Below are 55,741 nucleotides of genomic sequence, written 5' to 3'. Positions count from 1 at the left end.
ATCTCCCAATCCGGATCCCGTTGGCGGCGGCTTGCTGCCTTTGCGGGGCCGGGTTACCTGGTCGCAGTCGGCTACATGGATCCCGGCAACTGGGCGACTTCGCTCGCCGGTGGCTCCAAATTCGGCTATGCGCTGCTTGCGGTCGCGCTGCTTTCCAACCTGATGGCGATCGTGCTGCAGTCGCTCTGCGCGCGCCTTGCGATCGCATCGGGCCGAGACCTGGCGCAGGCCTGCCGCGACGCGTTTCCGAAATGGGTTTCCATCCCGCTCTGGGCGCTGGCCGAAATCGCCATCATCGCCACCGACATCGCAGAGGTGATCGGCACCGCCATCGGCCTCAACCTGATCTTCGGCATTCCGCTCGAACTCGGCGTCCTGATCACCGCACTCGACGTCTTCATCATCCTTTACCTGCAGAAGATGGGTTTCCGCTGGGTCGAAGCCTTCATCATCACCCTGCTCGGCGTCATCGCCGTGTGCTTCGCAATCCAGATCTTCCTCGCCGATCCGCAATGGGGCGGCGTCATCCGCGGCTTCTTCCCGACGACCGAGATCGTCACCAACCCGGAGATGCTCTATCTGGCGCTCGGCATTCTCGGCGCGACCGTCATGCCGCACAATCTCTACCTGCATTCCGGCATCGTGCAGACCCGCAACTATGGCCACACCCTGCCGGAAAAGAAGCAAGCACTCACCTATGCAACGATCGACTCCACCGTCGCGCTCTGTTTCGCACTGTTGATCAATGCCTCGATCCTGATCCTCGCGGCAGCCGCCTTCAACGGCACCGGGCGGACCGAGGTAGCCGAGCTCGGCGAAGCCCATTCGCTGCTGGCGCCGCTGCTCGGCCTTGCCATCGCACCGACGCTTTTTGGGATCGCCCTGCTCTGCTGCGGCCTGAACTCGACGGTGACGGCGACGCTTGCGGGTCAGATCGTCATGGAAGGCTTCCTCAAGATGAAGCTGCAACCATGGATCCGCCGGCTGATCACCCGGGCAATCGCCATCATTCCCGCTGCGTTCGTGACGATATGGTACGGCGATGCGGGTACGGCCGAGCTGCTGATCCTGACCCAGGTCGTGCTCAGCCTTCAGCTTTCCTTCGCGGTCTTCCCATTGGTGATGTTCACCGCCAGCAAGGCCAAGATGGGTCAACTCGTGGCGCCGATCTGGCTCTCCGGTATCGCCTGGCTGATCGCCGTCGTCATCGCCGGCCTCAACGTCAAGCTTCTCGTGGATTTCGTTTCGGGCTGAGGCGGACATAGGCGGCCCGGCCATTGTTCAGGTCGTCCACGAACGCCAAAAAAGCATGGCCATCCTCACCATGCACGAAAAGCGGCGCCCGGAATGTCAGCCGGGCGCGCGAGCCCTTGACGGCGGTAACGAGGATGCGCGTGGCGCTTTCGTCCGGCCGGGGATGTAGGGCGGTGATTTCCAAGCCGCCGAAACGCCGGCCACAGGCATCGATGATCTCGGCGATCGATTGCGGCCGGGCGATCAGCGACAATTGCCCGCCGGGCTTCATGATCGCGCCGGCGGTGCGGATCCAGGCCTCGAACAGGTCCTCGGTCATCGCATGCGCCTCGGCCTTCAACGCATCGGGCGTCTTGCGGTCGCTGGCATCGTTGAAGGGCGGGTTCATGATCACATGGTCATGGATTTCGTCGACAAGGCCGGCGGCGAGCCGCGGCTTGCCGGTCAGGGTCACATCCGCTTCCAGCACCTCGATGCGACCGGCCAGGAAGGCGTTTTCGGGAAGTTCCAGCGTCCTGCGCGCATAGTCAGCCATCAGCGGCGATTTCTCGATCAGCAGGACTTTTGCGCGATCCAGCCTTGAGGCGACCGCAAGACCCGCAGCACCGGCACCGGAGCCGAGATCGGCGACGTTCACCGGCTTGTCGGAGGCGACCAGCGAGGCGAGCAGCATCGCATCGATACCTGATCGATGCCCGCCGCCCTTCGGCTGCATGACGTGAAAGCGGCCGCGGTGGAAGGCGTCTATGGTGTGGGTTGGAGTGCTCATACTTTGCGGTACCATTGAGCGCTGGTAGTCGGTAGCCCCCCTCTGCCCTGCCGGGCATCTCCCCCACAGGTGGGGAGATCACAAGCGGCGTGATCATCGCCCTTCCAAATACGGCGTGCCGGAAGAGAGGCCAGATAAAAATGTGCGAGAAGATACGCCGCACGTTGGTGCGCAGAATGAGACGTCAAATTTGAAGCGGCGGGCGAGCCCCCAGCCGATCTCCCCACCCGTGGGGGAGATGCCCGGCAGGGCAGAGGGGGGCGATCCGCGAAGAGGCTCAAGGTTGGAACTCCAAAACATCCAACACCAAGGCTTCAAAAAAACTCACAGCCACAGCTCCCTCGACATCAAGGCCGCAGCTCCGCTTCCAGCCCCGCGTCCTTCAAGATCCGCCGGGCCTCGTCGGCGCGCTCGCCGTCGACCATCAGCCGGCGCTGCAAAAGGCCGAGAGAGCCTTCGAGCACGCTCATCGACTGGTCGGCGACCATGCAGTAGATGCCCGCATCCTTCATCAGGCTCTGTGCCAGCGACAGGATCACGATGTCGTTGGTGCGGATGATCTCCAGCATGGCTTGTTTGTTACCCCATTATATCTGGCGGGATGCGATTTGCGCTTGCCGCACTATCAGCCTCTTTCTATTGTCGTTTGAAAGATTTCGATAGGGAGGCCTGACATTGGGCGTCGTCATACCGCTTGAAGAAGGCAAAAACAAACTGGCATCCGTCAAACCGCTGGTGGATCTCACCAAGGCGGACATGGATCGGGTCAACCAGCTGATCCTTTCCAAGGCCGGCTCCGATGTGCAGATGATCCCGGAAGTCGCCAACCACCTGATCTCGTCCGGCGGCAAACGGCTGCGGCCGATGCTGACGCTCGCGTCCGCGGCCCTGTTCGGATACCAGGGCGAAGGCCATGTGAAGCTTGCGACCAGCGTCGAGTTCATGCACACGGCAACGCTGCTCCACGACGACGTGGTGGACGAAAGCGACCTGCGCCGCGGGCGTTCCACCGCACGGATGATTTGGGGAAATCAGGCAAGCGTCCTGGTCGGTGATTTCCTGCTCGGCCAGGCCTTCCGCATGATGGTGGAGGTCGGCTCCCTCGAAGCGCTCGACGTGCTGTCGGCTGCAGCGTCCGTGATCGCCGAAGGCGAAGTGCTGCAGCTTTCCGTCGCCAAGAACATGGAGACGACCGAGGACGACTATCTTTCGGTCATCCGCGCCAAGACGGCCGCGCTGTTTGCCGCCGCCGCCGAAGTCGGGCCGATCATCGCCAATGCCGACAAGGCCGGCCGGGGCGCGCTGAAATCCTACGGCATGAACCTCGGCCTTGCGTTCCAGCTGGTCGACGACGCGCTCGACTACGGCGGCAAGGCTGCCGATCTCGGCAAGAATGTCGGCGACGATTTCCGCGAGGGCAAGATCACGCTGCCCGTCATCCTCTCCTATCGCCGCGGCACCGAAGCCGAACGCGCCTTCTGGCGCCAGGCGATCGAGAAGGGTGAAAGCAGCGACGAGAACCTGGAAAAGGCGCTCGGCCTGATCAACAAATACGGAGCCCTGAACGACACGATCGGCCGCGCGCTGCATTACGGCACGATCGCCCGCGATGCGCTGGCACCGCTTCCAGCCTCGCCGCTCAAGACCGCTCTTCTCGAAGTGATCGACTTTTCGATCCAGCGCGTCAACTGACGCTCGGCGCCCGTTGACGAAGGTGTGACCGGCGCCGCCCCCATGCGGCGCTGGGGATTTCCTTGCGGACGTGCTTCAAAAAAGCCATTCTATCATGAATCAATAGGGCGGAATTGGCGGCGGTATCTCATCGAATCGCCATGCTCTTACGAAAGGCATGTTTATGCGGCAGAAATCCAGCCTTCTTCTGCTCTCCAGCGCGGCGCTTGCAACCGTTCTCCTGTTCGGAACGGTAGCCAATGCGGCGACGGCGGAAGTGAAGCCAGCGGTGAAAGACACGGTGACGTTCGCCCCTGGCAACGTGAAGACGTTTTCCGGTGCATTTCTGGCCGCACGGACAGCCGACGTCGACCACGACTACGACACTGCGATCGCGCTCTACCGCAAGGCGCTGGCTTTCGATGCCGCCAACCTGGAAATCCGCGAGCGGCTGATGATCTCGCTGTTGCTCAACGGCGATTTCGACCAGGGCCTCGCTGAAGCCAACGCGCTCAAGGACGATAAAGCCGTCGAGCGGATCACCAAGATCGTCCGCGGCCTCGATGCCCTGCGCGCCAAGAAATTCGATACCGCCAAGAAGGTTCTTGCCTACGAAGGCCCGAACGATCTCGACCGGCTGACCCACCAGCTTCTTTCCGCCTGGGCGGATGTCGGCGCCGGCAAGGGCAAGCAGGCGATGGCCGGCATCAACAACCTCAAGGGACCGGCCTGGTACAAGGTATTCACCGATTACCATCTCGGCGCCATGGCGCTGGTGACCGGCGATATCGGCACCGCGCGGCAGCACCTCAATACCGCCGTCACCAACAAGGAAGCCGTCGCCACCGCGCCGGACACCTTTATGCGCGCGGTCATGGCGCTTGCGCGTCTCGAAGCGGCAGCCGGCAACAAGCAGAAGGCGCTGGACGCGATCTCCGTCGGTGACGGCATGGTCTCCAACTATGCGCCGCTGAAGGCCCTGCGCCAGAGCATCGAGAAAGGCCAGAAGCCCGAACAGCAGGTGAGTAATGCCGCAGAAGGCGCGGCCAGCGTGCTGTTTTCGATTGGCGGGGCGCTGAACCGCCAGGGCGCCGAAGACATGGTCTCGCTCTACCTGCAGATTTCCCACGCGCTCGACCCCAAGAGCGCCGACACGCTGATCCTGCTCGGCGGCATCGCTGAAAAGCTGAAGCAGCCGGAGCGCGCCATCAAGTTCTATGCCAGCGTCCCGGCCGATTCGCCGATGCGCCGCATTTCCGAGCTGCAGCTCGGCGTGACGCTTTCCGACACCGGCAAGGTGAATGAAGCCAAGCAGCACCTGAAGTCGCTGATCGATTCCGATCCGTCCGACATCCGCAGCTACATCGCCTATGGCAGCGTGCTTTCCGACGCCAAGGACTACAAGACCATGGCGGAGACCTACGACAAGGCTGCCGAGGTCATCGGACCTGTGCCGAAACCCGGCGACTGGACGATTTTCTTCCAGCGCGGCATCGCCTACGAGCGGCTTAAGAACTGGGCGAAGGCCGAGCCGAACTTCCGCAAGGCGCTCGAGCTCAACCCGGAACAGCCGCAGGTCCTCAACTATCTCGGCTATTCGCTGGTCGACATGAACAAGAACCTCGACGAAGGTCTCGACATGATCAAGCGGGCCGTCGATGCACGACCGGATGACGGGTATATCGTCGACTCGCTCGGCTGGGCCTATTTCCGGATGAGCAAGTTCGACGATGCCGTGACCGAGCTGGAACGTGCGGTGCAGCTGCGTGCCGGCGATTCGACGATCAACGACCATCTCGGCGATTCCTACTGGCGCGTCGGGCGCAAGCTCGAGGCCGTCTACCAGTGGAACCGGGCTCTGATCTCGGAAGGCGAGGACATCAACCGCGAGCAGATCAAGGAGAAGATCGAGAAGGGCCTGGCGCCGCTCGATCCGAACGCCACGACTGCCGACCGCAGCCCGACGGAGCCCGTGGCACCTGCCCCGCCGGCGCCGGCCAATCCCGACAAGAAATCCTGACGCGCATGTTCCTGGACAATCCGTCATCTGACAAATGGCTCGCCGACAAGGCGGGCCTCTTCGAACTGGCGCCCGCCAAGATCAATCTCGCGCTGCACGTGACCGGCCAGCGGGCCGACGGTTATCATCGGCTCGAAAGCATCGTGACTTTTGCGGACACCGGGGACCGGCTGTGCTTTAGCGAGACGGAGGCCGACGATTTTTCCGTTTCCGGCCGGTTCGCCTCGCTGCTACCGACCTCGCCGGAAGGCAAGAGGGGCAATCTCGTGCTGAAAGCGCGCGATCTCCTGCGCACGGCGCTGGAGGATAAAGGCATTTTGGCGCCGCCGGTTGCCATCCATCTCGAAAAGAACCTGCCGGTCGCAGCCGGTATCGGCGGCGGTTCGGCGGATGCGGCAGCAGCCCTGCGCGGCCTGATGCGCTTCTGGAATGCCAGCCTGCCGGACGGGGAACTGGCACCGCTCGGGCTTACGCTCGGCGCCGATGTGCCTATGTGTCTCAAGAGCGAGGCGCTGATGGCCAGGGGGATAGGCGAGGAACTGACCGCGCTTCCCGACCTGCCTTCGCTGTCGCTGGTGCTCGGCAATCCCCTCGTCGGCGTCTCGACCCCCGATATCTTCCTGCGCCTGACGCAGAAGGAAAACGCGGCGATCGGCCCGTTCGACAGCGACTGGATCGGCTTCTTGAAAACTCTGCGCAACGATCTTGAACCGCCGGCGCGCTCGCTGGTGCGCGAGATCGACCAGATCTCCAGCCTGATCGGCGCGGAGGGCACGATGCTGACGCGGATGTCCGGTTCCGGCGCCACCTGTTTCGGGATATTTCCTTCCTTCGAAGCGGCGGAAAAGGCGATGGAAAACCTTAACGGCCAGAAGCCGGAATGGTATTTTCAGGCGGTGAGGACCGTTGGACAGGTGCCAGAGAAAACCCAATGAACCGGATCGACGAAACCCGTTCCTTCATCCCCGTCGGCATCGCCGTGCTGACAGTCTCCGACACGCGCACGGCGGCCGACGACAAGTCCGGCGACACGCTGGTGGCGCGGATCACTGAAGCCGGCCACGAACTGAAGGCACGGGCGATCGTGACGGACGACAAGGACCGCATTGCCGGCCAGGTGCGGGAATGGACGCTCGATCCCGATATCGACGTGGTGATTACCACAGGCGGCACGGGTTTTACCGGCCGGGACGTGACGCCCGAGGCGCTGGAGCCGCTGTTCGAAAAGCGCATGGACGGCTTTTCGGAAGTGTTCCATCGCATTTCCTACGACAAGATCGGCACCTCGACGATCCAGTCGCGGGCGACCGGCGGCGTGGCGAACGCCACTTTCATCTTCGTGCTGCCGGGTTCGCCCGGCGCCTGCAAGGATGCCTGGGACGGCATCTTGAAGGCGCAGCTCGACTACCGCCACATGCCCTGCAATTTCATCGAGATCATGCCGCGGCTCGACGAGCACCTGAAGCGCGGCGGCAAATAGCCGCTACCTGATTGCCGCTGCCACCCAGGCCGGAATAATCTCGCTGGCGAGTTTCGATACCTTCTGGCCGCGTGCCAGCGCTTCCAGGTCCATCCCCGATTTCGCGAGCGCGATCGCCTGCCGCTTCGGCAGCAGCATGCCGTATTCCAGCGGCGGCACGCTTCGGCCGATGCGCTTGAAGAACGGCCGCCGATAGTTGCGCGCCGGCGCGAAGCGGGCCGGCTGCTTGTTCAGCGCGATATATTCCATCACCTCGTCGATCCAGCCGGCCTGCAGCCGGGCGCCGGGTTCGACCAGCAACAACCATTCTCCGCGGGCGCCGCGCAAAATATCCTTGATGTCCCAATGGCCGTAAAAACGGCAGCCGGCCGCATCGGCGACGCGGGAGGAACCGTCCCGCGAACCGTGGTCGAGCACCACGACATCGCTCACAAGTCCCTCCACCGCAGCGGAAACGAGCACCGAGAGCGTCTGCGCCAGCTCGGATTCCTGATCGCGGCATTCCATGATGACAGTCAGCATTCCTGACATGTAACGCATTGCCACAAGGAACGCCAGAAACGCCGACCTTCAATTTTGTTCTTGCAATGTTCTCATTTCGGCGCTAGGAATTTAGTCATCAGGAACGGGGAATTTCCCCTTCAGGAGCTAACCCATGAACGAGCTGCATCAGTTGCGGCAGGACGCTTTCGCGCCTGCCCATACGGCCGATATTGCCGATGCGTTGGTCAAATCCTCCGGTCTTCGGGTGGAGATTGACCGGCGTCGCGGGCGCGGCGCGGGGCTCAATCCGAGCGGCCGTTTCGAGGAAGAGCGCCGCGAGGCATTCGACGACGGCTGGCAGACGCTGGAGGAGCTAGAACCGTTCAGGACCGAGGTGCAGGTGGAAAAGCCGCGCACCGCGATCACCCGCAACGAATCGCCGGACCTTTCCTTCGATCGCTCGATCAATCCCTATCGCGGCTGCGAGCATGGCTGCATCTATTGCTTTGCCAGGCCGACGCACAGTTTCATGGGGCTTTCGCCGGGGCTCGATTTCGAGGCGAAGCTGTTTGCCAAGCCTGACGTGCCGAAACTGCTCGAACGGGAGCTGAGCCGCCCGGACTACAAGGTGCGGGCAATCGCGATCGGCACCAATACCGACCCCTACCAGCCGATCGAGCGGGAATGGCGGATCATGCGGCAGATCCTCGAAGTGCTGCAGAAGGCCAACCATCCGGTCGCGATCGTTACCAAGTCGGCGCTGATCACCCGCGACATCGACATCCTTGCCGACATGGCTTCGAAAGGGCTCGCGAAGGTCGGGATTTCGGTCACCACCCTCGACCGCAAGCTTGCCCGCACCATGGAGCCGCGCGCCTCGACCCCTCCCAAGCGCCTCACTGCCATCAAGGCGTTGACCGATGCCGGTATTCCGACTGCGGTCATGGTGGCACCCGTCATTCCGGCGCTCAACGACCATGAGATCGAGCGGATCCTCGACGCCGGCCATGCGGCGGGGGCGACGGAAGCGAGCTACGTGCTGCTGCGCCTGCCGCTGGAGGTGAGCCCCCTCTTCCGCGACTGGCTGCTGCAGAACTATCCGGACCGCTATCGGCATGTGATGTCGCTCGTCCGCTCGATGCGCGGCGGCAAGGATTACGACGCCGAATGGGGCAAGCGGATGAAGGGCGCCGGTCCCTATGCCTGGCAGATCGGCCGGCGTTTCGAGATGGCGACCAAGCGGCTTGGCATGGTGCGGCGCGGCCTGCCGTTGCGCGACGACATTTTCCTCCGTCCCGACGGCGGCGGGATCCAGCTCTCGCTGCTCTGACCGGGCCCTGTTCCGGTTCGATTGCAAATTCCAATTTTCGACGCGGACCCGCCCTGTCCCCCGCGTCGGAAAATACCCCGGTTCCACCGCCGCCCCTCGGTGGATAGCGACGCCGCAATCGCTTGGCCGGGGGTTGCAGGAGGTCGGGACGACGTGCGAGGTTGCCGCCATGTTACCTCGCACGTCGCCCGATTCTCCGATGCTTTTTGAAGATGTTCCGCTGGTTCCGGATTTCAGTCTGGAGCTTGTGGCACGCCACGCCGGCCATTGGCCGGTCGCGGGCACCGACGAGGCGGGGCGCGGGCCGCTGGCAGGCCCGGTCGTGGCCGCCGCCGTCATCCTCGACCCCGACAATATCCCGGACGGCCTCAACGATTCCAAGCAGCTCACCGCAGCCCAGCGGGAAATTCTGTTCGAGGCGATCATGGCGACGGCCGAAGTGTCGATCGCCGCGTCCGGCCCACGCCATATCGACGAGCGCAACATCCTGCGCGCCAGCCTCGACGCCATGCGCCGCGCGGTGGCGGGGCTTGCCGTGACGCCGGCCTATGTGCTCGCCGACGGCCGTGACGTGCCGCAGGGGCTCTGCTGCCCCGGCAAGGCGGTCATCAAGGGCGATGCCCGCTCCGTGTCGATCGCCGCCGCCTCGATCATCGCAAAAGTCACCCGCGACCGGATGATGACCCGCGCGCACCTGGTCTTCCCCGGCTACGGTTTTGCCAACCACGTCGGTTACGGGACGCCCCAGCACCGCGCCGGCATCGAGACGCATGGCCCATGCTTGCTGCACCGGATGAGCTTTCGGCCGCTCAAAAAGGATGATCTGCCGGAAAGCTAACCGGCACGCCTTCCCTCATTTACGCCATTCGGCCGACGCATCGGCGCGATAGCCATCGAACAGCAGTCCCCCATGTGCGGCGAAGACTTGTTCCGCGCAATCCAGGACCGGCTTAGCCTCTCCTTCGCGAAACAGCATGTCGAAGGCCTCGACGAACGCATCGCCCAGCACCGGATCGAATGCCGTCATCTGCCGCGGCAACCATTTGCCGGCTCCGGACCATTGCCCGTTGCTGCGCAGGATGAAATCACCGAGCGCCTGATAAAGCGCCGAACCAATCGCCACCCGCTCGAAATCAGGCCGCTCGTCGGCAAGATCGGTCAGAAGGCTCGATATGGCATAACGCATGCGGTCGAGCGCATCCTGATCCAACTGCGGCGGACCTTTGACCAGGAGAGTTTCGGCCTCGCGGCGAAGCTCATCCGCGCGCTGCAGCCGCGGACCGATAAGAATTCCGTCGGTCACCATGCGGATCAGCACCGGGCGGCCCGCTTTTACATCCGCCTCAAGAAACCAGCGCAAGGTCCCCTCGTCATGTACCAGGGCTTCGAACGGCACGCCTTCGAAGACCTCTGAGTGGCGATGGGCATGCGGCAGGGCAGAATGCAGTACTACGAGATCAATATCGGAGGACGGCGTTCCCGCGCCACGCATGATGGAGCCGGTCACGAAGGCGAAATCCGCATCGGCAAACCGCTCCGCCAGAAACCGTTCGGTTAGCGACAGTGCTCGTTCCCTCGACAGACTTCCCGCAACCAAAGCCATCACGATCCTCCTTTCGCCCAAAACAAAAAAAGCCGGGGTTTTCGCCCCGGCTTCTGGAAGTCTTGTGGTGACTGAAATCAGTTCAGTCGTGACTGCACCTTGCCGACGGCGTCCTGGAAGAGCGTGTCCTGGGTGGACGCGTCGGCCTTGCGGGCGATGACGCTCTGGGCAGCGGCAATTGCGAGATCGACGGCGGCGGCACGGACTGCACCGATCGCTTCGGCCTCGGCCTGTTTGATCTTCTGCTCGGAAAGCGCGTTGCGGCGAGTGACGAACTCGTCGGTCTTCTGACGAGCTTCCTCGGTCAGGGCCGCGGCTTCACGCTCGGCGACAGCCACGATCTGCGCGGCTTCCGCTTCGGCTTCCTTGCGCTTGCGCTGGTATTCGGCGAGCAGGGTCTGCGCTTCTTCGCGCAGGCGCTTGGCTTCGTCGAGTTCCTTGCCGATGTTGGCGGCGCGCTCGTCAAGCGACTTCGCCATCATGCCCGGCACTTTCAGGTAAACGATCAGGGCCAGGAAGATGACGAGAGCGACAAGTGCGAAAAATGTTGCATCCAATGTCATTGGATCAGGCCTCCGTCTTCGCGGCCGCAACTGCAGCCTTGATGTCGTCGCCGCTTGCCTTGGCGCCGATCAGCTGATCGACGATGGCGGTGGCGGTCTCTTCGGCGATCTGGCCAACCTCTGCGAAAGCTTTCGCCTTGATTTCACCGATGCGGGTTTCGGCAGCGGCCAGCTTCTCGGTCAGCTCGGCCTCGATCGCGGTGCGGTCGGCGGCGGCCTTGGTCTTGGCGGCCTCGCGAGCGGTTTCGGCGATCTTGTGGCCCTTGGAACGGGCAGCTGCCAGTTCCTTTTCATAGGTCTCGACGGCAGCGTCCGCTTCCGCCTTCAGGCGGGCGGCCTCGTCGAGATCCTGGGCGATCCGGTCATGGCGGTGTTCGAGAATGCCGCCGACGCGCGGAACGATGACCTTCTTCATCAGCAGGTAGAAGAGGCCAAAGCTGATGACCAGCCACAGAAGCTGCGAAGCGAAATAGGTGGAATCCAGGGGCGGGAACGCACCCTTGTGTTCGCCGCCGTGGGCAACGCCGGTTTCGGTATGCACTTCGCCAGCGGGCGCAGCAGGCGTATTTGGAGCGGCCGGCGCGGTCTGCGCATATGCCGAGGTCACGAACATCATCACCTCCAGGTGAATTCCAAATGCGAAAGACCACGGCCGCCCTGTTCAGGCGGCCGCGATCCGAATTCCTGGCCTAGATATCAGACCACGAACAGGAGAAGGAGAGCGACGAGCAGCGAGAAGATGCCCAGAGCTTCCGTAACGGCGAAGCCGAATACCAGACGGCCGAACTGGCTGTCAGCGGCAGACGGGTTGCGCAATGCACCCGACAAGTAGCTGCCGAAGATGTTGCCGAGGCCAAGAGCCGTACCGGCCATACCAAAGCAAGCCAGGCCTGCACCGATGAACTTTGCTGCTTCCGCTTCCATGAGAAACTCCTTCGAAATGGTTGTTGCGGCTGTAGACTGACGCCTATGACGCCAATGTCTTTATCCTTAGTGCCCGCCGGGATGGACCGCGTCGTTGAGGTACATGCAAGTGAGCACCGCAAAGACGTAGGCCTGGAGGAAGGCGACGAGGAATTCGAGACCGGTCAGGGCGACGGTCATGATGAGGGGCAGGATGGCACCACCGATGCCGAGTGCGCCGAGCGCTCCGAGCGAGCCGACGAAGCCCGCGAACACTTTCAGCGTGATATGGCCGGCCAGCATGTTGGCGAACAGACGAACGGACAGCGAAATCGGACGCGAGAGGAACGAGATCACTTCGATCGCCACGACCAGCGGCAACAGTGCCCCCGGGACGCCGCTCGGCACGAAGAGCTTGAGGAAATGCAGGCCGTGCTTGTAGAAACCGTAGACGATGACCGTGCCGACCACGAGAATCGCCAGCGCGAAGGTGACGATGATCTGGCTGGTAACCGTGAAGAAATAGGGGAACATGCCGAGCAGGTTTGCGGTCAGCACGAACATGAACAGCGAAAAGACCAGCGGGAAGAACTTCATGCCATGGCTGCCGGCGCCTTCGCGCAGCATGTTGGCGATGAACTCATAGGACATTTCCGCAACCGACTGCGCGCGGCCCGGGACGACCGAGCGCTGCGAGGTGGAGAAATAGAGGAAACCTGCGGCGCAAGCCACGGTCGCAACCATGAACAGGGATGCATTGGTAAAGGAGAAGTCGATGCCGCCGATTTCGATCGGAACGATCTTGCTGATCTGGAACTGATGGATCGGATCGTTTGCCACCGTCTACCTCTTTCATTCGCCGCTTTGAGCGGCTCCCTTCACTTCGCCGGAAGCGCCCTTCTTAAAGGTCGCCTTCCTTTCCGTCTCCGTCACTGCGCTTCTGCAGGGCAGGCGGCTGAGCCACCTTTCCCACCGAGCGAAGCACGTTCAAGACACCGGCACAGAAGCCGAGGAGGAGAAGAATGATCATCCCCCACGGCGACGTGCCGACATAATAATCGAGCGCATAGCCCAGAATCGCACCCACTGCGATCGCGGAGATGAACTCGGAGGAAATCTTGAAGCCGAGGGCCATGCCCTTTCGGCTTTCTTCAGATTGCGCGTCCCGCCTCGCCTCTGCGTCGTCGTCAGCCTTCCTTTCCGCAAGTTTTGCGGAAAGACGCCGCCGGCGCTCTTCCAGACCATCGTCGCGGTGATCCGTCATGTGCGTCCTCCCCTATTTCTGCTCCCGGCACAACCGGTTTTATGCTTTCCAACAGCAAAAAAGTGCAGTTGGCGGAGGATTTCGCGCCGTCCGGCCCGTTTTCAAGTCGCGCGCAACATAGTTTTGCCCGCCCCCATAGTCAAGGCGTCCAAGGTTCTTCGATTGAGGTAAATTAACCGAGCAAATTCAACCGGTTAAAACGAGTACAACCGGAGTCGGGTAAAACTGTCGCGGGAATCGCCGCCCGTTGAAGCGACGGGAACCGGCTCAGCTCCAGCCGCCGCCATACGTGCGGTAGAAGACGTGCAGGCCGATGCGGCCGACCTTCTTCATCGTGCGCGCCCAGTCGGGCCGAACATAGACGGCATGATAATGGGTGGCTGAACCGACTTCCGGAAACCAGATCTTGCCGGCGGTCACGGCCATGGCCACTTCGCGTGCCATCTTCCAGTGATATTCGGAGCGGATGCGATCCTTGATATTGTCGCAGGCAAAGGAAAACTGGCAGCGGTTGCGCCAGTCCTCGTTCTGGTAGACGACGTCGCAGATCGTATCCGGATAGGCCGGATTGCGGACGCGGTTCAGGATGACCTGGGCGACTGCCGCCTGGCCGCGGGCGGATTCGCCGCGCGCCTCGAAATAGATGCCGGAGGCGAGGCATTGCTGCTCGCGTGCCGAAAAGGAGGCCGGCGGCAACGGCGTCGCAGCCCAGGCGTGATCGTCGAGACCGATCGGCGGAATGAAGCGGCCGGTGCTCGGCTTTTCCGTGAGGATCGCATCGAAGGGCGATTCCTTGGCGAAATCCTGCGCCGCCGGCGCATAGGCGGTTGCCAGCACATCGGCCTGATTGTTGTTGATGAGGCTCGCGATCATCGGCATCAGATCGTCTTCCGGCTTCGGCTCGTCCTTCTTGCGGAAATAGAAGGCGGCGAGTTCGACGGGCTTCTCGCTCTTGCCGGCCTTGGCAAACCTGGTCAGTTCGTCACGGGCGTCGAGCGGCAGGGTCAGCGAACTCGAACGCTGCAGCACGGAGCCTGCGGAAAAGGCCTTGGGCGGCTGCATGCGTTCGACGGTGACGATGCGGCCCTTCTTGGCGGCGCGGTTGACGCGGGCTTCATCGGGCCGCGGATCGGAGGATTTCTTCTCGTCGACGAGCGCGATCTTGCGGCCGTCCGGGAGTTCGAGACCGGCATTGCCAGAGACTGCGTTCTTCAGACCGGGAAATGCCAGCGAAGCCTGATGGATCGAGCCCGCCGGCGAATCGGTGAGCACCATGCGCCATTGTTCGGCGCCATCGAAACCGGTCAGAAGGTCGGCGAGATCGCCATGAGCCGGGGCGGACGGAAAGATCAGCCAGCAGGCAAGGCCGAAGACGGCCGGGGAAGTCCATCCACTCAGTCCGGATGAGGACTTGCGACGCAAAACACTATTCGAACGCAAAACCGGAAACTCCACAGGGCAACAAGAACCCGATGAAGATCAATCATTAACCTTGATGAGCGGTTAACGCCGGCTGCCGAAACGCCCGGCCGCCGGCTTGAATTAGCACATTCACATCAATGTCAGCGAAGGGGCGTCCCGATGGCGCATCTCAGATGATGACATGCGAGCCGAGTTCGACGACGCGGTTGGCCGGCAGGTGGAAATAGTCGGACGGGTCGGTCGCGGTGTTGGCCATGGCGATGAACAGCCGGTCCTGCCACATGGGCATGCCGGACGCAGCATCAGGCACCAGCTTGCGGCGGCCCAGATAGAAGGAGGTCGACATGATGTCGAACTTGAAGCCGGTCTTGCGCAGATAGGCGAGCGCCTGCGAGACATTGTGCGACTGCATGAAGCCGAAGCGCAGTTCGATCAGCGTGAAACGCTCCGAGACCTTCTCGATCTTGAACCGCTCCTCGAGCGACACGCGCGGCTTGTTGACCGTGATGATGGTCAGCACGACGTTCTTTTCGTGCAGGACGTGGTTGTGCTTGATGTTGTGCAGCAGTGCTGCGGGCGCGGTTTCCGGATCGCTGGTCAGGAAGATCGCGACGCCGGGCACGGAGACCGGCGCATGATCGCTCTTCTTCTCGACCATCGGAATGAAGGTTTCGAGCGGCACGTCGATGCGGCGGGTCTTTTCGAAGAGGATCGCGGTACCGCGCTTCCAGGTCCACATGACGATGGTGAAGATGATCGCCATCGAAACCGGGACCCAGCCGCCGTCGTGTACCTTCAGGAGGTTGGCGCCGAGGAAGACCAGTTCCAGGGCAAGCAGCGGAGCCAGAATGCAGATTGCAAAGGTCTGCGGCCATTTCCACTTCACACGCACGAACTCAAACGCCATCAGCGTGGTGACGACCATCGCACCGGTCACCGAGATACCGTAGGCGGTGGCCAGCGATTCCGAGCTTTCAAAACCCAGTACCAGCGCGATGACGCCGACCAGAAGCAGGGTGTTGACCGACGGCAGGAAGATCTGCCCCGTATTGGTCTCCGAGGTGAACTGGATCTGCATGCGCGGCAGGTAACCGAGATGGATCCCCTGGCGGACCAGCGAGAAAGCACCGGTGATCACCGCCTGGCTGGCGATGATGGTGGCTGCGGTCGCGAGAATGACCACCGGCAGCAGCGCCCATTGCGGGAACATCAGGTAGAACGGATCGGACATCGCTTCCGGATGCTTCAGCACCAGAGCGCCCTGCCCCAGATAGTTCAAGGTCAGCGCCGGGAAGACAAGCGTGAACCAGGCCCACTGGATCGGACGTCGGCCGAAATGGCCAAGGTCCGCATAAAGCGCTTCGGCACCAGTGACCGTCAGGAAAACGGCGCCGAGGACAACGATGCCGACGAAACTCTCGTTCAGCATGAATTCGACCGCATAGACCGGATTGAAGGACGCCAGGATGCTGTAGTCGTCGGATATGTGGGCGACGCCTCCGGCGCCCATGACGATGAACCAGACGGCGGTGATCGGCCCGAAGAAGCGCGATACGAGGCCGGTTCCCTTCGACTGGATGGCGAAAAGGCCAATCAGGATACCGACGGAGATCGGCACCACGGCGCTGCTCATCGACGGCGCCACCAGCTTCAGGCCCTCGACCGCGGACAGCACCGACAGCGCCGGAGTGATCATCGCATCGCCAAGGAAAAGCGCGGCGCCGATGAGGCCGAGCAGCATCAACACTGCCCTGTGGCCATTGGCCGACTTGGTCAGAAGTGCAAGGAGCGAGAGCGTGCCGCCTTCGCCGTCGTTGTCGGCGCGCAGCAGGAAAAGCACGTATTTGAACGTGACGATGATCGTCAGCGTCCAGATCATCAGCGAGATGAGGCCGATGATCTCGAGTTCCGTGACGCCATCGTGGGCGATCGGCTTCAGAGCCTCGCGGAATGCATAAAGCGGGCTCGTACCGATGTCGCCGTAGACGACGCCGACGGAGCCGAGTGCGAGCGCAAAAAGGCCTTGGACCTTCGTCTTCTCGGCGTCGTGATGTTCAGCGGGGTGACCCATGGGGGATGTCCGGCTTAAAGCCAGCCTTTCCAGCGAAAGAAGAAGAAGGGGATGACGGCGGACAGGAGCATCGCGAGGATCGCGAGCGGATATCCGATATGCCACTCGAGTTCCGGCATGAATTTAAAGTTCATGCCGTAGATCGAGGCAACGAGTGTCGGAGGCAAGAATACGACCGACGCGATGGAGAATATCTTGATGATGGAGTTCTGCTCGACATTGATCAGCCCGAGCGAGGCATCCAGCAGAAAGGCGATGTTGCCGGCGATGTAAGAGGCGTGTTCGGAAAGCGAGTCGACATCACGCGCAACGGTGCGGCAGAGGTTGTCGTCGCTCTTGTCCTGGCTGATCAATGGCACGTTCATGAGAAAGGTCAACAGTCGGGCGAGCGAACCCAGGCTGTCGCGCACCTTGCTGATCAGCCGGTGGTATTCGGCGATATCGGCCAGCTTGCGTTCCAGGAACTTCGGCGGGCGGCGCTTGCCGCGGTCGCGGAAGATTTCCGTCGACAGCGCATCGACGTGATCGACCGTCTGCTCAAGAATTTCGGCCGTGCGATCGGCGATGGTTTCCAGAAGTTTTGCCAGCAACGTGGCGCCATCGCGACCCGGTTCCGGCAGGCGGCTCAAGCTGGCGATGAACAGCTGGAAGCTTTTCGGCTCGGCGTAGCGCACGGTGATCAGCCGGCTGCCGGAGAGGATGAAGGCGACGTCGGTGAGCTGCGGATCCTTGCCATCGGCCCGCCAGACGAGCGACGCGGTCATGAACACCGAGCCCTTCTCCACATAAAGCCGGCTCGAAGGTTCGATATCCTTCAGGTCGTCACGGGTCGGAACCTGAATTCCGAGGAGACCCTCGACATATGCGTCCTCCTGCGGAGTCGGTTCGACCAGATCGATCCAGACGATATCGTCGGCAAGCTGTCGCAGCGCCTCGGCTGGCGCAAGCGTCTTCATGGAGCCCGTGGCGCTATAGGCATTGATCAATCGTGGTCTCCGGCCGCAGGTCGTCGGCACTGAACGAGAAGCGGGCTTGCCGGCCCTTGGTTTAGGGACCGCCAGCCGGCCACCAGCGGGACGGGCCTATAGAGACAGCCATAGTCAAAATCAAGAGCCGTCCCAATCTCGTAGTGGGCGCTGCAACATGACTCCCGCGCCGAATATGTTCAAGGGGGCTTCGGCAACAAGGTGATTCGCGGCCTACATCAAAGCCTTGACCGGCAACGGCCGCCAAAGTGACCGTCCATCGGCGCGCGGGAGGTATTCCAAAATGGTCAGGAACATATATGCGGATTCTTATTCGAAAACGATTGCAGGCGCCGGTCGGGGAGTAAGGCCACCGAGTTCGGCCCAGACCCTGGCGGCAATCTCACGATAGATTTTCGCCGAGGTTCCTTCGGGATCGGAGGCGACGACGGGCGTGCCCGCATCGGACCGTTCGCGGATGTCGATCGTCAGCGGAACCTCGCCGAGGAACGGCACGCCGATCCGTTCCGCCTCGCTTCTCGCGCCGCCATGGCCGAAGATGTCGTAACGCTTGCCGGTATCGGGAGCGAGGAAATAGCTCATGTTCTCGACGATGCCGAGCAGCGGCACTTCGACCTTGCGGAACATGGCGATCCCCTTGCGCGCGTCGAGAAGCGCCAGGTCCTGCGGCGTCGAAACGATCACCGCGCCGGCCAGCGGCACCTGCTGGGCCATGGTGAGCTGCACGTCACCGGTGCCCGGCGGCATGTCGACGACGAGCACGTCGAGGTCGCCCCAGGCGACTTCGCGCAGCATCTGCAGCAGCGCTGACTGGACCATCGGCCCACGCCAGATCATCGCCGTCTCCTCATCGACGAGGAAACCCATCGACATGGCCTTCAGGCCGTAATTCTCCATCGGCTTGATGATGCGGTTTTCGATCTGCTGCGGACGGCCGGTGATCTTCAGCAGGCGCGGCACAGACGGGCCGTAGATATCGGCATCGAGAATGCCGACCCGCAGGCCGTTCGCCTGGAGCCCGAGCGCAAGATTGACCGCCGTCGTCGACTTGCCGACGCCGCCCTTGCCGGATGCGACCGCGATGATCGCGCCGACACCGGGCACACCAGGCTTTTCCCGCTGCGGCGGCTGGCTCGGCTGCTGGCCTTGGGGCGGATGGCTGTGCCCGTGATCCTGGGCGTGCCCGTGCGAATGCGAATGAGCAGCCGGTGCGGCAGGCTGCGGGCGCGGCGGCGGAGCGGAACCGGCCTTGCGGTCCGCCGTCAGCGTCACCAGCGCGCCCTTGACGCCCGGCATGGCCTTGACGGTGCGTTCCGCCGCCACGCGCAGCGGTTCCAGTTCGTTCGCCCGCGCTGCCGGGACGGTAATCGAGAAATAGACCTTGTTGTCGGAGATGAAGACGTCCGAGACCATGCCGCGCGAGACGATATCGCCTTCGAGGTCCGGCCCGCGCACCTTCGCGAGAACCGCCAGCACTTCCTCTTTCGTCACGTCGGCCATGATTTCAAACTCCCGAATGCCTGATGCGATACCGATCCCTCAGAACGGGATGTCGCGTTCGCAGATATATAGGAGTTCGGCATTGCTGGGGGCAAGCAAGATAAACCGCCGTTCGATCGGCAGCCATGTGGCGCACTGATCGAACGGCAGCTTTTCTTGTCACGCCTCTTGGGGCGCTTGCAGTCCCCTCTGGACCTGTTCCTACAGAAGCACGAAACATGCCAGACGGGAAGATACTTCCTATTGATGAGCTTTTTCAACCACTTCTGGCCGAAAGCCCTGCTGCGGCGCAACATCCCTTGATGGAAGCGGCATTTCGTGACCGGTCGATGCTTGAGCAGTGGTGAAATTTTGTGCGCCGCAGCATTTTATTGGCTACTTGATCAAACCGATTCTGAGCGCCTTGGCGACCGCCTGGGTGCGGTTGACCGTATCCAGCTTCTTGGCCGCACGGTTCAGGTAGTGATTGACCGTGTGTTCGGAGAGGCCGAGGATCTCTGCGATTTCCGCGCTGGTCTTGCCGGCGGCCGTCCAGTTGAGGCAGTCGATCTCGCGGTCGGTCAGCACGTCCGTGGTGCGTACATCGAGGTTGCGGATTTCCGCCAGGCGCTCGAAGACGTGGATGGAGATGTACATCAGCTCCATCATCTGCTGGTGCGTGAACGGCAGGCCATCGCCTGCGAAAGAAACGGCACCGCGGCTGCCGGACATATCATGGACCGGGAAATAAGCGCCACGGACGAGACCGAACCTCCCGAACATGCCGCGGATGGCCGGTCCTTGCCGCTCGGGCGGCACCGTATCGAGATCGAAGGTGAACGGGATCGTGGAGACGCGCAGCCGCCGAAGCACGGGGCTGGTCTGCATCATGCCTTCGCGGTCGAAAAGAGACAGCAGTTCGGCGGGCCAGTTGGTAATCACCGTGTTGTTGGACAGTTCGAGCGAGGTGGCGTGGGGCAGGTTGAGAACCATGAACGTGCGGCAACCATAATGCTCGGTTACCCGCTTCATGAACCGGAACACGTCGAACTGTGTCTTGAGATCCGCGATTTCTCCGACACTTCCGCCAAAGACACGAGCTTCTTCTGCTTTCTCGGTATTGGCCATCATCTGCTTCTCTGTCCGCCGGGTGGCGTCGAGCGATTCCTGGTGTTTCCCATACATCCGCCCAATCCGGTCCTTTATATTCGCATTGCCCGCCTCCGACCCGTGGAACGGAAAAGGTTCTCCGGATTTGCCCGGATAGCTCCCGCCGAACGTGCCTGCGTGGTGGAGGCTGCTATTTCAGATTTTAATTAGATGCTAAATTTGTGGCTATTATCAATTCCGAATAATCACGACATCAATTATCAACTTTCGACAATGATGACATCTACTCGGATTTGCAAACCTTTTGCATGCCTCCAGCCGTTTGTCAGGAGATAATTGTTGGGGATCAAATCACCTATGCGGAGAGTTTGCCGACTCTCTTCTCTCAATGATACTAATCGATTACCTCGATATGCAATTGGAGATTTCACATGGCGACCACACACGCTTTCGAAGGCCGTGTCCTTTCCTCCTCCCTGTGCGCACTCGGAGAAGGCCCTTCCTTCGAATCGGAAACGGAGACGCTCTGGTGGTTCGACATTCTCGGCAAGGGATTGCACGAATTGCATCTGCCGACCGGGCGGGAGATCGTTCATGCGTTGCCGGTGATGGGCAGCGCGCTTGCCTCGATCGACGCCGCCCGACAGATGATCGCGAGCGACAAGGGGATGTTCATCCGTGACCGCGCGACCGGCGCGCTATCCCCCTATCTCGAACTGGAACCGGAGAAGCCGGGGAACCGTTCGAACGACGGAAGGGTCCATCCCTCCGGCAGCCTCTGGATCGGAACCATGGGACGAAAAGCCGAGGACGGCGCCGGCGCTATCTATCATGTCCGTCAGGGCGAGGTGACGAAGCTTTTCGACCGCATCAGCATCCCCAACTCGATCTGCTTCTCGCCCGACGGGGCGATCGGTTATTATGCAGACACCCGTATCAACCGGCTGATGCGGGTATCCCTCGACCCGGCGACAGGCTTGCCAAACGGCGAAGCCGAACTTCTGGTCGACGAGAACGGCAAGCCGGGCGGCATCGACGGGTCGATCTGCGCCAGCGACGGAACGATCTGGAACGCCCGCTGGGGCGAGGGTGCTGTCGATCATTATTCGGCTGACGGCCGGCATCTGTCGCGTCACCTGGTGCCGGCAAAACAGACCACCTGCCCTGCCTTCATCGGCAAGGACCGGCTGGCCGTGACTTCGGCGCGGGAGGGCCTGGACGAGCCCGCTCGCGCTGCCGACCCTTTTGCCGGCTCGCTGTTCGAAATCACCGTTTCCATCCAATGCGATCCGGAGCCAGCCTATCGCCTCTAAAGGACGCAAAGAGCGCTTCAAACAAGCAAAACGCGAAAAAGTTCCAGCTCAAACGCCTAAAATTTCAGCAATCTTAGCCGGAACCAATCCGTCCTCATAACATTTTCCTCTCGAACCAGCGCGGTCGGAGAGCTCCGTAACGGAGGGCCGCGCGTTCAGAGATAATTTTGAGCAGAGGAAGGTAGGTTCGTTATGAAGAAGACCCTTAGCACGATGGCAGCCGTTGTTCTTTTGGCGTCCACCGCCATTGCACCGGCATTTGCCCAGACCCAGCCGACGCCGCCGGCCTCCCCGGCTCCGGCAACCCCTGCCGCTCCGACAGATCCGGCTGCAAAACCGGCTGACAGCGCCGCAACGCCGGCTCCGAAGACCGGCACCGACACGGCCGCTGCTTCCGGCGGCTATCTGACCGAACAGGCTGAAAACCAGATCAGCGCCAACGACTATATCGGCAAGTCGGTCTACAACGCAGAAGACAAGAGCATCGGCGACGTCAACGACCTGATCCTTGAAGAAAGCGGCGGCATCGTTGCAGCCGTGGTCGGCGTCGGCGGCTTCCTCGGCATCGGCGAGAAGGAAATCGCCCTGCCGATGGACAAGATCACCATGACGCGTGATGCGGAAAACAACAACGAAGTCCGCCTGTCCACCACGGAAACGGCAGAAGCCCTTCAGGCCGCTCCGGAATTCAAGAGCCTGGCGGACAAGCAGGCAGAAACCGACCGGACGACCACGTCCTCGACCGGCACCTCGATGCCTGCAGGCGGCACCACTAACCCGTCGACGACACCGGCTGCCCCGAGCAAATAAGCGCTCGATCAGTCACGATCCGGAACGGGTGACACGTCGTCACCACGAAACGGGGCGGTACCGCAGGTGCCGCCCCTTTTTTGCAGGTGCTGAACGCAAACCAGGCCTCGATCAGGCCCGCTCGATGGTCATGAAATCGCGGTAGTGTTCCTGGAGGTAGCGCAGGGTGACAGCGCTGTCAGCCGGTCTGCCGTAATAATAGCCCTGCCCCATCGCGCAGCCGAGTTCATTGAGCTTGTCCGCATCGGCCTTTTCCTCGATGCCTTCGGCGACCACGGCCAGGTTGAGCCCGTCGCACATGGCGATGATCGCCTTGACGATGTGCTCCGACGCGCGGTCCGTGGTGATGCGCGAGACGAAGGCGCGGTCGATTTTCACCTTGTCGAAGGTGAAGTCCCGCAGCCGCCCGAGGCTAGACTGGCCGGTGCCGAAATCGTCGAGCGAGATGCGGATGCCCTGCTGGCGCAGGTCGGTGATGATGCGCTGCGCCGTATCGGCCGAGGTCATCACCGCCGTTTCGGTAATTTCCAGCTCAAGGCGATGGGGATCGAGGCCGACGCGTGCAAGGGTCGCGAGGATGGTCTCGGTCGTGCCTGGGTCCATCAGCTGCGCTGAAGAGAGGTTGAAGGAGAGGAAAAGCTCGCGCGGCCAGGAGAGTGCAGCCTCGGCAGCCTTGTGCAGTAACGTTTCAGAAAGTGCGTCAATAAAACCGCGCTCTTCGGCAAGGGGCACAAAAACCGCGGGCGAGACGAAGCCGAGATCGGCATCGATCCAGCGCGCCAGCGCCTCGAAACCGACCACTGCGCCATCGCTGATGCGAACGATCGGCTGAAAGTGGACATCCACGGCATCGGCGATGATGGCGTTGCGAAGCGCCTGTTCCAGCTGTGTCGCCCGCTTCATCTCCTGGGCGATTTCGCGGGAGTAGACCGTGATCTGTCCCCGGCCGCGGCGTTTCGAGCGGTAGAGCGCGGTTTCTGCGCTTTTCAGCAGTTCCTCGAAATCCGCGCCGGCAAAGGGATAGATCGCAAAGCCGAAGGAGGCCGACAGGCGGACGTTGCGGTCGCCGAGATCGTAGGGGGCGGACAGGACGTCCTTGATCATCTGGCCGATACGTTCGGCGCCGACGCGCTCGAAGACCAGAGGCAGGATGAAGGCAAACTCGTCGCCGTCATGGCGGGTAACGGTCGCGCCGTCCGGAATGCAGGCTTTCAGGCGATGAGCGACCTGGCAGAGGATCTCGTCGCCCGCTTCGGCGCCGAACAGATCGTTGATCGGCTTGAAGCCGTCGAGATTGGCAATGCAGATGGTAAAGGGTGCAGGATCCTGGGCCCGCTCGGCAGCCAGCAGGCGCACCTTGTCACGCAGACGGTATCGATTTCCAAGTCCCGTCAGGGCGTCACTGTAGGCCATTGCCTGCAGTTCATTCTGGCTGACCTGCGGCAATGGGTTTCCCGCCGACTTCATGAATAATCCCGTTGCGCTTCACAGACCGGCGCAGGATGCGGGAAAAAGATTAAAAATTGATGGCCCGGGCTTAACTTACATGAACAGATTGATTAATCGGTTAAGCATACGTCTGTTTTGCGGGCATGCCGAGAAACGTCTGGAAGACGGCTTCCAGCGCCTCGGGACTAATCGGCTTGAGGATCACCTCGTTCATGCCGGAGGCGAAACATTGGTCGCGGTCGCGTTCGAAGGCTTGGGGAAGGACGCCGATGATCGGAATGGAGTTGTCGACCGTCTCCAGGTTCCGGATGCGCACGCTCGCATCGAAGCCGCTGAGCTTTGGAAGGGTGATGTCCATGAGGATCAGCCGCGGCGACCGCTCCTGCCAGAGCCGGACCGCTTCTTCGCCATCGGCGGCGATCGCATAACGATAACCCAGGCCCTCGAGGATCTGGGAGAAGACGATTTGGTTCACTTCGTTGTCTTCGGCAACCAGAATGTCGATGCCGGCGCTTTCGCCGGTTTGCGAGGCGATCCAGGTGTCTTCGTCGCATGCGGTGTCGTTTGCTGCAGGCTGGCTGAACTGGCGAGTGACGCCGGCGGCCAGTTCCCGCTTCACCCGGACCCCATTAATCGCCAAGGCGGGAATGCGGTGCCGCTGGACGATTTCGAGGCAAGCCTTGTCCGCCAGTGTGTCCACCACGACGAGATCGATTGCGATGCTGGCTTCCTTTGCCAGTTGCAGGAAGAGCTCCAGTTCCTCACCGTCTGAAACGGAAGAGGTGTCGAACCCCAGATCATCGAGAATTTCCAGCGCCTCGGCGCTCGTCCTCGGATCGGAGGAGGCAACAAGAACCTTGCGGTTGGAGAGATGGGTCGTGTCGGGCGCAACCACCGCCTTCACTGGCACGTCGCGCTCCTGCCGCGCCAGCGAAGTGGCGATCAATCCGCCCCGGCTCATGCGCGGCTTGATCTCCTCGCCGTCTTCATCGGTCGCGACCAGTCCGGTAATGTCTTCCATGGCGGTGACCAGGTAATAACGGCCAGGCTTTCCGATACGGTATTTGTTGGCGATGATGACGACCTGCGAGCCGTCCGGCCGGATCACCAGTTCGGACATCTGCTGGGGCTCGCCAAGATCGAGGACCCCGCGATTGATGCGGTCCAGGCGCTGCTCCACCTGCGGCGGATGAACATCGGATCCCTTGTGACCGAGGATAGCTTCAGGCGGCAGATCGAGGAAGCGCGCGGCCATCTTGTTGACGGCAACGAAGGTCAGGCTGCTGTCCTTGACGGTAATCGGGAACGGCAGGTTGTCGAGCACCTCTTCGGTGATCTGCACCCGTTCCATGTCGGCGCGCCACTGTTCCTCGCGCTTCTTGTGATCGGAGATATCCCTGACGACGCAGACGCCGTAACCGGACGACAGGCGGCGCTTGGTGAAGCTCACCCAGCGGTCGGTGCCGCGGCGTTCCTGCGACTCGGCCCGTTCCTTCCAGAGAGTGGCGATCTGCTCAGCGATCCAGTCCTCACGGCTCAGCATGCGGCGCGGACCGGAAGTATCGGTCAGGAAGCGTCCGCCGCCATCGTAGACGGCCCCGAGGAAATCCCGAAGGCGTGTGCCGGGCGTCAGAAAGCTCTTCGGAACCGGCAGGAGGGTCAGCAATTGCTGGCTCGCAAAGACGATCAAGTCATTCTTGTCATAGACAAATACGCCGCCGGAAATGCCCTCGGAAATCACTTCGAGCATGACAGCTTGAATGTTTGCGTCCGCCGACGCCAAATCATTCATAGGATGGAACTCCCCGTATGCTTTTTCGGACCGGACAAAGGCCGGGCCGTAATGCCGATATTCGCCTCTCGGCGTTATTCCTTCTAGTTTTCGTCTTGTCGGCGTGGGAACATGCTGGCTCCAAGTCCTCAACGGGTAATCGGGGCTCGCATGACGGTGCCCAGCTGGCCGCCATCCCGGTCACACGCGGGAAGCTGGCGCCTCCCCGGTTTCATCCAAGTTTAATACGGAACAAAATATCTCGTTTATCTTAAAGCCGGATTAATGAACGGCCGTGCATCAACCTAAAGTTCATTTCAATCGGTTAGGAAAGGTGCGATCCGGGCTTTCCTTCCGGCGCCGAATCCGGGAAAATGGCGCATGTCCGTCAAACAGCTCCCCGAGACCCTGATCAACCAGATCGCTGCCGGCGAGGTCATCGAAAGGCCCGCCAGCGCCGCGAAGGAACTGATCGAAAACGCCATCGATGCCGGCGCGACCCGCATCGAGATCGCCACCGCCGCCGGCGGCAAAAGCCTGATCCGGATTACCGACAACGGCTCCGGCATGGATGCGGCCGATCTCGATCTTGCGGTGCGGCGGCACTGCACATCGAAAATATCCGAGACGCTCGACGACATCCGCACGCTCGGCTTCCGCGGCGAGGCTCTGCCCTCGATCGGTTCGGTGGCGAAGCTCACCATCACCAGCCGCCGCGACGGTCATTCGGAAGGATCGCAGGTGGCGGTGATCGGCGGCAAGATGAGCGGCGTGAAGCCGGCACCGGCCAATACCGGCACGGTCGTCGAGGTGCGCGACATCTTCTTTGCGACGCCGGCGCGGCTGAAATTTTTAAAGACCGAGAAGGCCGAGGCCGGCGCAATCACCGAAGTGGTCAAGCGCATGGCGATCGCCTTCCCGCATATCCGCTTCGTGCTGTCCGGGTCCGATCGCACGACGCTCGAATTCCCGGCGACCGGCGACGACCATCTCGCCCGCATGGCGCAGATCCTCGGTGCCGATTTCCGCGACAATGCGATCGAGATCGATGCGATGCGGGAAGATGTCGGGCTTTCCGGCTTCGTCGGCGTGCCGACCTTCCATCGTGGCAACTCGGCGCATCAATATGCCTTCGTCAACGGCCGGCCGGTGCAGGACAAACTGATCCTGTCGGCCATGCGCGGCGCCTATGCGGAAAGCGTTCCCTCCGGCCGCTATCCTGTGGCGGTCCTGTCGATCAGGATCGATCCGGCGCTGGTGGACGTCAACGTGCATCCGGCGAAGTCGGACGTGCGTTTTCGCGATCCCGGCCTGGTGCGGGGCCTCATCGTCGGGGCGATCCGCGAGGCGCTGCATCGCGAAGGCGACCGGGCGGCGACGACCGGAACGTCGGGCATGATGCGCGCCTTCCGACCCGGCTTCCAACCGGCTAACGCCGCGCCGCGCCCCCCCTGGGCGGCTGCGGCCTCGCCGTTCAGACCTCTCTATCCGCAGCCGGCCAACGGCTTTGCCGAACAGGCCCAATCCGGCTTCGACGTGCTGACCATGCCGACAGCCCGTGCCGATACGGTGATCGCGGAACCCGCTCCGAGGACCGCTGGCGAAGACGCGCCGCGCTATCGCCTGGGTGCCGCCCGCGCGCAGGTTCACGAAAACTATATCGTGGCCCAGACCGAAGACGGGCTTGTCATCGTCGACCAGCACGCCGCCCATGAACGGCTGGTGTTCGAAGCGATGCGCAAGGCGCTCGACAACAAGCGGCTGGCGAGCCAGGTCCTCCTGATCCCGGAGATCATCGACCTGCCCGAGGAAGACTGCGACCGGCTGATGGCGAATGCGACGGAACTCGACCGGCTGGGCCTGGCGATCGAACGTTTCGGTCCCGGCGCTGTCGCGGTGCGCGAGACGCCCGCCATGCTCGGCGAAGTCGATGCGGCCTCGATGGTTCGCGATCTGGCCGACGAGATCGCCGAATGGAACACCGCCGGTGGCCTGCGCGGCAAGCTCGAATATGTCGCCGCCACCATGGCTTGCCACGGTTCGGTGCGTTCCGGCCGACGGCTGAGGCCGGAGGAGATGAACGCGCTGTTGCGGGAAATGGAAGCGACGCCCGGCTCCGGTACCTGTAACCATGGCCGGCCCACCTACATCGAACTCAAGCTTTCCGACATCGAGCGGCTCTTCGGCCGAAGCTGAAAAAGCTGGCAATTCAGGTTCAATCGGGGTAGAGCAGGCACCATGTTTTTCCGCAGGAGACGACAGATGAACCGGTTCGAGGGAAGCGGATTCCGCGAAGCGAAGATCCGGTATCTCGATGGCGACTACCAGATCCTGACCGCCGGCTCCTACGTCATATGCGCCATGACGGGGGCGCAAATTCCGATCGACGAATTGCGGTACTGGAGCGTCGCCCGGCAGGAACCCTATGTCGATTGCGCCTCCTCGCTGGAAGCCGACAAGCGCGCCGGCATTCTGCCCAACCAGAGCCGCGGCTAAACCTTCGCGGCGTTTCCTTCCCTGATACGCCGCTCTCGGAAATTGGCGATCGCCGTATCGATGATCTTGCCGGGTGCCTGCGGATCGTCGAACGCCATGTCGACTTCGACCACGCTTACCTTTTTCGCCAGTTCCTCCATGCGCCCGTGATGTCCCTGCAGCCGCACCGCATCCTTGGCGGTGGTGACGAGCGTCAGTTTGTCCTTGGCGGCATCATCCAGGAGGTCCGAGATCTCGTCCTCGCTGAAATAGTGATGGTCGGGGAAGTCGCGCTTTTCCACGACCAGCCCGCCGACTTCTCTGACGGTACGATAGAATTTTTCCGGATCGGCGATGCCGGCGAAGGCGAACAGCGCCTTGCCGGCGATGTCGCGATTTTCGCGCGGCTTCAGCGCCGCGACATGGATCTGCTTGCCGGCCCGGGCGGCCTGGCGCACCAGTTGGTCGGCCGCCTCGCCGTTGCCGACCTTGAGGATCGCCGAGAGCTGACGCATCTGCTCGGATATCGGCGCCCTCACCGGCCCGCCCGGCACGAGATGGCCGTTGCCGATGCCGCGCACCGTGTCGATAACGACGAGGGCGAAATCCAGCGCCAGGCGGGCGCTCTGGAAACCGTCGTCCATGATGATCAGGTCGGCGCCTTCGGCGACCAGTCGATGAGCCCCCTCGACGCGGGTGTGGGAAATCACCGTCAACGTCTCGCGGCAGAGCAATAGCGCCTCGTCGCCCACCGCCTCGGCCCAGTGATGCTCGGGATCGACCACGGTCGTGACGTCAAGCGAACCGCCGTAACCGCGGCTGAGGAAACCGGGCTTCAGGCCCTTTTCTTTAGCGGCGCGTGCAAGGGTGATGGCGGTCGGGGTCTTGCCGGCGCCGCCGACCGTGAAATTGCCGACGCAGATGACCGGCACGGGAATGCTGGCGCGCCTGGCTTTGGCCATGCGGCGGCCGGCGATACGGCCATAAAGAAACGAAACGGGGGCAAGGCCCCAGGCACGCCAATCCGCTTTCGTCCACCAGAATGGCGGTGCTTCCGATACCATACCCAAACTCCGGCTGATCCGTCCTGAAACAGCCCGCGAACAAAATGGCAGTTTTGGAAAAAAGGCAAGTCTTTGAAACCGGAGCCCGCTTCAGGCGTGAAGCTTTTCCGGCAGAAGGTCCATGAGCGCGGTAATATCGGCAAGGCAGATATCCGCCGATGCCGACAGCGTTTCGCGGGAGCCGGTGCCGGTCAGCACCGCGACCTTCAGGCCGACGCCCGCGCTCGCACCCATATGCATGTCGTGATTGTTGTCGCCGACCATGGCGACCTCGGCGGGATCGAGCCCGGTGGCACGGCAGAAGCCGAGCACCATGCCGGGTTCCGGCTTCACGCCGTGACCGCTGTCGTAGCCGGCGATGAAATCGACATGATCGATGATGCCGAAGCGGATGGCGGTCTGGCGGATCGCCTGCTCGTTGTCGCTGGAGGCGATGCCGAGCTTGAAGCCCCGTGTCTTGAGCTTGGCAAACAGTGCCGCCAGATCGGTGACGGCCACGGAAAATTCAGCCGAACGGATAAAGAGGTCGTCGAGCAGCCGGGTGAGTTCACCCACCTCTAGCGGCGAACCGGCGGCGACAAATCCCGCGGCGATCTCGGCGGCGTTGCCGGCGGCCAGCAGGCTGTCCGGCCGGGTGTGGCCGGATACCGGGTCCATGCCGCCAGAAAACAGAAGCTGCGGTTCGAGCTCGGCGTCGCCGGCAGAGGCGATGCGGGCCGCTTCGCGGTTCACCGGTCCCCAGCTCTCGTCATAGAGCAACAACGTGCCGTCCTTGTCGAACAGGATGCCGGCGATGTGTGCGAGCTTTTCCGGGGTCATCGAACGGCGGCGGCTTTCGGCTGCAGCCTGGCGCTGACCGTCAGCGGATTGACATAGGGCTCCAGCGCCTTGATCGTCTTCGACAGCGCACCGCGCATCTCGTCCATCGCGTCATGGCCGGAATCGATCATCTTCACGCGGGCGAGATCGTTGATCATCAGGTAATGGACCGCCTTTGCCAGCATCTCCACATCCTTGACGATGCGGGCACCGCCCTTGCGCACCAGATGCTGGTAGGCATCGCGGAAATTCTGGACATGCGGGCCGGAAAGCACGGCGCAGCCGAGCATGGCCGGCTCCAAGGGGTTCTGCCCGCCCTCGTTCGTCAGCGACCTGCCGACGAAGGCGATCTCGGTCAGACGCAGGTAAAGCCCCATTTCGCCGATCGAGTCGCCGAGAAAAACGTCGGTCTCCGGCGTCACAACGTCGTTGCGCGAGCGGCGCGCCACGGTCAGGCCCGCTTCCTTCAGCATTTCTTCGACCGCGTCGGCGCGATCGGGGTGGCGCGGCACGAGAATGGTCAGCTGGCCGTTCTTCGGTTTCAGCGCCTTGTGGACGGTCGCCGCCGCCTTTTCCTCACCGTCGAAAGTCGAGATCGCCGCCCAGGTCCGGCGGCTGCCGATCTGCTTGCGATAGCTTGCCAGCACTGCCTCGTCGCAGGGCGGCGGGTCGGTATCGCTCTTCAGGTTGCCGGAAGCGATGACAGGCCAGGCGCCGAGATCACGGAAGCGCTCGGCATCCAGATCCGACTGAGCGACCACCAGAGCCATCTTGCCGAAGATGGCTTCCGCGATCGAGCTGCGGTTGCGCCAGCGATCGAAGGAGCGGTCGGAGATGCGGGCATTGACGCGGATCTGCGGAATGCGGCGGCGGGCGAGTTCGGCGATGGTGGTCGGCCAGATCTCGGATTCCGCCGTGATGCAGGCATCCGGCTTCCAGTAGGCGATGAACCGCTTGATCGGAAATTTCAGGTCGAGCGGCACGTATTGGTGGATCACCTCGTCGGCCAGCCGTGACCGGACGAGATTTGCGGAGGTGACGGTGCCCGTCGTCAGAAGGATGTGGATCTCACGGCGCCGCAGTTGGCGGATCATCGGCATGATGGCGATGGTTTCCCCGACGCTTGCCGCGTGCACCCAGATGAGCGGGCCACGAGGGCGGGCAAGGCTTGCATAACCGAGCCGTTCCAGCTTGCGGGTCCTGTCTTCCTTACCCTTCATGGCGCGATAGGCAAGGTAAGGGCCGACCAGGGGATAAAGGGAAATACCGGCCACCCGGTAACCAACGAGAGCCAGGCGCGCAGAAAACTTGCTCACCGTGTTTGCCCCCGATGCGTGATGGCCGCCATCAATGTGATAGACCCTCCGATTGCTCATCCGTAACCCAGTTTTTTGTGTTTTACAAATGCGTCAAAAAAGGGTCCCCGGGATCGATACCAGGCGAGGGACCAGCATTGCGAGCACATTGTAAAACGCGAGGCTTATCTCAAGCCGACTTAGTATCAGGATCGAGCAGACGGTGCATATGGACGATGAAATACCGCATATGGGCGTTGTCGACCGTCTGCTGCGCCTTGCCCCGCCAGGCGATCAGCGCGCTCGCGTAATCCGGATAGATGCCAACGATATCAAGCGCCGAAAGGTCCTTGAATTGAAGGCCCTCCAGGCTCTGCAGTTCGCCACCGAAGACCAGGTGCAGAAGTTGTTTCTTTTCGCCCGTTTCCGTCATTGTCCGATATTCCGTCCGTTCCAGCTCCCCCGGCTCTTCCTCTGCTGCATTCCCATGGAAAGGTCAACCCGGAGCGAGCCTCGCGAGCTGGGGTAAAAGGCTGTGGAGCGCGTGTTCGGCGCCGGCGGCCAGCATTTCGTGGCTGACGGTCTCGCGATTGTAGACAAGCCGGCTGCCGGCAAGATCAACAAGGAGGCCGCCCGCCCGTTCGAGAATAAGGTCGGCGGCCGCCAGATCCCAGTCGTGGGAGGCACGCTTGACGACGGTGCCGTCAATGCTGCCGTCGGCGATCATGGCGAGCCTATAGGCGAGCGACGGCACATGCCGCACCCGGCGGACTTCGTCGCGGAACTCCGGCTCGAATTTCTTGACGAGATTCTCGTCGGCCGCGATGACCAGTTCGCCATTGCTGCGGGCGACGGTGACGGAAATCGGCCGGCCGTTCTTCAGCGCTGGCCCGTCCTTCACCGCGGAAAACTCCTCGTCGAGTGCCGGTGCCACAAGAACACCGGCCACCGGCTGGCCGCGATGCACGACGGCGACCGAGACGCACCAGGTGTTCTCGCCGTTGATGAAGGCGCGGGTGCCATCGATCGGATCGACGACGAAGAGCGTTTCGCAGCTGAGCCGGGCGACATCGTCGTCGGTTTCCTCGGAAAGCCAGCCGTAGTTCGGCCGGGCCATCAGGAGCAGGCTCTGCAGCCGGTCGTTGGCGGCGAAGTCGGCGGCGCTGACCGGCGACTTGCCCTCGTTCTTCCACCAGACTTCAGGCGAGCGGCCGAAAAATCCGTGAGCGATGTCGCCGGCCTGGCGCGCCGCGTCGAGAATGAGTTCGAGATCCTGGCCCCAGGCTTCGGCAACCGTCATCGGGATCAGCGTCCCGCCAGCGTCATGCCCTCGATGGCGATGGTCGGGGAGGCGACGCCGAACTTTCGGTCGATGTCGTTGGCCGGCGTCAGGCGCATGAACATGTCCTTGAGGTTGGAGGCAATCGTTACTTCCGAAACGGGATAGGCAAGTTCGCCGTTCTCGATCCAGAAGCCGGTCGCGCCGCGCGAGTATTCGCCGGTGATCATGTTGACGCCCTGGCCGATCAGCTCGGTGATGTAGAAACCGTTGCCGATCGACCTGATCAGGTCCTCGGGTGAGATGTCGCCTGGCTCCAGCGCCAGATTGGTGGAGGCAGGCGAGACGGCCGTGCCGCCGCGCACGCCGCGGCCGTTGGTGACAAGCCCGAGCTCGCGCGCGGTCGAGGTCGACAGGAACCAATGGTTCAGGACGCCGTCCTCGATCATCACCATGCGCTCGCCGGACACGCCCTCGCCGTCGAAAGGACGCGAAGAGGAACCACGCACGATCAGCGGATCGTCGGTGATGCTGAGCCCGGCCTTCAGCACCTGCTGGCCCATCTTGTCGCGCAGGAAGCTGGTCTTGCGGGCGACGGACGCGCCGTTGATGGCGCCGGCGATGTGGCCGACGAAACCGCGGGCGATGCGCGGATCAAAGACGACGGTGACGTTGCTGCCGGTATCGACCTGGCGCGGATTGACGCGCTTGACGACGCGCTCGCCGGCGCGGAGGCCGATCAGCTTCGGGTCGTCGAGATCGGCGGCATAAAGGCGGCTGTCGAAATCGTAGTCGCGCTCCATCTTGGTGCCCTCGCCGGCAATGACGCTGACGGAGCGGCCGAAACGGGATGCCATGTAGCTTCCGGAAAAGCCGTGGGAGGTGACGAGCACGAGCCCACCCATGCCGGACGATGCGCCGGCACCGGAGGAATTGGTGACGCCCTCAACGTCGAGCGCCGCCTGCTCCATTTCGAGCGCCGCTTCGCGCAATGCATCGGTCGGCACATCGGTCGGGTCGTAGAGCTCGAGGTCCGGATAGGATCTGGCGAGATCGGCTTCGTCCGCAAGGCAGGCGAAAGGATCTTCGGGAGAGACCTTGGCCATGGCGACGGCGCGCTCGGCAAGCACCTTCATGTCGAAGCCGGGATTGGCCGAGACACTCGCCACCTGCCGGCCGACGAAGACGCGGAGCGAGAAATCGTCGCTCTCGGACGCTTCCGTGCCCTCGACCTTGCCGAGACGGACGCTGACGGAACGGGACCGGGAGCGAACCACGACCGCATCCGCCTGATCCGCTCCCGCGGCCTTGGCTAGATCGATCAGTTGGCTGGCGCGGGAAAGCAGTTCGGCGGAATCGATTTCAGAGGTCATGATTGCAAGCCTTTCATTCTCGTCCCATTTATTGTGCACTGTCAGAAGCATCAAGGGCGGCTCGCCGATTCTTGATTTCCCACCTTAGACTGAAAGTATCCCGCATGACCGCTCCCGGCTCGCTATTTTCCCAAATGCTTCTCCTGCTTGCCGGCGCAGTGATCGCCGCCCCGGTGTTCAGAAAGCTGGGGCTCGGCACGGTGCTCGGTTATCTCGCCGCCGGCGTGGTCATCGGGCCGATCATGCAGCAGATCGTCGAAACGGAAGAAGTGCTGCATTTCGCCGAATTCGGCGTCGTTTTCCTGCTGTTCATCATCGGGCTCGAACTGAAGCCTTCGCGTCTCTGGCAGATGCGCGGCGACGTGTTCGGCCTCGGACCGGCGCAGGTGGTGATCTCGGGACTGGTGCTGACCGGACTGGCCTATCTGAGCAACATGGCGGACTGGCGCGGCAGCCTGATCGTTGGTTTCGGCCTTGCATTGTCCTCGACGGCGTTTGCCCTGCAGATCCTCAACGACGACGGCGAGATGAACAGCCGACACGGCCAGCGATCGTTTTCGGTGCTGCTGTTCCAGGATCTCGCCATCGTGCCGCTGCTGGCACTGATTACCATCCTGGCGCCCGGGACCACGGAGACGGAAGCCTCGCCGCTTCTGGATTTTGCAATCGCGGTCGGAGCGGTCGGCGCCATGGTGATTGCCGGCCGCTATCTCCTGACGCCGATGTTCCAGATTATTGCCCGCACCGGTGCGCGCGAGGTGATGATCGCCGCAGCCCTGCTGGTGGTGCTGGGATCGGCGGCGGCGATGCAGGCCGTCGGCCTCTCGATGGCTATGGGCGCCTTCCTGTCCGGCGTGATGCTGGCCGAATCCTCCTACCGGCACGAGCTGGAAGCGGATATCGAACCCTTCCGCGGCCTGCTTCTGGCGCTGTTCTTCATGGCCGTCGGCCTGTCGCTGGAAGTCCATGTCATCCTCGACAACATCTTCTTCATCCTGCCCGCGGTGCCGATCTTCATGGCGCTTAAGGCGCTGATCGTCTACGGGCTCTCCCGGCTCTGGGGCTCGCCGCACAATGATGCGGTGCGCATAGCCTTCCTGCTGCCGCAGGGCGGCGAATTCGGCTTCGTGCTGTTCACCACGGCAACGGCGAGCGGCCTGTTCTCGTCGGCCACCGCCTCGCTGCTGATCGCCGGCGTGACGCTGTCGATGGCGCTTACACCCTTCGGTGCGGCACTTTCCAAACGGCTCCTCAACGGCGAGAGCCGCGAGGAACTGGAGGAGGATTTCAACGGTGCCGGGGCCGACGTGCTGATGATCGGGTTTTCGCGTTTCGGCCAGATCGCCGCTCAGATCCTGCTGGCCGGCGGCCGCGAGGTGACCGTCATCGACGATTCCGCAGACCGCATTCGCCAGGCCGCGTCCTTCGGTTTCCGTATCTATTTCGGCGACGGGACGCGTCGGGACGTGCTCATCGCGTCGGGCATCGAAAAGGCGAAGATTGTCGCCGTCACCACCCAGAAACGCGAGACGACCGACCAGATCGTCGATCTCATCCGCTCGCAGTTTCCGGACGTGCGCCTCTATGTCCGCTCCTACGACCGTATCCATGCTCTGTCGCTGCGGGATCGGAACGTCGAATACGAGCTGCGCGAGACCCTGGAATCCGGCCTGCTGTTCGGGAAAAAGACGCTCGAAGCGCTCGGCATGAGCGAGAACGAGACCGACGAGATCGGCGACGACATCCGCCAGCGCGACGAGGAGCGGCTGCAGATCCAGGCCGTCCAGGGGCTCGGCGCCGGCCGCGAGATGCTGTTCAACAGCCCGGTCCGGCCGGAACCGCTGATCAAGCCGAAACGGTCGATGGTGGTGGACGCCGACGAACTGAGCGCAGAACCGGCGACGGCGGAGAACGGCTAGGGCCGGCCGGCGCTCCCTCTTGCGACCATCGCGACGATCGTCTCGAAAAGCTCGGCCTTGGCCTCTGCCGCCGTGATGTCGCCGCTGGCGGCAGCGTTCGACAGCGCTTCGGCGGCACCGAGCATGGCCCAGAGCCCGGGCGACGCTATGTGACCGGCCTCTGCGAACGGGAGAAGCGCAAGCCGGCATTTTTCCATGAAAATGGCCTCGTATTCGTGCTTGATCCGTTCAAGTTCGGGAGAGCTTTCCAAGGCGGCGATGACGCCCGGTATCTCCCGGCCCTGCAACAGGACACAGTCCACATAGGAGGAGGCGATGACCGCGGCCCGGTCGGCGAGCGTCGGCCCGCTCGATTGCAGTGCCGCGTCCATGATGGCCGTCTGGCGGCTGTCGAAATCCTGATAAAGCGCGGCCAGGAGAACGGGCCGGGTGCTGAAATGATCGTAGACGACAGGCTTTGCGACACCCGCCTGCTCCGCCAGCCGGGGAAGCGTCAGGGCATCCGTGCCTTCTTCGCGGACGATGCGCCACGCAACCTCCATCAACTGCTGGCGCCTTCCCTGCCGCGAGAGGCGCTGCCGGAGACGCGCCGGCTCTTTCATTTCGGTGCTTGACATGACTATATACCAAAAGTAACTTACTAAAAGTATATAACCACTGCCCGTGAGTTTCAATCTGCCAGCAGGAGTTTTCGCCATGCACGCGCTGATCGTCGTTTCGCATCCCGAACCCGGATCCCTCACCCACAACGTCGCCGCCCATCTCGCCGAGGGCATCACCATGTCCGGCGGCTCTTTTGAAATTGCCGACCTTGCGGCGGAGGGCTTCGATCCCAGGTTTACACAGGCGGATCTCGCGGCGCATCGCAGAGAGGCACCACCCTCGGCGGATGTCACGGCCGAACAGGCGAGGATCGACCGCGCCGATGCACTGGTGCTCGTCTATCCCGTCTACTGGTGGTCGATGCCGGGGCTGTTGAAAGGATGGATCGATCGCGTCTTCGCAAACGGCTGGGCCTATGACGATGGGCAAGGCGCCAAAGTGGTGAAGAAACTTCGCCACCTCCCCATCCATCTGGTCGCGATCGGCGGCGCCGACATGCGCACCTATGCGCGGCACGGTTATTTCGGCGCGATGAGGACGCAGATCGATCACGGAATATTCGATTATTGCGGCGCGCCGGTCATGGCATCCGAGCTTCTCCTGGAAGAAGAGCTGGACAGACCCGACTTCCCGTCGGAGATCGCACGCAGGATCGGCCGCAATGTTTTCAGCGCTGTCCGGAAAACCGAGGCCGCGTAGCAGCTCAAACGTCAGGCTTCGGCTGCTGCCGCATGAAGCGCGTCAATGGCGCGCTTGAGCTCATCCTTGACGTGCTCGGACTCGTCAAGGATGTCGCGGGCCTTCAGGAAGTCCAGCACCCGGAAACGGTTGACCGATGGCCGAAGGAAGATCTGGGGCGGATTGAGCTTCAGCTTGAGCGCTATGCTTGCCTGCATGGTCAGCTGGCTGGCGCCGAACAGGCTGTCGATGCGATTGGGCGCATGGGTGCCGTCGCCTTCCGGCGCACCGACCACGTCGACCCCCATCACCACGTCGGCAACGTCCATCAGCTGCTCATAAGGGACGGGATTGAAGACGCCGCCATCGATCATCACCCGGCCGTTGACCCGGACCGGCATGAACAGGCCGGGAATGGCGGCAGACGCCGCGATCGCGGTGCGCAGCTCGCCCTGTTCGAGGATCACCTCCGCCTGGCCGTAATAATCGGTAGCCGAAATCTTCATCGGGATTTCGAGATCGGCGAAATCCTCCGGCACCTGCGGCGGCAGGAAGGCATCGAGGATGAGTTCGAGATTGAACTGGCCGAAGCGGAAACCGCCGAGCTTGTCGCGCATGGTCGCCGGGCCGAGACCCCAGAGCTTGTTCAAGAGGGTGCCGCGGTGGCCGACCGTCTCCAGCGCGTATTCGCGGATCTCGCGTCCGGTCATGCCCGACGCCATGCCGGCACCGATGATCGCGCCGATCGACGAGCCGGAAATCGCCACCGGCCGTATGCCGAGTTCGTCGAGCGCCTCGATGATCTGGATATGCGACAGGCCGCGCGCGCCGCCGCCGCCGAGAGCAACCGCAAACGTCAGGCCGCCCTTGGCTCTGACGGCTTCGAGATCGGGAACTGCAAGCCTTGTGTTCATTCCTCTGACCTCAGGCCGGCTGGTAGCGGAAAAAATCCATGCGGGTATCGCCGAACGTCCGGCTCTCCAAAAACTTGAAGACCGCATCCACGGCAGGATTGATGTCGGCCCGCTCCTCCAGAATGGCAAGGGCTCCGGGTGCGAGCCAGCCGCCGGCATGGGCCGAAAGCATTGCGCCCTCGCCGAGCCCCTGACCATAGGGCGGGTCGGCGAACAGGAAATGAAACGGCTCGATATTGTTGGCCGTGCCGAGCTTGGTGGCATCACGGCGCAGGATGCGCGCCCGGCCATGCAGGCCGAGGCTGTCGATATTCTCCCACAACAGGCCCCTGCCCTCGACGCCGTTCTCGACGAAGAGCGCACTCTTGCAGCCGCGCGACAACGCCTCGAGCCCGACCGCGCCGGTCCCGGCGAAAAGGTCGATCACCCGGCCGCCATCCAGTGCCTGCGGATAGACGTGGCCGATGATGTTGAACAGGCTCTCACGCGTCCGGTCGATGGTCGGCCGGATGTCGCTTGTTTTGGGCGTGGCCAGAGACCGGCCGCGAAATTCACCACCGACGATCCGCACTGCGCGTTACCCTCTCGGCGTGCGCGGCTTGCCGCCGGCCGGGCGTCCACCCGAGGCGGGCCGGCCACCAGGCTTGCCCCCGGGCTTGCCACCGGCACCTGCCGGTTTTCCGCGGCCGCCGGAAGGTTTTCCGCCAAAGCTCTTGCCGCCGCCCGGCTTTGCTCCGAAGGGCTTGCCACCAGGCTTTCCGCCGCGCGGCCTGTCGCCGGCGGGCCGATCACCTGTGGGACGGTCACCTGCAGGACGATCACCACGCGGCGGCCGATCCGAGAACGGCCGGTCGCTGCGCGGACGCTCGGAGCGGCCCTCGCCTGCGGAGAAGGATCGTGCGGGACGCTCTCCATCCTCGCGCGGCTTGCGGTCGCCGAACGACCGTTCGCCCCTGGGCTTGTCACCGAAAGAGCGTTCGCCCCTCGGCTTATCGCCGAACGGACGATCCCCACGGGGCGGACGGTCACCGGAAGGACGCTCGCCGCGCGGACGCTCGGAACGGCCTTCGCCGAAGGAGCGAGCAGGCCGATCACCATCGGCGCGCGGCTTGCGGTCAGCAAACGGGCGGTCGCCTCTCGGCTTGTCGCCGAACGGGCGGTCACCACGGGGTTTGTCGCCGAAGGGACGGTCACCACGCGGGCGTTCCGAGCGGGCGTCGCCCGAGAAGGATTTGGTCCGGGGGCGGTCGCCGTCCTCACGCGGCTTGCGGTCACCTCTCGGCTTGTCGCCGAAGGAACGGTCGCCACGATCCGGGCGGTCGCCAAAGGACTTCTTGCGGCCGAAATCGGCCTTTTCCGGCTTGTCAGGCCCGTCGGCGCGGATCCAGTCGCGGTCCTCTTCGGCGCGGTTGACGATGACCGGCCGGTCGTTCTGAGGCGTGGGCTTCTTGAAAAGCTGCTCGGCCTCGGCACGGGCGGAGGATTTGCGCGTCTTGTTTTCGGTGGTCGGGCGGGCGCCCGGCGCCATCCAGACATTGGCGGTGCGGCTGGTGCCCATCGGCGGACGCTTCTTCGGCCGGTCGTCCTCGTCCTCAGCGCGACCGCCGAACGGCTTTGCGCCGCGCGGCTTGTCGGCGAACTTGCGGTCGTCGCGCTTGGTATCCAGACGGCCGAGCGCCTTTTCGCGCCGGTCCTCCGGCTTGCCGGCGCGCGGACGCTCGGTCCGCTCCGGCCTTGCCGCCCATTCCGACTGCTCGTTACGGGCCGAGCGCTCGGCACGGGCGGGCTTCTCATCCTCTTCTGCAGCCGTCTCGGTATAGATCGGCGCATCGAAATTCGCCTTGGATTCCTCGATCAGGCGCGGCCCGAGCTGGTCGCGCAGCATGCGGCCCCGCACTTCCACCACCTCGCCTTCCGGCAGGTCCCCGAGCTGGAACGGTCCGTAGGAAATGCGGATGAGGCGGTTGACTTCGAGGCCGAGCGCGCCGAGCACGTTCTTGATCTCGCGGTTCTTGCCTTCGCGAAGGCCCATTGTGATCCAGACATTGCTGCCCTGGGTGCGGTCGAGCGTCGCGTCGATCGAGCCGTAGAGCACGCCTTCGACGGCGATGCCCTCCTTCAGCTTGTCCAGCTCCTCCTGCTTGATCTCCCCATGGGCACGCACGCGGTAACGGCGCAGCCAGCCGGTGGTCGGCAGTTCCAGTACGCGCGACAGGCCGCCATCGTTGGTCAGCAGCAGCAGGCCTTCGGTATTGATGTCGAGGCGGCCGATGGAGAGCACCCGCGGCAGACCTTCGGGCAGGTTGTCGAAGACGGTCGCGCGGCCTTCCGGATCGGAATTGGTGGTCACCAGGCCGGCAGGCTTGTGGTAGAGCCAGAGGCGGGTGCGCTCGATGCCGCGGATCGGCATGCCGTCCACCTCGATCTTGTCGGCGAGCGTCACGTTGACGACCGGCGTATCGAGGATCTTGCCGTTCAGGCTGACCCGTCCTTCCATGATCATCCGCTCGATATCGCGGCGCGACGCGACGCCGACGCGTGCGAGGATCTTGGAGATGCGCTCGGGCTTGCCCTCGGCCTCCATGGTTTCCGGTGCCGGCGGCAGCTTGCGGACGGGCTTTGCCGCCTTTTCAGCGCCGCTCTTGTCCGCGGAACTCTTCCTGGGCGCAAGGCCCTCCTTGGCGGAAAAGCCCGCCTTGCCGCCAGCGCCGGCCTTCGGAGCGGCTCTCGGTTTGGTTTCGCGAACGAAAGTCTTGCCTTCGCCGCGCTTCGGCTTGTCTTTGGAATTCATTTGTTGTTTGCCTGAAGCGTGATGTCTACGGAGCGATCCGGACATTCTTGTTCGTGTTGACTGAGATGGATTCGTGCCCGCAGCCGGGCGTCCAGTTGGATGCTTCCTACCAGTTCGCGCGATCCGGGTTAAGAGGAAATCGCCGAAATGCCTAATACCGATGGGTTCATGAATGCTGCCCTTGCGGAAGCCAAAGACGCGGCCGCCCGCGGCGAGGTTCCGATCGGCGCCGTTCTGGTCATCGACGGCGTTATCGTCGCCCGCTCCGGAAACCGGACCCGCGCCGAAAACGACGTTACCGCCCATGCCGAAATCGCCGTCATCCGGGATGCCGCGGCCGCCCTTGGACAGGAGCGGCTATCGGGTGCCGACCTTTACGTGACGCTCGAACCCTGCACCATGTGCGCGGCGGCGATCTCGTTTGCGCGCATCCGGCGGCTCTATTACGGCGCGGAGGACCCGAAAGGCGGAGCGGTGGACAACGGCGTGCGCTTCTTTGCCCAGCCGACCTGCCATCATGCGCCGGAAGTCTATTCCGGCCTCGGCGAAAGCGAGGCCGCGATCCTGCTCACCGGCTTCTTCAGATCGAAAAGAGAGAGCTAAAGCGGGCTTAGAACAGCTTCCACCAGTCGCTGCCCTTCTTGGCTTCCGCGGCTTGCGCCTTGCGGCGCTTTTCCTTCTGGCTTTCGGGCTCGCCGACATCCGACAGGGCAGCCGCATCCGCCGAACGGAACTCGGCCGGCGGATCGGCGAGCGAACGGCGGCGTCCGGTGACGCTGACGGTCTCGGCGTTTTCCTTGGCCTTGCGGAAGGCTTCCCACTTTTCCGTTTCGGTCATCTGACCGGCCTGGCCGCTGCCTGCGAGCAGCGGTGAACGATAGTTGGGATCGTTCTCGTGAGCCGCCGCTTCGTCACGCAGACGCTTGCGGGTTTCTTCCGGAGACTCGACCCAGTTGGGGTTGCTTTCGCGGTTCGCCAGCGATTGCTGAGGCGCCGGCAGCGTCTGGTCCTGGCCCTTGGCGACAACCAGCGAAGGACGCGGGTTGTATTTCAGGCCCGCTTTCGCTTCGGCGCTCTTGCCGCCCAGCGAGACGGACTGACCGAGGTCGTCGGTCAGCTGCTCCATGGCCGTCTTGTCGGTGCCGTATGTCGGGCCGCCGATGCAGCCCGAAAGGGTCAATGTCGAGGCGAGGGCACCGGCCACGCCCATGCCGACACGAAACGCATATGTCGCTTTCATCAAAACCCTTCCAGCGGCGCCCGTCCTGACGCCTCAGACACACTCAAACGCCTGATGACCGGAAAATCCGGCCAATTTCAGGCGGTTTTACCGGATGATTGCTCAAAGCGCAATCATCCGGTGACTTTCCACCATCAAAGCCGGCCGAGGACGGCCAACTCGCGCAATGCGGCAGCGTCGCGCGCCGAAACATCCGGATAGGCAGGATCGGAGCCGACATCGGTCGTCACCCGCCACGAGCGGGCACATTTGGTGCCTTCGGCGAGCTTCGGATCGACGGCAACGCCCTGCACTTCCGGCAGACGGAAGGCGCTCTCCGGCCCCTCGCCCGCAACGATCGCGATGCCCGACGTGATGCAGGTCTCTTCGAACTCCTGGCCTTCCAACGCCTTCATCAGCTCCGGATCGTTGACATAAACGACCGGTGCGGCCTCCAGCGAAGAGCCGATCCGCTTGTCCTTGCGTTCTATTTCGAGTGCGCCTGTGACAACCGAGCGCACCTTGCGGATCCGCGCCCACTTTTCGGCGACGGCTTCGTTCTTCCACTCGGCCGGAACCGTCGGGAACTGCTCGAGATGGATCGAAACGGCGTTCGGGTTGCGCGACAGCCACGATTCCTCGGTGGTGAACGGCAGCATGGGCGCAAGCCAGGTCACCGTGCAGTCGAAGATCTTGCGGATGACGGCGAGAGCCGCACGACGGCGCAGCGACGACGGCGCGTCGCAATAAAGCGCGTCCTTGCGGATATCGAAGTAGAAGGCCGACAGCTCGATATTGGAAAAATCGATCAGCGCCCGGGCGATTTTCTTGAACTCGAAGGCGTCGTAGCCCTCGCGCACGAGTTTATCGAGCTCGGCCAGGCGATGCAGCATCAGCTTTTCGAGTTCCGGCAGGTCGGCATAGGCGATCTCCTCGCCCTCGTCATGGGCGAGCGTGCCGAGCATCCAGCGGATCGTATTGCGCAGCTTGCGATACGCATCGACATTGGTCTGGATGATGGTCTTGCCGAGGCGCTGGTCTTCCCAATAGTCCGTCGTCATCACCCAGAGGCGCAGGATATCGGCGCCGGCATCCTTCATGACGTCCTGCGGGGCCACGACATTGCCGAGCGACTTCGACATCTTCTGGCCCTTCTCATCCATGGTGAAGCCATGGGTGACGACCGTGTCATAGGGTGCCCGGCCGCGGGTGGCGGCGGATTCCAGCAGCGAGGAGTGGAACCAGCCGCGATGCTGGTCCGAACCTTCCAGATAGACGTCGGCCGGCCATTTCAGGTCCGGTCGGTCTTCCAGCGTGAAGGTGTGCGTCGAGCCAGAGTCGAACCAGACGTCCAGGATATCCCTTACCTGGGTCCAGCCTTCGTTGGCGCGCGACCCCAGGAAGCGCTCGCGCGCTCCTTCGGCGAACCAGGCGTCGGCACCTTCGAGGTCGAAGGCTTCGAGGATGCGCTGGTTGACCGCCTCGTCCTGAAGGATTTCGCCCTGCTCGTCGACAAAAACGCAGATCGGGACGCCCCAGGCGCGCTGACGCGAAAGCACCCAGTCCGGGCGCTGCTCGATCATGGCGCGCAGGCGGTTCTGGCCGGCTGATGGCACGAAACGGGTGTCGTCGATGGCCTTTAGCGCGCGTGAGCGCAGCGTGGTGCCGTCGGCAAGGTCCTTGTCCATGTAGACGAACCACTGCGGCGTGTTGCGGAAGATGATCGGCTTCTTCGACCGCCACGAATGCGGATACTGATGCTTCATCCGGCCGCGGGCAAACAGCGCGTTGCGCTCGATCAGCGCCTTGATGACGCGATCGTTGGCATCGCCCTTCTTGCCGTTGTCGTCCATGACGCGGGCGCCCTCGAAGCCGGGGGCGTCGGCGGTGTAGAAGCCGCCGTCATCGACCGTGAAGGGGATTTTCGACGAGATGCCGCGCGCTTCGAGCTCGCGGGCAACCGATGTCCAGGCGTCAAAGTCCTCGCGGCCGTGGCCGGGGGCGGTGTGGACGAAACCGGTGCCGGCATCATCGGTGACGTGATCGCCGGCGAGGAGCGGGACCTTAAAGTCGTAGCCTAGCGAGGCAAGAGGGTGGGCACAGACGATGTTCGTGAGTTCATGCCATGTGATATCTGCCCGCAGTTCTTTAAGCTCAATTTTTGCCTTCTGAGCACATTCCTCCGCCAATCTCTCCGCGACGATAAGCTTTTCGCCGGGTTGGGGCCCGAAGTCATTTTGCGCCGACTTAACCACATACAGGCTGTATTTTACGCGCTGCGAATAGGCGACCGCGCGATTTCCTGGGATTGTCCACGGAGTTGTAGTCCAGATAACTACATTTGCATCCGCAAGGCTCTGCTCTTTAGCAACTCTCCACGCCTCTGCTTCTGATAGGCCCTCAATTACAAAGAGCTTTGCGCGCGCATCAACTTGCTGCGCGTCGTATTCCCTATCGTATTCAACAACCGGGAACTTCACCCAGATCGTGTCGCTTTCGTAATCGTGGTACTCAACCTCAGCTTCCGCCAACGCGGTGCGCTCAACGACCGACCACATGATCGGCTTCGAGCCGCGATAAAGCTGGCCGCTCGAGGCGATCTTCAGGAGTTCGCCGGCGATGCGGCTCTCCGCGTGAAAATTCATCGTCAGGTACGGGTTTTCGAAATCGCCGACGATTCCGAGACGCTTGAATTCTTCCCCCTGGACCTTGATCCAGCCGGCGGCGAATTCGCGGCATTCCTGGCGGAATTCGTTGATCGGAACCTCGTCCTTGTTCTTGCCCTTGGCGCGATAGGCTTCCTCGATCTTCCATTCGATCGGAAGGCCGTGGCAATCCCAGCCCGGAACATAGTTCGAGTCATACCCACGCATCTGGAACGAGCGGGTGATGACGTCCTTCAGGATCTTGTTCAGCGCGTGGCCGATGTGGATGTTGCCGTTGGCATAGGGCGGGCCGTCATGCAGCACGAATTTTGTCCGGCCCACGGCAGAGGCCCGGAGCTGCTTGTAGAGGTCCATCTGCTGCCAGCGGGCAACCAGTTCCGGTTCCTTCTGCGGCAGGCCGGCGCGCATCGGGAAATCGGTTTCGGGCAGATAGAGGGTCTTCGAATAGTCGAGCTTTTCGGCGGTATCGGTCATGGAAGCAATCGTCCTGGCGCCGCGACGGGGCGCATCTCGATGAAAATTCGCTGGCGGAAGGCGCTCATGAAGCGCCAAAAACCCGGACCCTCCGGCCGCTCTTACAGCGCGCGGAAGGCCGGGCCTATAATTCGAATGATCTGGGCCAGCCGGAATTTTTTCATGGTGGCGGTTCTTAAGGGTTTTTGCGGCGGAAAGGAAGGGGATTTACCAAGCCAATTTCGTCCGGAAAACCGCATTTGATTTTGGTGCCATCTGCGCTTATATTTCTGGGCAAATGGCACGGAGGCAATTTGAAGTGCGCGCATCTGCTGACATACCTATTCGCAAGCGACTTGAGATCGCATCACGCGGTCAGTTGCAAGCCTATGACGGAGCCAATGTATCAGAGTTGACCAAGCTCGGCTTTTCGATGGAAGAACTCTATAGATTTGTGGCCCCGCGTCGCACGCTTGCCCGGCGGATCGCGAATAGAGAGACATTAACTGTCAGCGAGAACGACGGAGCCCTGCGTGCAGTGCGCGTGATGGAACTCGCCAAGCGGGTCTTCGGCGATCAGGATCGCGCTCATCGCTGGTTGCGTAAACCGAACAGAGGAATGGATGGCGTCGTGCCGCTCGATCTCCTTGAATCGGAAACCGGCGCAGTGCTCGTCGAGCAGGCGTTGCATCAGATCGATCACGGCATTTACGTCTGATCCATGATCCTGTGGCGCATTTCCAACTATGCGGATTTATCAGGCGGAGGCGGACTGGTCGCGCCCGGGCGATGGCATAAACAAGGAAGCCCAATCGTCTATTGCTGCGATCACCCTTCGACCGCACTTCTGGAAATATTGGTGCATGTGGACGCCGAAGACTTGCCGCTGGATTTTCAACTACTGAAGATCCATTGCCCGGACGAGATTGCCGCCCAGACGATTACGTCGGGCGATGTCGACCTTTTGGATACCACTGAAACAGGTCAGGCGGGAAACACGTGGCTCGTGGAAAACAAATTCTGCCTTCTGAAGGTGCCGTCGGCGATTTTGCCTGAAGCTGCAAACATTCTTGTCAATCCGGAGCATGCGGATGCCGGGAAGCTGACAATCGAAAAAGCGGTACGCTATCCCTTCGACAGCCGGCTGCTCCGCTAACCCTCAAAACGCGATCTTGGCGTCCACTTCGCCGAGCGGCCTCACGCCGGAAAGCAACCCCCGCGCCTCTTCCTCGTCGCGTTTAATCTGAGCGACCAGCGCATCCAGCCCGTCGAACTTCAGTTCGTCGCGCAGGTGGCCGAAGAAGGAGACGGAACAGGTTTCGCCGTAAAGGCTGCCGGAGAACTCGAAGAGGTAGGTCTCGAGCAGGGGCGCACCGTTTTCGGTCACCGTCGGGCGGCGGCCGTAGCTGGCGACGCCGTCGAAAAGCGTGCCGTCGGGGCGGCGGAAGCGCACGGCGTAGATGCCGGCCTTGAGTACGGCCTCCGGCGGCAGCTGCATGTTGGCAGTCGGGAAACCGAGCTGGCGGCCGAGCTTTTCACCGCCGATCACCTCCGCCTCGAGCGTGTAGCGATAACCGAGCAGGCCGGCTGCGGCGGAGACATCGCCTTCCGTCAGCAGGTCACGGATGCGGCTGGACGAGATTACCTCGGCATTCTCGTCGCGGAAGGCATCGACCAGCTGCACGTTGAAACCGTGCTTGGCGCCCGATGCCATCAGGAAGGCCGGGCCGCCTTTCCTGTCCTTGCCGAAATGAAAGTCGAAGCCGGTGACGACGGCGCTGGCTGCCAGCCAATCCACGAGAATGGTCTGGATGAATTCTTCCGCCGAGCGGGTCGCAAACTCGCGGGTGAAGGGATATTCGATCACCGAGCGGAAACCCATGGCCTCGAGCAGGCGAGCCTTGAGCGGCGCCGGGGTCAGGCGGAAGACCGGTTCCTCCGGGCGGAAAACGGTGCGCGGGTGCGGCTCGAAGGTCAGCACCAGTGCGGGCACGCCCTGCTGTTCGGCAAGTGCCAGCGCGCGCTCCAGCACGCTGCGATGGCCGCGATGTACACCATCGAAATTGCCGATGGCGATGACGCCGCCCTTCAGTTCCTCGGGCAGCGGTTCCTTCTTCTCGTTGCGGTGGAAGACTGTCATGCGGCGGGTTCCGGTTCAGGCCGAATTCAGGCCCAGGGGCTATGCGAGGCGCGGCATCCAGTATTTCGGCGCGGCATTTTCCCGCTTCAGCCAAGCGTTGAGGATCGCTTCGTCGGTCTGGCCGTTGACGGTATATTCCGAAACATGGATGCCCGCGCTGATATAGAGCAGGTCGAGGCCGTATGCGAGCGCGCCGCGCACATCGGTCGGCATGCCGTCGCCGATCGCCAGCACCCGGTTCATCGGGAAATCGCCGCGCACTTCTCGGGCAGCTTCAATCGTCGCCTCGTAGATCGGACGGTGCGGCTTGCCGGCGACGCGGGTCTTGCCGCCGAACTCTTCGTAGTAAGCTGCCACCGCGCCGGCGCAGGGGATGATCTTGTGGCCGCGCTCGACGACGAGATCCGGGTTGGCGCAGATGAAAGGCACGTCACGCTTGGCAAACGCCGCCAGCATGTCGGTATAGTCTTCCGGTACTTCCTTCTCGTCGTCGAAGAAACCGGTGCAGACGATGCATTCGGCTTCGTCGGCAGAGACCACCTCGACGCTGAGCCCGTCGAACAGGTTGAGGTCGCGGTCGGGACCGATCAGAAAAACCTTTTTCGGGCCGTCGACGATCAGGTGCTGGGTAACGTCGCCGGACGTAACGATCCGGTCATAGGTGCCGTCGGGCACGCCGAGCGTGCGCATCTGCTCGATGACGCCGGGAGCGGTGCGCGGCGAATTGGTGATCAGCACGACGGTGGCGCCGGCTTCGCGGGCCGCGGCGAGCGCCCGGCAGGAATGCTGGAAAGCCTCGACACCGTTGTGAACCACACCCCAGACGTCCGAAAGGACCACGTCGTAGTCGCCGATCACTTCGTTCAGATTGCCGATGCGCTTTGCCATGTAACCTTCCCATCTCGCAAGTCCCGGGTCACATGACAAACCCGGTTAAGGATTACAAGAGATATTCGGGAGAAAAGCCGCGACCGCATCGGCGATGTCAGCGGGGTAACTTCCCCCATTTCATCCCTAGCCCGCTACCGCCAACCGGACGGCAAGGCCCACGACCGCGCTGACGACCAGGACCGGCACCATGCCGATCTTCATGCGGAAGAGCAGGAAGGCCGATACCACGAAAAGCAGGAAGGCGAGCGGGTCGAGGGTCGTCCAGGCCGGCCAGAAAAGCCTCAAGCCGGCCGCGGGCCACAGGGAAATCTGCTCGACCTCGCGGAACAGGACGTGCAGGCCGAACCAGATGGCGAGGTTGAGGATGACGCCGACAACCGCGGCCGTGATTGCCGACAGCGCCGCCGAAAGGACCGGATTGCCGCGCAGCCGCTCGATATAGGGCGCGCCCGCGAAGATCCAGATGAAGCTCGGCACGAAGGTCGCCCAGGCGACCAGCAGCGCGCCGATCACGCCGCCGGCGACCGGTCCGAGACCGGCGGCTTCCCGGAAACCTACCAGGAAGCCGACGAAGGACAGCACCAGAACCAGCGGCCCTGGCGTCGTTTCGGCAAGCGCCAGCCCGTCCAGCATTTCGCCGGGTTTCAGCCAGCCATAATTGTCGACCGCCACCTGCGCCACATAGGCGAGCACCGCATAGGCACCGCCGAACGTCACCATCGCCATCTTGGAGAAGAAGGTGAACATGACGGCCAGGCCTTCCGGCGCCGAGAACATCCACAGCAGCAGAAGCGGAAGCTGCCAGACCGCGATCCAGAAAACCAGCGTGGCGATTGCCGTCAACGGCTTCGGCCGTTTCGGCAGGTCGATCACGTCGGAGCTTTTGGCTGTTCCACCGCCCCTGCGGGCGGCAAAGAAGCCGACTAACCCCGCCAGAAGCACCACGAGCGGAAACGGCAGGCCGAAGAAGAACAATGCCACGAAGGCGGCCGCCGCGATGCCGAACAGGAGGCGGTTCTTCAGCGTCTTGCGGCTGAGGCGGATCACCGCCTCGACAACGATCGCCAGCACCGCCGCCTTGAGGCCGAAAAACAGGCCGGTGAGCCAGCTCGTATCCTGATAGAGGGCGTAAGCCGTCGAAAGGGCGATGATGACGGCCAGCCCCGGAAGCACGAAAAGAAGGCCGGCGATCATGCCGCCGCGCACCCCGAACATCAGCCAGCCAATATAGGTGGCCAGCTGCTGGGCTTCCGGTCCCGGCAGCAGCATGCAGTAGTTCAAGGCATGCAGAAACCGCGCCTCGGAAAGCCAGCGCCTTTCGTCCACCAGGGTCCGGTGCATCAGACCGATCTGCCCAGCAGGCCCGCCGAAACTCAGGACCCCGATCCTGGCGAACACCGCCGTCAGCTCGCCGAGCGTCGGCTTCACCGCAATCTCGTCCTTCACCGCCTGATCCATCATTGCCTCATGCTTTTCCGCACCGGGTACCTGTCGTCCATGGCGTCATGTACCCACAGCGCGTGGAAACTCGCCGCCCCCTCTAGGAGCCATATGTGAAGACCGTATGAAGGAAGCGAACTTCGGCATGGCGCCACGTCGCGGCATTCGCTGGCCCCGCGCGGCTGTTAAATGCGCCGGCGCCTTTCTTCCACCAAAGTCCGGTGCAACATGCCGACCTGCCCGGAGAGGTAGCCGAAACCGACGACCCGATGTGGCCGGTTGCGGTCATCAGTCCGCCGAGCACAGGCGTTGCCCAGCATCCGTATCGTTAAGCGTATTTCCCATGAGTTCCGAGCCGTCCCGAAAATTTTACGGCCGTTCTTGACTCATCCGCCGGGCACCCTTATCTCGACGCGGCTGGCACTCTCCAAATGGGAGTGCTAACAGCACCGAGATACGGGTTTCCACCCGTCCATGTCATTTGATCGAGGGATTAGACAATGGCAAGCACCAATTTCCGCCCCCTTCACGACCGCGTCGTTGTTCGTCGCGTCGAATCCGAAGCCAAGACCAAGGGCGGCATCATCATTCCTGATACCGCCAAGGAAAAGCCGCAGGAAGGCGAAATCGTCGCCGTCGGCACCGGCACCCGCGACGACAAGGGCAACATCACCGCTCTCGACGTCAAGGCTGGCGACCGCGTCCTGTTCGGCAAGTGGTCCGGCACCGAAGTCAAGCTCGACGGCGAAGACCTTCTGATCATGAAGGAATCCGACATCATGGGCATCATCGGCTGATCTCAGTCGGTTGCTTTCACTGAAATATCGCTGACACCCCTTTTCAGGAGTTCCCAAAATGGCAGCTAAAGAAATCAAGTTCGGCCGCACCGCGCGCGAAAAGATGCTGCGCGGCGTCGACATTCTCGCCGACGCAGTCAAGGTAACGCTCGGCCCGAAGGGCCGTAACGTCATCATCGACAAGTCCTTCGGCGCACCGCGCATCACCAAGGACGGCGTATCGGTCGCCAAGGAAATCGAACTTGACGACAAGTTCGAGAACATGGGCGCCCAGATGGTCCGCGAAGTTGCTTCGAAGACCAACGACATCGCCGGCGACGGCACCACGACGGCTACCGTTCTTGCCCAGGCGATCGTTCGCGAAGGCAACAAGGCCGTTGCAGCCGGCATGAACCCGATGGACCTGAAGCGCGGCATCGACCTCGCTGTTGCAGACGTCGTCAAGGATCTCCAGGCCAAGGCCAAGAAGATTTCGACCTCGGAAGAAGTCGCACAGGTCGGCACGATCTCCGCAAACGGCGACAAGCAGGTCGGTCTCGACATTGCTGAAGCCATGCAGAAGGTCGGCAACGAAGGCGTCATCACGGTTGAAGAAGCCAAGACCGCCGAAACCGAACTCGAAGTCGTCGAAGGCATGCAGTTCGACCGCGGCTACCTGTCGCCCTACTTCGTCACCAACCCGGAAAAGATGGTTGCCGATCTCGACGACGCTTTCATTCTCCTCCACGAGAAGAAGCTCTCGAACCTGCAGGCAATGCTCCCGGTTCTCGAAGCCGTCGTCCAGACCGGCAAGCCGCTCCTGATCATCGCTGAAGACGTCGAAGGCGAAGCTCTTGCGACGCTCGTCGTCAACAAGCTGCGTGGCGGCCTCAAGATCGCTGCCGTCAAGGCCCCGGGCTTCGGCGACCGCCGCAAGGCCATGCTCGAAGACATCGCCATCCTGACGGGCGGCACTGTCATCTCCGAAGACCTCGGCATCAAGCTCGAAAATGTCACGCTCGACATGCTCGGCCGCACCAAGAAGGTCTCGATCTCCAAGGAAAACACCACGATCGTCGACGGCGCCGGCTCCAAGGCCGACATCGAAGGCCGCGTTGGTCAGATCAAGGCTCAGATCGAGGAAACCACTTCCGACTACGACCGCGAAAAGCTGCAGGAACGTCTGGCCAAGCTGGCCGGCGGCGTTGCCGTGATCCGCGTCGGCGGCTCGACGGAAGTCGAAGTCAAGGAAAAGAAGGACCGCATCGACGACGCCCTCAACGCGACGCGCGCTGCCGTTCAGGAAGGCATCGTACCGGGCGGCGGCGTTGCCCTGCTGCGTTCCTCCGTCAAGATCACCGCAAAGGGTGCAAACGACGATCAGGAAGCCGGCATCAACATCGTTCGCCGCGCTCTGCAGTCGCTGGTTCGCCAGATCGCTGAAAACGCTGGTGACGAAGCTTCCATCGTGGTCGGCAAGATCCTCGAAAAGAACGAAGACAACTACGGCTACAACGCCCAGACGTCTGAATATGGCGACATGATCACCATGGGCATCGTCGACCCGCTCAAGGTCGTTCGCACGGCTCTGCAGAACGCAGCTTCGGTTGCTTCGCTGCTGATCACCACCGAAGCCATGATCGCCGAACTTCCGAAGAAGGAATCGGCTGGCGGCGGCATGCCTGGCGGCATGGGCGGCATGGGCGGTATGGACATGATGTAAGACCTCCGGGTCTTCACATCTGAGCCAACCGGTTCAGTTGAGAAAAGGGCGGTCCTCGGATCGCCCTTTTTGTTTTGTCTGTGGGATGGAGCCCGGCTGACAAAGACGCTGACCACAATTACAGTCGCGCCATGAGTTTCTTCGAGAGCCTGCTCGTCCTGCTGCTTGTCGCGATCGTGCTCCTGCAGATCTCGCGCCGGCTTTCCGTGCCCTATCCGTCGATGCTGGCGCTGGCGGGTGCCGCGGTCGCGCTGGTGCCGGGCATGCCCTATATCTCGCTCGATCCGCACACCGCGCTGGCGCTGTTCATCGCGCCGGCGCTGCTCGATGCCGCGTTCGATTTTCCGCTCGGGACGGCCCGCCGGTTCTGGGTTCCGCTGCTTGTCTTTGCGATCGGCGGCGTGTGTGCGACGGCGGCCGTCGTCGCCTTTGCGGGATGGGCTTTTGCCGGGTTGCCGATTGCGGCAGCGCTGGTGCTCGGTGCGATCGTCGCTCCCCCCGATGCGGCGGCGGCGACGGCCGTGCTGTCTTCGATGTCGATCCCGCGCACCACCGATACGGTCCTCCGGGGCGAGAGCCTGTTCAACGACGCGGCGGCGCTGCTGATCTTCGACGCGGCGCTCTCCGTACAATCGGCCGGCAGCCTCGACACGGGCGTCGCGCTGCATCTTTCCGTCGCCGTGCCCGGCGGCCTGCTGCTCGGCATCCTGGCCGCCTGGGTGGTCCGGTATCTCATGCGGTTCGTCGCCGGCACGCTCGGCGGCGTCCTCCTACAGTTCGTCCAGACCTTCCTTCTGTGGATTCTGGCCGAACGGCTTGGCCTGTCGGCGGTGCTCGCCATCGTCGCCTTCGCGATGACGCTGGCGAGAAGCAGCGAAGCCCGCTCCTCGGCCCGCATGCGGGTGCAGTCCTATGCGGTCTGGACCGCGGTCGTCTTCGTGCTCAACGTCATGGCCTTCCTGCTGATGGGCATGCAGGTTCGCGACATCGTCGGCGGAATGCCGGCAGATCACCTTTGGGATGCCGCGCAGTTTTCGCTGATCACCATCGTGATCGTCGTCGCCGTCCGTTTTATCGTCTGCGTCGGCTACAATCGCCTCACCGCCTGGTACGAGCGCAGCCGCGGCAGGCCGGAACCCGCGACGACGACACAGGCGCTGCTGGCCGGCTGGTGCGGCATGCGCGGCCTGGTGACGCTTGCGACCGCGTTTGCCCTGCCTATGGACTTTCCGCAGCGCGACGTGGTGGTGCTGACCGCCTTTTCGGTGGTTCTTGCGACCCTCGTCGTCCAGGGACTGACGCTGACGCCGATCATCCGCTGGCTCGGCCTCGACCGCCGTGCCGAGGGGCATGGCGAACTCGCCGTCCTGCGCAGCAAGATCGCCCTCGCCGGCCTTTCGAGACTCGACGGCGCGACCGAGACGGAGGCGGAACTGCTGCGCTCCAAATTCCGCATCGAACAGCTGGCCGCCTCTCGTATCGAGGACGCCAACGCGCTCGAGACCTACCGGCGGCTTGCCCTGACGGCGATTGCCGCGCAGCGGGAAGAGCTGGAAAAGCTTCGCTCGGTGCACAAGGTCAACGTCGACGAGTACAATCTGCTGCTGGAGGAGATCGACTGGCGCGAACTTTCGGTCCTGCCGGAAGACGCACGCAGGATCGAGGAAATCTGATCCGCCGTTCAATCAGTACTGTGGCGGGTAACGGCGAGCCGGCGCGGCATGCGAAGGGCGGCCTGGAAGCCGCCCTATGATACCGGCCCGAAGGTCCGCGTTACGCAATCAGTAGATATCGCGACCGTTGTTGCTCTTGCGATAGATGTTACGCGAAGCGCGGTCCTGCATGCGCTCGATCCGCTGACGCTCCCTATAGGAAATGTAGCCGTCACGGCCGGCACGGGACTGCGCCCGGTCGATGCGATATTGCTGGCGGGAGAGGTTGCGCAATTCGCGCGGCGTCAGCTCACCCCGGGCCATGCCGCGATAGATGCGGTATTCCTGGCGGTTTTCCCGCGCCTCGCTGCGGTAGGTCTGGGCAAGGCTCGGAACCGCGGATGCGACCAGGAGGGCGAGCGCGGTGATGATGATCTTCTTCATGAGGGGGTCCTTTCATCGGCAATGATCGCATGTTGAAGGAGAAACGATGAACCTTTGCTGAAGGTTGCGTTCAGCAAAGAGAACGCCCTTTAAGATCTATGCCGAGTGGAGCAGGAGGCGGCGCAGCATCGGCCGTGCGATCGATTGTCTCTTTTTATCGAACAAACCGTCAATCATTGTTCATCTTCCAGATACGGGCGAAATGGGGCACATACGGCCCCAGAGAATTCAACCCGCGTGTCCAACCAGAGACACCGATCCGGAGATCCCAAAATGTCCACCACCGCTACCAATTCCCTGCTTCTCGTCGGCCGCGTCCTCCTGTCCGGCATGTTCGTCATGTCCGGTTTCCAGAAGCTCATCGATCCCGCCGGCACCGCCGGCATGATCACCGGTGCCGGCCTTCCGGCTGGCATGCTGCTCGCCTATGTCGCAGGCCTGTTCGAACTGGTCACCGGCCTTGCCGTGCTGACCGGCTTCCAGACGCGCATCGCAGCACTGCTGCTGGCTCTCTTTTCGGCTTTCACCGCGTTCGTCTTCCATTCCGGCGCCATCAACGTCCCGAACTTCCCGGAGGCCGCCAATGGTCTGCTGACGCTCTTTAACAGCCTGATGATGATGAAGAACCTGACGATCGCCGGTGGCTTCCTGGCTCTCGCCGCCGTCGGCGCCGGTGCATTTTCTGTCGACGCCCGCCGCGGTTCTGTCGCAATCGCTGCCTAAGCTTTCGAAATTCCCTGCCCAAGACTGCCCGCCGGATGAGAAGTCCGGCGGGTATTTTTTTGATCTCAATCGGTCTGGATGGCCGGCAGTTCGCTCATTTCGGGCAGCCAGGAAACGGCCGAGCGGCACCAGATCTGGCGGTGCGGCTTCAACTCCGCCCGCTGGTCGATACTGCCCCAGCGGATGCCCCAGATCCCGGCCGCCTCACCTTCCCCATTGACGAAAAGCGGCGAGCCGCATTCGGGGCAGAAATACTGCTGGCGGACGCGGCCGCTCTCGGCCACCTTGCGGTAGAGCTTTGGCTCGTGCCCGGTGAGCTTCAGATCGCTTTCCGCGACGACGGCGGTGACGCGAAACGGCGAGCCGCTCAGCGTCTGGCAATCGGTGCAATGGCAGATACTGATCCGTTTCGGATCGAGTTCGGCCTCATAGGTCACATAGCCGCAATGGCATCGACCGGTCACGTGCATCGTGCTTCCTCCTCTTCAAAACTCAGAGCGCGGCGCGGACTGCCTCCACGATCCTGGCGATCCTCGGATCCTGCTCGTGAGCCTGCTTGCGGGCCCTGACCAGGCAGGCTTCGGATTTCAGGATCACCCCATCCGAGAGGATCTTCAGGTGGTTGGCCCGGAGCGTCGATCCCGTCGAGGTGA

Annotated in this window: 54 protein-coding genes (2 of these 54 running past the window's edge); 20 read left to right on the top strand and 34 right to left on the bottom strand. The window is 62.6% G+C overall.

Annotated features, from left to right (window positions below; genetic code table 11):
• Positions 1 to 1,254 carry the 3' portion of an Nramp family divalent metal transporter gene (locus tag C5J24_RS14105; RefSeq protein ID WP_105418661.1) on the top strand. It extends 87 nt beyond the left edge of the window, so the window shows 1,254 of its 1,341 coding nt (coding positions 88-1,341); the start codon falls outside the window, past its left edge; the stop codon is at positions 1,252 to 1,254.
• On the opposite strand, the gene C5J24_RS14100 is transcribed toward C5J24_RS14105, so the two are convergent.
• Both C5J24_RS14100 and C5J24_RS14090 read right to left on the bottom strand, forming a co-directional pair.
• A complete protein-coding gene (locus tag C5J24_RS14100) occupies positions 1,223 to 2,023 on the bottom strand; it encodes a tRNA1(Val) (adenine(37)-N6)-methyltransferase (RefSeq protein ID WP_105418659.1) in 801 nt (266 codons plus the stop codon). The two genes, C5J24_RS14105 and C5J24_RS14100, sit on opposite strands and share 32 nt — an antisense overlap.
• A gap of 347 nt (positions 2,024 to 2,370) precedes the next feature.
• Positions 2,371 to 2,592 carry a DUF2007 domain-containing protein gene (locus C5J24_RS14090; protein WP_037087717.1) on the bottom strand — a complete coding sequence of 74 codons (222 nt, stop codon included), beginning with the start codon at positions 2,590 to 2,592 and terminating at the stop codon, positions 2,371 to 2,373.
• A 106-nt stretch (positions 2,593 to 2,698) separates the two neighbouring features.
• On the opposite strand from C5J24_RS14090, the gene C5J24_RS14085 reads away from it, so the two are divergent.
• The 4 genes from C5J24_RS14085 (at position 2,699) to moaB (ending at position 7,194) form a co-directional block, all read left to right on the top strand.
• A complete protein-coding gene (locus C5J24_RS14085; protein WP_105418655.1) occupies positions 2,699 to 3,715 on the top strand; it encodes a polyprenyl synthetase family protein in 1,017 nt (338 codons plus the stop codon).
• 163 nt (positions 3,716 to 3,878) lie between these two features.
• A complete protein-coding gene (locus C5J24_RS14080) occupies positions 3,879 to 5,714 on the top strand; it encodes a tetratricopeptide repeat protein (protein WP_105418653.1) in 1,836 nt (611 codons plus the stop codon).
• Between the two features lie 5 nt (positions 5,715 to 5,719).
• Positions 5,720 to 6,649 carry a 4-(cytidine 5'-diphospho)-2-C-methyl-D-erythritol kinase gene (locus tag C5J24_RS14075; RefSeq protein ID WP_105418651.1) on the top strand — a complete coding sequence of 310 codons (930 nt, stop codon included), beginning with the start codon at positions 5,720 to 5,722 and terminating at the stop codon, positions 6,647 to 6,649.
• On the top strand, positions 6,646 to 7,194 hold the full coding sequence (moaB, locus tag C5J24_RS14070) for a molybdenum cofactor biosynthesis protein B (RefSeq protein WP_105418649.1): 549 nt from the start codon (positions 6,646 to 6,648) through the stop codon (positions 7,192 to 7,194). The genes C5J24_RS14075 and moaB overlap by 4 nt, the downstream gene beginning before the upstream one ends.
• 3 nt (positions 7,195 to 7,197) lie before the next feature.
• On the opposite strand, the gene C5J24_RS14065 is transcribed toward moaB, so the two are convergent.
• Entirely contained in the window at positions 7,198 to 7,716 is a 519-nt protein-coding gene (locus C5J24_RS14065) for a glycosyl transferase (RefSeq protein WP_105418647.1), read from the bottom strand.
• A 133-nt stretch (positions 7,717 to 7,849) separates the two neighbouring features.
• Between C5J24_RS14065 and C5J24_RS14060 the strand changes: the two genes are divergently transcribed.
• Both C5J24_RS14060 and C5J24_RS14055 read left to right on the top strand, forming a co-directional pair.
• A complete protein-coding gene (locus C5J24_RS14060) occupies positions 7,850 to 9,007 on the top strand; it encodes a PA0069 family radical SAM protein (RefSeq protein ID WP_046631002.1) in 1,158 nt (385 codons plus the stop codon).
• Between the two features lie 169 nt (positions 9,008 to 9,176).
• Positions 9,177 to 9,845, top strand: a complete 669-nt coding sequence (locus C5J24_RS14055; RefSeq protein WP_105418645.1) for a ribonuclease HII — start codon at positions 9,177 to 9,179, stop codon at positions 9,843 to 9,845.
• A gap of 15 nt (positions 9,846 to 9,860) precedes the next feature.
• On the opposite strand, the gene C5J24_RS14050 is transcribed toward C5J24_RS14055, so the two are convergent.
• The 11 genes from C5J24_RS14050 to C5J24_RS14000 form a co-directional block, all read right to left on the bottom strand.
• Positions 9,861 to 10,610, bottom strand: coding sequence for a nucleotidyltransferase domain-containing protein (locus tag C5J24_RS14050; protein ID WP_105418643.1), 750 nt, complete (start codon positions 10,608 to 10,610; stop codon positions 9,861 to 9,863).
• Between the two features lie 77 nt (positions 10,611 to 10,687).
• Positions 10,688 to 11,173 (bottom strand): F0F1 ATP synthase subunit B, encoded by a 486-nt coding sequence (locus tag C5J24_RS14045; RefSeq protein ID WP_046631000.1) that lies wholly within the window; start codon positions 11,171 to 11,173, stop codon positions 10,688 to 10,690.
• A gap of 4 nt (positions 11,174 to 11,177) precedes the next feature.
• Positions 11,178 to 11,786, bottom strand: a complete 609-nt coding sequence (locus C5J24_RS14040; RefSeq protein ID WP_105418641.1) for a F0F1 ATP synthase subunit B — start codon at positions 11,784 to 11,786, stop codon at positions 11,178 to 11,180.
• 83 nt (positions 11,787 to 11,869) lie between these two features.
• On the bottom strand, positions 11,870 to 12,097 hold the full coding sequence (locus C5J24_RS14035) for a F0F1 ATP synthase subunit C (RefSeq protein WP_037087706.1): 228 nt from the start codon (positions 12,095 to 12,097) through the stop codon (positions 11,870 to 11,872).
• A gap of 66 nt (positions 12,098 to 12,163) precedes the next feature.
• Positions 12,164 to 12,916: a F0F1 ATP synthase subunit A gene (locus tag C5J24_RS14030; protein ID WP_046630996.1), complete on the bottom strand. Its 753-nt coding sequence runs from the start codon at positions 12,914 to 12,916 to the stop codon at positions 12,164 to 12,166.
• Between the two features lie 61 nt (positions 12,917 to 12,977).
• Positions 12,978 to 13,340 (bottom strand): AtpZ/AtpI family protein, encoded by a 363-nt coding sequence (locus C5J24_RS14025; protein ID WP_105418639.1) that lies wholly within the window; start codon positions 13,338 to 13,340, stop codon positions 12,978 to 12,980.
• 267 nt (positions 13,341 to 13,607) lie between these two features.
• The gene (locus C5J24_RS14020) at positions 13,608 to 14,762 is read right to left on the bottom strand and encodes a cell wall hydrolase (protein ID WP_172723991.1); all 1,155 of its coding nucleotides are present in this window, start codon (positions 14,760 to 14,762) and stop codon (positions 13,608 to 13,610) included.
• Positions 14,763 to 14,931: 169 nt separating this feature from the next.
• Positions 14,932 to 16,833 (bottom strand): potassium transporter Kup, encoded by a 1,902-nt coding sequence (locus C5J24_RS14015; RefSeq protein WP_046630990.1) that lies wholly within the window; start codon positions 16,831 to 16,833, stop codon positions 14,932 to 14,934.
• A 14-nt stretch (positions 16,834 to 16,847) separates the two neighbouring features.
• The gene (locus C5J24_RS14010; RefSeq protein WP_105418635.1) at positions 16,848 to 17,819 is read right to left on the bottom strand and encodes a magnesium transporter CorA family protein; all 972 of its coding nucleotides are present in this window, start codon (positions 17,817 to 17,819) and stop codon (positions 16,848 to 16,850) included.
• A gap of 309 nt (positions 17,820 to 18,128) precedes the next feature.
• A complete protein-coding gene (apbC, locus tag C5J24_RS14005; RefSeq protein ID WP_105418634.1) occupies positions 18,129 to 19,319 on the bottom strand; it encodes an iron-sulfur cluster carrier protein ApbC in 1,191 nt (396 codons plus the stop codon).
• Positions 19,320 to 19,694: 375 nt separating this feature from the next.
• A complete protein-coding gene (locus C5J24_RS14000) occupies positions 19,695 to 20,426 on the bottom strand; it encodes an autoinducer binding domain-containing protein (RefSeq protein WP_105419065.1) in 732 nt (243 codons plus the stop codon).
• Positions 20,427 to 20,839: 413 nt separating this feature from the next.
• On the opposite strand from C5J24_RS14000, the gene C5J24_RS13995 reads away from it, so the two are divergent.
• Positions 20,840 to 21,721 (top strand): SMP-30/gluconolactonase/LRE family protein, encoded by an 882-nt coding sequence (locus C5J24_RS13995; RefSeq protein WP_105418632.1) that lies wholly within the window; start codon positions 20,840 to 20,842, stop codon positions 21,719 to 21,721.
• Between the two features lie 192 nt (positions 21,722 to 21,913).
• Positions 21,914 to 22,531: a PRC-barrel domain-containing protein gene (locus C5J24_RS13990; RefSeq protein WP_105418630.1), complete on the top strand. Its 618-nt coding sequence runs from the start codon at positions 21,914 to 21,916 to the stop codon at positions 22,529 to 22,531.
• A gap of 111 nt (positions 22,532 to 22,642) precedes the next feature.
• On the opposite strand, the gene C5J24_RS13985 is transcribed toward C5J24_RS13990, so the two are convergent.
• Together C5J24_RS13985 and C5J24_RS13980 are read right to left on the bottom strand one after the other, a co-directional pair.
• Positions 22,643 to 23,998 carry a bifunctional diguanylate cyclase/phosphodiesterase gene (locus C5J24_RS13985; protein ID WP_105418628.1) on the bottom strand — a complete coding sequence of 452 codons (1,356 nt, stop codon included), beginning with the start codon at positions 23,996 to 23,998 and terminating at the stop codon, positions 22,643 to 22,645.
• 100 nt (positions 23,999 to 24,098) lie between these two features.
• On the bottom strand, positions 24,099 to 25,772 hold the full coding sequence (locus tag C5J24_RS13980; RefSeq protein WP_105418626.1) for a response regulator: 1,674 nt from the start codon (positions 25,770 to 25,772) through the stop codon (positions 24,099 to 24,101).
• A gap of 360 nt (positions 25,773 to 26,132) precedes the next feature.
• Here C5J24_RS13980 and mutL point away from each other — a divergent pair, with 360 nt between their 5' ends.
• Together mutL and C5J24_RS13970 are read left to right on the top strand one after the other, a co-directional pair.
• On the top strand, positions 26,133 to 27,947 hold the full coding sequence (mutL, locus tag C5J24_RS13975) for a DNA mismatch repair endonuclease MutL (protein ID WP_105418624.1): 1,815 nt from the start codon (positions 26,133 to 26,135) through the stop codon (positions 27,945 to 27,947).
• A 66-nt stretch (positions 27,948 to 28,013) separates the two neighbouring features.
• The gene (locus tag C5J24_RS13970; protein WP_046630976.1) at positions 28,014 to 28,247 is read left to right on the top strand and encodes a DUF2093 domain-containing protein; all 234 of its coding nucleotides are present in this window, start codon (positions 28,014 to 28,016) and stop codon (positions 28,245 to 28,247) included.
• Here the strand turns inward: C5J24_RS13970 and lpxK are convergent.
• From lpxK to C5J24_RS13940, 6 genes are all read right to left on the bottom strand, one after another.
• Entirely contained in the window at positions 28,244 to 29,290 is a 1,047-nt protein-coding gene (gene lpxK / locus C5J24_RS13965; RefSeq protein WP_105418622.1) for a tetraacyldisaccharide 4'-kinase, read from the bottom strand. The genes C5J24_RS13970 and lpxK overlap by 4 nt on opposite strands.
• 90 nt (positions 29,291 to 29,380) lie before the next feature.
• Positions 29,381 to 30,109 carry an HAD family hydrolase gene (locus C5J24_RS13960; RefSeq protein WP_105418620.1) on the bottom strand — a complete coding sequence of 243 codons (729 nt, stop codon included), beginning with the start codon at positions 30,107 to 30,109 and terminating at the stop codon, positions 29,381 to 29,383.
• A complete protein-coding gene (gene waaA / locus C5J24_RS13955; RefSeq protein ID WP_105418618.1) occupies positions 30,106 to 31,425 on the bottom strand; it encodes a lipid IV(A) 3-deoxy-D-manno-octulosonic acid transferase in 1,320 nt (439 codons plus the stop codon). Before waaA ends, C5J24_RS13960 begins: the two co-directional genes overlap by 4 nt.
• Before the next feature lie 169 nt (positions 31,426 to 31,594).
• On the bottom strand, positions 31,595 to 31,837 hold the full coding sequence (locus tag C5J24_RS13950) for a DUF4170 domain-containing protein (RefSeq protein WP_046630968.1): 243 nt from the start codon (positions 31,835 to 31,837) through the stop codon (positions 31,595 to 31,597).
• 63 nt (positions 31,838 to 31,900) lie between these two features.
• A complete protein-coding gene (locus tag C5J24_RS13945) occupies positions 31,901 to 32,704 on the bottom strand; it encodes a 3'(2'),5'-bisphosphate nucleotidase CysQ (protein ID WP_105418616.1) in 804 nt (267 codons plus the stop codon).
• 5 nt (positions 32,705 to 32,709) lie between these two features.
• Positions 32,710 to 34,056 (bottom strand): TldD/PmbA family protein, encoded by a 1,347-nt coding sequence (locus tag C5J24_RS13940; RefSeq protein ID WP_105419063.1) that lies wholly within the window; start codon positions 34,054 to 34,056, stop codon positions 32,710 to 32,712.
• 104 nt (positions 34,057 to 34,160) lie between these two features.
• On the opposite strand from C5J24_RS13940, the gene C5J24_RS13935 reads away from it, so the two are divergent.
• Positions 34,161 to 35,975, top strand: a complete 1,815-nt coding sequence (locus C5J24_RS13935) for a monovalent cation:proton antiporter-2 (CPA2) family protein (RefSeq protein WP_046664620.1) — start codon at positions 34,161 to 34,163, stop codon at positions 35,973 to 35,975.
• Here the strand turns inward: C5J24_RS13935 and C5J24_RS13930 are convergent.
• Entirely contained in the window at positions 35,972 to 36,592 is a 621-nt protein-coding gene (locus C5J24_RS13930; protein WP_105418614.1) for a TetR/AcrR family transcriptional regulator, read from the bottom strand. The genes C5J24_RS13935 and C5J24_RS13930 overlap by 4 nt on opposite strands.
• 79 nt (positions 36,593 to 36,671) lie before the next feature.
• Here C5J24_RS13930 and C5J24_RS13925 point away from each other — a divergent pair, with 79 nt between their 5' ends.
• A complete protein-coding gene (locus C5J24_RS13925) occupies positions 36,672 to 37,277 on the top strand; it encodes an NAD(P)H-dependent oxidoreductase (protein ID WP_105418612.1) in 606 nt (201 codons plus the stop codon).
• Between the two features lie 11 nt (positions 37,278 to 37,288).
• Here C5J24_RS13925 and C5J24_RS13920 read toward each other — a convergent pair whose 3' ends face one another.
• Genes C5J24_RS13920 through C5J24_RS13910 form a run of 3 tightly spaced genes read right to left on the bottom strand, consistent with a single transcriptional unit; the run spans position 37,289 to position 40,961 of the window.
• Entirely contained in the window at positions 37,289 to 38,170 is an 882-nt protein-coding gene (locus C5J24_RS13920) for a patatin-like phospholipase family protein (protein WP_105418610.1), read from the bottom strand.
• 10 nt (positions 38,171 to 38,180) lie between these two features.
• Positions 38,181 to 38,741, bottom strand: coding sequence for a 16S rRNA (guanine(966)-N(2))-methyltransferase RsmD (gene rsmD, locus C5J24_RS13915; protein WP_046630955.1), 561 nt, complete (start codon positions 38,739 to 38,741; stop codon positions 38,181 to 38,183).
• A 6-nt stretch (positions 38,742 to 38,747) separates the two neighbouring features.
• On the bottom strand, positions 38,748 to 40,961 hold the full coding sequence (locus tag C5J24_RS13910; protein ID WP_245446637.1) for a pseudouridine synthase: 2,214 nt from the start codon (positions 40,959 to 40,961) through the stop codon (positions 38,748 to 38,750).
• 147 nt (positions 40,962 to 41,108) lie between these two features.
• On the opposite strand from C5J24_RS13910, the gene C5J24_RS13905 reads away from it, so the two are divergent.
• The gene (locus tag C5J24_RS13905; protein WP_038540295.1) at positions 41,109 to 41,564 is read left to right on the top strand and encodes a nucleoside deaminase; all 456 of its coding nucleotides are present in this window, start codon (positions 41,109 to 41,111) and stop codon (positions 41,562 to 41,564) included.
• 7 nt (positions 41,565 to 41,571) lie between these two features.
• Here C5J24_RS13905 and C5J24_RS13900 read toward each other — a convergent pair whose 3' ends face one another.
• Positions 41,572 to 42,201 (bottom strand): hypothetical protein, encoded by a 630-nt coding sequence (locus C5J24_RS13900; protein WP_105418608.1) that lies wholly within the window; start codon positions 42,199 to 42,201, stop codon positions 41,572 to 41,574.
• 134 nt (positions 42,202 to 42,335) lie between these two features.
• On the bottom strand, positions 42,336 to 45,320 hold the full coding sequence (gene ileS / locus C5J24_RS13895) for an isoleucine--tRNA ligase (protein WP_105418606.1): 2,985 nt from the start codon (positions 45,318 to 45,320) through the stop codon (positions 42,336 to 42,338).
• 298 nt (positions 45,321 to 45,618) lie between these two features.
• Between ileS and C5J24_RS13890 the strand changes: the two genes are divergently transcribed.
• Positions 45,619 to 46,017, top strand: a complete 399-nt coding sequence (locus C5J24_RS13890) for an antitoxin Xre/MbcA/ParS toxin-binding domain-containing protein (protein ID WP_245446635.1) — start codon at positions 45,619 to 45,621, stop codon at positions 46,015 to 46,017.
• Positions 46,018 to 46,020: 3 nt separating this feature from the next.
• A complete protein-coding gene (locus tag C5J24_RS13885; protein ID WP_105418602.1) occupies positions 46,021 to 46,455 on the top strand; it encodes an RES family NAD+ phosphorylase in 435 nt (144 codons plus the stop codon).
• Positions 46,456 to 46,458: 3 nt separating this feature from the next.
• Here the strand turns inward: C5J24_RS13885 and C5J24_RS13880 are convergent, their stop codons facing one another.
• From C5J24_RS13880 to chrA, 3 genes are all read right to left on the bottom strand, one after another.
• Positions 46,459 to 47,439: a bifunctional riboflavin kinase/FAD synthetase gene (locus C5J24_RS13880; RefSeq protein ID WP_105418600.1), complete on the bottom strand. Its 981-nt coding sequence runs from the start codon at positions 47,437 to 47,439 to the stop codon at positions 46,459 to 46,461.
• Positions 47,440 to 47,478: 39 nt separating this feature from the next.
• Positions 47,479 to 48,327, bottom strand: coding sequence for a TIGR01459 family HAD-type hydrolase (locus C5J24_RS13875; protein WP_105418598.1), 849 nt, complete (start codon positions 48,325 to 48,327; stop codon positions 47,479 to 47,481).
• A gap of 126 nt (positions 48,328 to 48,453) precedes the next feature.
• Positions 48,454 to 49,788: a chromate efflux transporter gene (gene chrA, locus C5J24_RS13870; protein WP_105419059.1), complete on the bottom strand. Its 1,335-nt coding sequence runs from the start codon at positions 49,786 to 49,788 to the stop codon at positions 48,454 to 48,456.
• 482 nt (positions 49,789 to 50,270) lie between these two features.
• Between chrA and groES the strand changes: the two genes are divergently transcribed.
• The 3 genes from groES (at position 50,271) to C5J24_RS13855 (ending at position 53,942) form a co-directional block, all read left to right on the top strand.
• Complete coding sequence (groES, locus tag C5J24_RS13865) at positions 50,271 to 50,567, top strand: co-chaperone GroES (RefSeq protein WP_007752582.1); 297 nt, start codon at positions 50,271 to 50,273, stop codon at positions 50,565 to 50,567.
• Between the two features lie 58 nt (positions 50,568 to 50,625).
• Entirely contained in the window at positions 50,626 to 52,269 is a 1,644-nt protein-coding gene (gene groL, locus C5J24_RS13860) for a chaperonin GroEL (RefSeq protein ID WP_038540272.1), read from the top strand.
• A gap of 131 nt (positions 52,270 to 52,400) precedes the next feature.
• Entirely contained in the window at positions 52,401 to 53,942 is a 1,542-nt protein-coding gene (locus tag C5J24_RS13855) for a sodium:proton antiporter (RefSeq protein ID WP_105418596.1), read from the top strand.
• A 108-nt stretch (positions 53,943 to 54,050) separates the two neighbouring features.
• Here C5J24_RS13855 and C5J24_RS13850 read toward each other — a convergent pair whose 3' ends face one another.
• Positions 54,051 to 54,365: a hypothetical protein gene (locus tag C5J24_RS13850; RefSeq protein ID WP_046630933.1), complete on the bottom strand. Its 315-nt coding sequence runs from the start codon at positions 54,363 to 54,365 to the stop codon at positions 54,051 to 54,053.
• A 273-nt stretch (positions 54,366 to 54,638) separates the two neighbouring features.
• On the opposite strand from C5J24_RS13850, the gene C5J24_RS13845 reads away from it, so the two are divergent.
• Positions 54,639 to 55,088, top strand: a complete 450-nt coding sequence (locus C5J24_RS13845; protein ID WP_105402082.1) for a DoxX family protein — start codon at positions 54,639 to 54,641, stop codon at positions 55,086 to 55,088.
• A gap of 65 nt (positions 55,089 to 55,153) precedes the next feature.
• On the opposite strand, the gene C5J24_RS13840 is transcribed toward C5J24_RS13845, so the two are convergent.
• Positions 55,154 to 55,558 carry a GFA family protein gene (locus C5J24_RS13840; protein ID WP_105418594.1) on the bottom strand — a complete coding sequence of 135 codons (405 nt, stop codon included), beginning with the start codon at positions 55,556 to 55,558 and terminating at the stop codon, positions 55,154 to 55,156.
• Between the two features lie 22 nt (positions 55,559 to 55,580).
• Positions 55,581 to 55,741, bottom strand: the end of a protein-coding gene (gene hisG, locus C5J24_RS13835; protein ID WP_105418592.1) for an ATP phosphoribosyltransferase. It continues 538 nt past the right edge of the window; the window shows 161 of its 699 coding nt (coding positions 539-699); the start codon falls outside the window, past its right edge; it ends in the stop codon at positions 55,581 to 55,583.

Origin of the sequence: Neorhizobium sp. T25_27, from assembly GCF_002968565.1 — a bacterium.
Lineage (GTDB): Bacteria > Pseudomonadota > Alphaproteobacteria > Rhizobiales > Rhizobiaceae > Neorhizobium > Neorhizobium tomejilense.
Note: the sequence above shows the minus strand (reverse complement) of the source record. Positions and strands in the feature narration are given on the sequence as shown.

Coding starts and splice junctions, on each gene's coding strand:
- C5J24_RS14100 (WP_105418659.1), bottom strand. CDS start 2,023: ATGAGCACTCCAACCCACACCATAGACGCCTTCCACCGCGGCCGCTTT.
- C5J24_RS13980 (WP_105418626.1), bottom strand. CDS start 25,772: ATGAATGATTTGGCGTCGGCGGACGCAAACATTCAAGCTGTCATGCTC.
- C5J24_RS13845 (WP_105402082.1), top strand. CDS start 54,639: ATGTCCACCACCGCTACCAATTCCCTGCTTCTCGTCGGCCGCGTCCTC.
- C5J24_RS14045 (WP_046631000.1), bottom strand. CDS start 11,173: ATGACATTGGATGCAACATTTTTCGCACTTGTCGCTCTCGTCATCTTC.
- C5J24_RS13880 (WP_105418600.1), bottom strand. CDS start 47,439: ATGACAGTCTTCCACCGCAACGAGAAGAAGGAACCGCTGCCCGAGGAA.
- C5J24_RS14025 (WP_105418639.1), bottom strand. CDS start 13,340: ATGACGGATCACCGCGACGATGGTCTGGAAGAGCGCCGGCGGCGTCTT.
- C5J24_RS13985 (WP_105418628.1), bottom strand. CDS start 23,998: ATGAAGTCGGCGGGAAACCCATTGCCGCAGGTCAGCCAGAATGAACTG.
- C5J24_RS13960 (WP_105418620.1), bottom strand. CDS start 30,109: ATGACCCCGGAAAAGCTCGCACACATCGCCGGCATCCTGTTCGACAAG.
- C5J24_RS13920 (WP_105418610.1), bottom strand. CDS start 38,170: ATGAACACAAGGCTTGCAGTTCCCGATCTCGAAGCCGTCAGAGCCAAG.
- C5J24_RS14035 (WP_037087706.1), bottom strand. CDS start 12,097: ATGGAAGCGGAAGCAGCAAAGTTCATCGGTGCAGGCCTGGCTTGCTTT.
- C5J24_RS13900 (WP_105418608.1), bottom strand. CDS start 42,201: ATGAAAGCGACATATGCGTTTCGTGTCGGCATGGGCGTGGCCGGTGCC.
- C5J24_RS13930 (WP_105418614.1), bottom strand. CDS start 36,592: ATGTCAAGCACCGAAATGAAAGAGCCGGCGCGTCTCCGGCAGCGCCTC.
- mutL (WP_105418624.1), top strand. CDS start 26,133: ATGTCCGTCAAACAGCTCCCCGAGACCCTGATCAACCAGATCGCTGCC.
- moaB (WP_105418649.1), top strand. CDS start 6,646: ATGAACCGGATCGACGAAACCCGTTCCTTCATCCCCGTCGGCATCGCC.
- C5J24_RS14080 (WP_105418653.1), top strand. CDS start 3,879: ATGCGGCAGAAATCCAGCCTTCTTCTGCTCTCCAGCGCGGCGCTTGCA.
- C5J24_RS13850 (WP_046630933.1), bottom strand. CDS start 54,365: ATGAAGAAGATCATCATCACCGCGCTCGCCCTCCTGGTCGCATCCGCG.
- C5J24_RS13970 (WP_046630976.1), top strand. CDS start 28,014: ATGAACCGGTTCGAGGGAAGCGGATTCCGCGAAGCGAAGATCCGGTAT.
- C5J24_RS13905 (WP_038540295.1), top strand. CDS start 41,109: ATGCCTAATACCGATGGGTTCATGAATGCTGCCCTTGCGGAAGCCAAA.
- groL (WP_038540272.1), top strand. CDS start 50,626: ATGGCAGCTAAAGAAATCAAGTTCGGCCGCACCGCGCGCGAAAAGATG.
- C5J24_RS13935 (WP_046664620.1), top strand. CDS start 34,161: ATGACCGCTCCCGGCTCGCTATTTTCCCAAATGCTTCTCCTGCTTGCC.
- C5J24_RS13885 (WP_105418602.1), top strand. CDS start 46,021: ATGATCCTGTGGCGCATTTCCAACTATGCGGATTTATCAGGCGGAGGC.
- apbC (WP_105418634.1), bottom strand. CDS start 19,319: ATGGCCGACGTGACGAAAGAGGAAGTGCTGGCGGTTCTCGCGAAGGTG.
- C5J24_RS14015 (WP_046630990.1), bottom strand. CDS start 16,833: ATGGGTCACCCCGCTGAACATCACGACGCCGAGAAGACGAAGGTCCAA.
- C5J24_RS14090 (WP_037087717.1), bottom strand. CDS start 2,592: ATGCTGGAGATCATCCGCACCAACGACATCGTGATCCTGTCGCTGGCA.
- lpxK (WP_105418622.1), bottom strand. CDS start 29,290: ATGGTATCGGAAGCACCGCCATTCTGGTGGACGAAAGCGGATTGGCGT.
- C5J24_RS13950 (WP_046630968.1), bottom strand. CDS start 31,837: ATGACGGAAACGGGCGAAAAGAAACAACTTCTGCACCTGGTCTTCGGT.
- C5J24_RS13855 (WP_105418596.1), top strand. CDS start 52,401: ATGAGTTTCTTCGAGAGCCTGCTCGTCCTGCTGCTTGTCGCGATCGTG.
- C5J24_RS13875 (WP_105418598.1), bottom strand. CDS start 48,327: ATGGCAAAGCGCATCGGCAATCTGAACGAAGTGATCGGCGACTACGAC.
- C5J24_RS14065 (WP_105418647.1), bottom strand. CDS start 7,716: ATGCTGACTGTCATCATGGAATGCCGCGATCAGGAATCCGAGCTGGCG.
- C5J24_RS14000 (WP_105419065.1), bottom strand. CDS start 20,426: ATGGCCAATACCGAGAAAGCAGAAGAAGCTCGTGTCTTTGGCGGAAGT.
- C5J24_RS14075 (WP_105418651.1), top strand. CDS start 5,720: ATGTTCCTGGACAATCCGTCATCTGACAAATGGCTCGCCGACAAGGCG.
- C5J24_RS13945 (WP_105418616.1), bottom strand. CDS start 32,704: ATGACGGTTGCCGAAGCCTGGGGCCAGGATCTCGAACTCATTCTCGAC.
- C5J24_RS14050 (WP_105418643.1), bottom strand. CDS start 10,610: ATGGCTTTGGTTGCGGGAAGTCTGTCGAGGGAACGAGCACTGTCGCTA.
- C5J24_RS14055 (WP_105418645.1), top strand. CDS start 9,177: ATGTTACCTCGCACGTCGCCCGATTCTCCGATGCTTTTTGAAGATGTT.
- chrA (WP_105419059.1), bottom strand. CDS start 49,788: ATGGATCAGGCGGTGAAGGACGAGATTGCGGTGAAGCCGACGCTCGGC.
- C5J24_RS13840 (WP_105418594.1), bottom strand. CDS start 55,558: ATGCACGTGACCGGTCGATGCCATTGCGGCTATGTGACCTATGAGGCC.
- C5J24_RS13940 (WP_105419063.1), bottom strand. CDS start 34,056: ATGACCTCTGAAATCGATTCCGCCGAACTGCTTTCCCGCGCCAGCCAA.
- C5J24_RS13925 (WP_105418612.1), top strand. CDS start 36,672: ATGCACGCGCTGATCGTCGTTTCGCATCCCGAACCCGGATCCCTCACC.
- C5J24_RS13990 (WP_105418630.1), top strand. CDS start 21,914: ATGAAGAAGACCCTTAGCACGATGGCAGCCGTTGTTCTTTTGGCGTCC.
- C5J24_RS13910 (WP_245446637.1), bottom strand. CDS start 40,961: ATGAATTCCAAAGACAAGCCGAAGCGCGGCGAAGGCAAGACTTTCGTT.
- ileS (WP_105418606.1), bottom strand. CDS start 45,320: ATGACCGATACCGCCGAAAAGCTCGACTATTCGAAGACCCTCTATCTG.
- C5J24_RS14060 (WP_046631002.1), top strand. CDS start 7,850: ATGAACGAGCTGCATCAGTTGCGGCAGGACGCTTTCGCGCCTGCCCAT.
- groES (WP_007752582.1), top strand. CDS start 50,271: ATGGCAAGCACCAATTTCCGCCCCCTTCACGACCGCGTCGTTGTTCGT.
- C5J24_RS13995 (WP_105418632.1), top strand. CDS start 20,840: ATGGCGACCACACACGCTTTCGAAGGCCGTGTCCTTTCCTCCTCCCTG.
- C5J24_RS14040 (WP_105418641.1), bottom strand. CDS start 11,786: ATGTTCGTGACCTCGGCATATGCGCAGACCGCGCCGGCCGCTCCAAAT.